The sequence below is a fragment of the Streptomyces sp. NPDC005791 genome, from assembly GCF_042871485.1.
In the GTDB taxonomy this organism is placed as follows: Bacteria; Actinomycetota; Actinomycetes; order Streptomycetales; family Streptomycetaceae; genus Streptomyces.
Window position 1 is genome coordinate 343366 of the sequence record NZ_JBIAIP010000006.1, and the last position, 54808, is coordinate 398173.

The 54808-nt window shown below is 69.1% G+C and carries 52 protein-coding genes and 8 pseudogenes (2 of these 60 running past the window's edge); 32 read left to right on the forward strand and 28 right to left on the reverse strand.

Features of this window, described 5'->3' with window-relative positions:
• The 5 genes and pseudogenes from ACFYSH_RS14925 to ACFYSH_RS14945 all read left to right on the forward strand — a co-directional run.
• Nucleotides 1-1921, forward strand: the 3' end of a protein-coding gene (locus ACFYSH_RS14925; protein WP_388752705.1) for an amino acid adenylation domain-containing protein. 5654 nt of this gene lie to the left of the window's left edge; the window shows 1921 of its 7575 coding nt (coding positions 5655-7575); its start codon lies off the left edge, out of view; it ends in the stop codon at nucleotides 1919-1921.
• Nucleotides 1922-1981: 60 nt separating this feature from the next.
• Nucleotides 1982-2452, forward strand: a complete 471-nt coding sequence (locus tag ACFYSH_RS14930; protein ID WP_359466670.1) for a GNAT family protein — start codon at nucleotides 1982-1984, stop codon at nucleotides 2450-2452.
• A gap of 49 nt (nucleotides 2453-2501) precedes the next feature.
• Nucleotides 2502-3092: pseudogene (locus tag ACFYSH_RS14935) on the forward strand (hypothetical protein).
• Nucleotides 3093-3271: 179 nt separating this feature from the next.
• Nucleotides 3272-4147 (forward strand): MEDS domain-containing protein, encoded by an 876-nt coding sequence (locus ACFYSH_RS14940; protein WP_388752708.1) that lies wholly within the window; start codon nucleotides 3272-3274, stop codon nucleotides 4145-4147.
• Nucleotides 4144-5103, forward strand: coding sequence for an anti-sigma factor RsbA family regulatory protein (locus tag ACFYSH_RS14945; RefSeq protein WP_388752711.1), 960 nt, complete (start codon nucleotides 4144-4146; stop codon nucleotides 5101-5103). Before ACFYSH_RS14940 ends, ACFYSH_RS14945 begins: the two co-directional genes overlap by 4 nt.
• Nucleotides 5104-5147: 44 nt before the next feature.
• Here the strand turns inward: ACFYSH_RS14945 and ACFYSH_RS14950 are convergent, their stop codons facing one another.
• The 5 genes from ACFYSH_RS14950 to ACFYSH_RS14970 all read right to left on the reverse strand — a co-directional run bounded on the left by ACFYSH_RS14950 (nucleotide 5148) and on the right by ACFYSH_RS14970 (nucleotide 8639).
• Complete coding sequence (locus ACFYSH_RS14950; protein ID WP_359466679.1) at nucleotides 5148-5552, reverse strand: response regulator transcription factor; 405 nt, start codon at nucleotides 5550-5552, stop codon at nucleotides 5148-5150.
• The gene (locus ACFYSH_RS14955; RefSeq protein WP_359466681.1) at nucleotides 5549-6655 is read right to left on the reverse strand and encodes a sensor histidine kinase; all 1107 of its coding nucleotides are present in this window, start codon (nucleotides 6653-6655) and stop codon (nucleotides 5549-5551) included. Before ACFYSH_RS14955 ends, ACFYSH_RS14950 begins: the two co-directional genes overlap by 4 nt.
• Nucleotides 6652-7344 carry a response regulator gene (locus ACFYSH_RS14960; protein WP_388752715.1) on the reverse strand — a complete coding sequence of 231 codons (693 nt, stop codon included), beginning with the start codon at nucleotides 7342-7344 and terminating at the stop codon, nucleotides 6652-6654. The genes ACFYSH_RS14955 and ACFYSH_RS14960 overlap by 4 nt, the downstream gene beginning before the upstream one ends.
• Nucleotides 7341-7739, reverse strand: a complete 399-nt coding sequence (locus tag ACFYSH_RS14965) for an STAS domain-containing protein (protein WP_359466687.1) — start codon at nucleotides 7737-7739, stop codon at nucleotides 7341-7343. Before ACFYSH_RS14965 ends, ACFYSH_RS14960 begins: the two co-directional genes overlap by 4 nt.
• A gap of 405 nt (nucleotides 7740-8144) precedes the next feature.
• Nucleotides 8145-8639, reverse strand: coding sequence for a hemerythrin domain-containing protein (locus ACFYSH_RS14970; RefSeq protein WP_359466690.1), 495 nt, complete (start codon nucleotides 8637-8639; stop codon nucleotides 8145-8147).
• A gap of 423 nt (nucleotides 8640-9062) precedes the next feature.
• On the opposite strand from ACFYSH_RS14970, the gene ACFYSH_RS14975 reads away from it, so the two are divergent.
• Complete coding sequence (locus tag ACFYSH_RS14975; RefSeq protein ID WP_359466693.1) at nucleotides 9063-9236, forward strand: hypothetical protein; 174 nt, start codon at nucleotides 9063-9065, stop codon at nucleotides 9234-9236.
• A 252-nt stretch (nucleotides 9237-9488) separates the two neighbouring features.
• On the opposite strand, the gene ACFYSH_RS14980 is transcribed toward ACFYSH_RS14975, so the two are convergent.
• From ACFYSH_RS14980 to ACFYSH_RS15005, 6 genes and pseudogenes are all read right to left on the reverse strand, one after another.
• Complete coding sequence (locus ACFYSH_RS14980) at nucleotides 9489-9986, reverse strand: hypothetical protein (RefSeq protein ID WP_359466696.1); 498 nt, start codon at nucleotides 9984-9986, stop codon at nucleotides 9489-9491.
• Between the two features lies 1 nt (nucleotide 9987).
• A complete protein-coding gene (locus ACFYSH_RS14985; RefSeq protein ID WP_359466698.1) occupies nucleotides 9988-13365 on the reverse strand; it encodes a CHAT domain-containing tetratricopeptide repeat protein in 3378 nt (1125 codons plus the stop codon).
• Nucleotides 13355-14185: a hypothetical protein gene (locus tag ACFYSH_RS14990; protein WP_388752720.1), complete on the reverse strand. Its 831-nt coding sequence runs from the start codon at nucleotides 14183-14185 to the stop codon at nucleotides 13355-13357. The genes ACFYSH_RS14985 and ACFYSH_RS14990 overlap by 11 nt, the downstream gene beginning before the upstream one ends.
• A 746-nt stretch (nucleotides 14186-14931) precedes the next feature.
• Nucleotides 14932-15286 (reverse strand): annotated as a pseudogene (locus ACFYSH_RS14995) (aminoglycoside phosphotransferase family protein); the annotation flags it as partial.
• A gap of 89 nt (nucleotides 15287-15375) precedes the next feature.
• Complete coding sequence (locus ACFYSH_RS15000; RefSeq protein WP_359466705.1) at nucleotides 15376-16050, reverse strand: SUMF1/EgtB/PvdO family nonheme iron enzyme; 675 nt, start codon at nucleotides 16048-16050, stop codon at nucleotides 15376-15378.
• 346 nt (nucleotides 16051-16396) lie between these two features.
• Complete coding sequence (locus ACFYSH_RS15005) at nucleotides 16397-17560, reverse strand: serine hydrolase domain-containing protein (protein ID WP_359466708.1); 1164 nt, start codon at nucleotides 17558-17560, stop codon at nucleotides 16397-16399.
• A 215-nt stretch (nucleotides 17561-17775) separates the two neighbouring features.
• Between ACFYSH_RS15005 and ACFYSH_RS15010 the strand changes: the two genes are divergently transcribed.
• Both ACFYSH_RS15010 and ACFYSH_RS15015 read left to right on the forward strand, forming a co-directional pair.
• The gene (locus tag ACFYSH_RS15010) at nucleotides 17776-18552 is read left to right on the forward strand and encodes a MerR family transcriptional regulator (RefSeq protein WP_359466710.1); all 777 of its coding nucleotides are present in this window, start codon (nucleotides 17776-17778) and stop codon (nucleotides 18550-18552) included.
• A gap of 52 nt (nucleotides 18553-18604) precedes the next feature.
• Nucleotides 18605-18917 (forward strand): annotated as a pseudogene (locus ACFYSH_RS15015) (ISL3 family transposase); the annotation flags it as partial.
• A 221-nt stretch (nucleotides 18918-19138) separates the two neighbouring features.
• On the opposite strand, the gene ACFYSH_RS15020 reads toward ACFYSH_RS15015, so the two are convergent.
• Nucleotides 19139-19756, reverse strand: coding sequence for a TetR/AcrR family transcriptional regulator (locus ACFYSH_RS15020; RefSeq protein WP_359466713.1), 618 nt, complete (start codon nucleotides 19754-19756; stop codon nucleotides 19139-19141).
• Between the two features lie 253 nt (nucleotides 19757-20009).
• Here ACFYSH_RS15020 and ACFYSH_RS15025 point away from each other — a divergent pair, with 253 nt between their 5' ends.
• The 5 genes and pseudogenes from ACFYSH_RS15025 to ACFYSH_RS15045 all read left to right on the forward strand — a co-directional run bounded on the left by ACFYSH_RS15025 (nucleotide 20010) and on the right by ACFYSH_RS15045 (nucleotide 23780).
• Nucleotides 20010-20939 (forward strand): SDR family NAD(P)-dependent oxidoreductase, encoded by a 930-nt coding sequence (locus tag ACFYSH_RS15025; RefSeq protein WP_359466716.1) that lies wholly within the window; start codon nucleotides 20010-20012, stop codon nucleotides 20937-20939.
• Nucleotides 20936-21235, forward strand: a pseudogene (locus tag ACFYSH_RS15030) (nuclear transport factor 2 family protein); the annotation flags it as partial. The gene ACFYSH_RS15025 and the pseudogene ACFYSH_RS15030, both read left to right, overlap by 4 nt.
• Before the next feature lie 89 nt (nucleotides 21236-21324).
• The gene (locus tag ACFYSH_RS15035) at nucleotides 21325-21624 is read left to right on the forward strand and encodes a transposase family protein (RefSeq protein ID WP_359466871.1); all 300 of its coding nucleotides are present in this window, start codon (nucleotides 21325-21327) and stop codon (nucleotides 21622-21624) included.
• Between the two features lie 258 nt (nucleotides 21625-21882).
• Nucleotides 21883-22791, forward strand: coding sequence for a zinc-binding dehydrogenase (locus tag ACFYSH_RS15040; RefSeq protein ID WP_388752726.1), 909 nt, complete (start codon nucleotides 21883-21885; stop codon nucleotides 22789-22791).
• A gap of 71 nt (nucleotides 22792-22862) precedes the next feature.
• On the forward strand, nucleotides 22863-23780 hold the full coding sequence (locus ACFYSH_RS15045) for a cupin domain-containing protein (RefSeq protein WP_388752729.1): 918 nt from the start codon (nucleotides 22863-22865) through the stop codon (nucleotides 23778-23780).
• A gap of 48 nt (nucleotides 23781-23828) precedes the next feature.
• Here the strand turns inward: ACFYSH_RS15045 and ACFYSH_RS15050 are convergent.
• Nucleotides 23829-23966, reverse strand: a pseudogene (locus ACFYSH_RS15050) (IS630 family transposase); the annotation flags it as partial.
• A gap of 343 nt (nucleotides 23967-24309) precedes the next feature.
• Here ACFYSH_RS15050 and ACFYSH_RS15055 point away from each other — a divergent pair.
• From ACFYSH_RS15055 to ACFYSH_RS15065, 3 genes are all read left to right on the forward strand, one after another.
• Nucleotides 24310-25158 (forward strand): MBL fold metallo-hydrolase, encoded by an 849-nt coding sequence (locus ACFYSH_RS15055; RefSeq protein ID WP_359466720.1) that lies wholly within the window; start codon nucleotides 24310-24312, stop codon nucleotides 25156-25158.
• A 272-nt stretch (nucleotides 25159-25430) separates the two neighbouring features.
• Entirely contained in the window at nucleotides 25431-26249 is an 819-nt protein-coding gene (locus tag ACFYSH_RS15060) for an alpha/beta fold hydrolase (protein ID WP_359466723.1), read from the forward strand.
• Nucleotides 26250-26321: 72 nt separating this feature from the next.
• Entirely contained in the window at nucleotides 26322-27173 is an 852-nt protein-coding gene (locus tag ACFYSH_RS15065; protein ID WP_359466726.1) for an alpha/beta hydrolase, read from the forward strand.
• A 506-nt stretch (nucleotides 27174-27679) separates the two neighbouring features.
• On the opposite strand, the gene ACFYSH_RS15070 is transcribed toward ACFYSH_RS15065, so the two are convergent.
• The 3 genes from ACFYSH_RS15070 to ACFYSH_RS15080 form a co-directional block, all read right to left on the reverse strand.
• Entirely contained in the window at nucleotides 27680-28951 is a 1272-nt protein-coding gene (locus tag ACFYSH_RS15070) for an MFS transporter (protein ID WP_388752735.1), read from the reverse strand.
• 120 nt (nucleotides 28952-29071) lie between these two features.
• Nucleotides 29072-29638 carry a helix-turn-helix domain-containing protein gene (locus tag ACFYSH_RS15075; protein WP_359466732.1) on the reverse strand — a complete coding sequence of 189 codons (567 nt, stop codon included), beginning with the start codon at nucleotides 29636-29638 and terminating at the stop codon, nucleotides 29072-29074.
• A 133-nt stretch (nucleotides 29639-29771) separates the two neighbouring features.
• Nucleotides 29772-30773, reverse strand: a complete 1002-nt coding sequence (locus ACFYSH_RS15080; RefSeq protein WP_359466734.1) for an NAD(P)-dependent alcohol dehydrogenase — start codon at nucleotides 30771-30773, stop codon at nucleotides 29772-29774.
• Nucleotides 30774-31810: 1037 nt separating this feature from the next.
• Here ACFYSH_RS15080 and ACFYSH_RS15085 point away from each other — a divergent pair.
• The gene (locus tag ACFYSH_RS15085) at nucleotides 31811-32278 is read left to right on the forward strand and encodes an ATP-binding protein (RefSeq protein ID WP_388752739.1); all 468 of its coding nucleotides are present in this window, start codon (nucleotides 31811-31813) and stop codon (nucleotides 32276-32278) included.
• 27 nt (nucleotides 32279-32305) lie between these two features.
• Here ACFYSH_RS15085 and ACFYSH_RS15090 read toward each other — a convergent pair whose 3' ends face one another.
• On the reverse strand, nucleotides 32306-33202 hold the full coding sequence (locus ACFYSH_RS15090) for a helix-turn-helix domain-containing protein (RefSeq protein ID WP_388752742.1): 897 nt from the start codon (nucleotides 33200-33202) through the stop codon (nucleotides 32306-32308).
• Between the two features lie 3 nt (nucleotides 33203-33205).
• Nucleotides 33206-34126 (reverse strand): NAD(P)H-binding protein, encoded by a 921-nt coding sequence (locus ACFYSH_RS15095; RefSeq protein WP_388752745.1) that lies wholly within the window; start codon nucleotides 34124-34126, stop codon nucleotides 33206-33208.
• Nucleotides 34127-34724: 598 nt separating this feature from the next.
• Here ACFYSH_RS15095 and ACFYSH_RS15100 point away from each other — a divergent pair.
• From ACFYSH_RS15100 to ACFYSH_RS15115, 4 genes are all read left to right on the forward strand, one after another.
• Nucleotides 34725-35453, forward strand: a complete 729-nt coding sequence (locus ACFYSH_RS15100) for a flavin reductase family protein (protein ID WP_388752748.1) — start codon at nucleotides 34725-34727, stop codon at nucleotides 35451-35453.
• Nucleotides 35450-36694: an alpha/beta fold hydrolase gene (locus ACFYSH_RS15105; RefSeq protein ID WP_388752750.1), complete on the forward strand. Its 1245-nt coding sequence runs from the start codon at nucleotides 35450-35452 to the stop codon at nucleotides 36692-36694. Before ACFYSH_RS15100 ends, ACFYSH_RS15105 begins: the two co-directional genes overlap by 4 nt.
• Nucleotides 36695-36792: 98 nt before the next feature.
• Nucleotides 36793-37632, forward strand: coding sequence for an alpha/beta hydrolase (locus tag ACFYSH_RS15110; protein ID WP_388752807.1), 840 nt, complete (start codon nucleotides 36793-36795; stop codon nucleotides 37630-37632).
• 77 nt (nucleotides 37633-37709) lie between these two features.
• Nucleotides 37710-38498, forward strand: a complete 789-nt coding sequence (locus ACFYSH_RS15115; protein ID WP_359466753.1) for an enoyl-CoA hydratase/isomerase family protein — start codon at nucleotides 37710-37712, stop codon at nucleotides 38496-38498.
• A gap of 196 nt (nucleotides 38499-38694) precedes the next feature.
• Here ACFYSH_RS15115 and ACFYSH_RS15120 read toward each other — a convergent pair whose 3' ends face one another.
• Both ACFYSH_RS15120 and ACFYSH_RS15125 read right to left on the reverse strand, forming a co-directional pair.
• On the reverse strand, nucleotides 38695-39279 hold the full coding sequence (locus ACFYSH_RS15120; RefSeq protein ID WP_359466757.1) for a CGNR zinc finger domain-containing protein: 585 nt from the start codon (nucleotides 39277-39279) through the stop codon (nucleotides 38695-38697).
• A 135-nt stretch (nucleotides 39280-39414) separates the two neighbouring features.
• Complete coding sequence (locus ACFYSH_RS15125) at nucleotides 39415-39885, reverse strand: winged helix-turn-helix transcriptional regulator (RefSeq protein ID WP_359466759.1); 471 nt, start codon at nucleotides 39883-39885, stop codon at nucleotides 39415-39417.
• A 133-nt stretch (nucleotides 39886-40018) separates the two neighbouring features.
• Between ACFYSH_RS15125 and ACFYSH_RS15130 the strand changes: the two genes are divergently transcribed.
• Nucleotides 40019-40864, forward strand: a complete 846-nt coding sequence (locus tag ACFYSH_RS15130; protein ID WP_359466762.1) for an alpha/beta hydrolase — start codon at nucleotides 40019-40021, stop codon at nucleotides 40862-40864.
• 83 nt (nucleotides 40865-40947) lie between these two features.
• A complete protein-coding gene (locus tag ACFYSH_RS15135; protein ID WP_359466764.1) occupies nucleotides 40948-41250 on the forward strand; it encodes an antibiotic biosynthesis monooxygenase in 303 nt (100 codons plus the stop codon).
• Between the two features lie 122 nt (nucleotides 41251-41372).
• On the opposite strand, the gene ACFYSH_RS15140 is transcribed toward ACFYSH_RS15135, so the two are convergent.
• The gene (locus tag ACFYSH_RS15140; RefSeq protein ID WP_359466766.1) at nucleotides 41373-41531 is read right to left on the reverse strand and encodes a hypothetical protein; all 159 of its coding nucleotides are present in this window, start codon (nucleotides 41529-41531) and stop codon (nucleotides 41373-41375) included.
• Between the two features lie 595 nt (nucleotides 41532-42126).
• On the opposite strand from ACFYSH_RS15140, the gene ACFYSH_RS15145 reads away from it, so the two are divergent.
• Nucleotides 42127-42774: an HD domain-containing protein gene (locus tag ACFYSH_RS15145; protein ID WP_359466769.1), complete on the forward strand. Its 648-nt coding sequence runs from the start codon at nucleotides 42127-42129 to the stop codon at nucleotides 42772-42774.
• 4 nt (nucleotides 42775-42778) lie between these two features.
• The gene (locus tag ACFYSH_RS15150) at nucleotides 42779-43783 is read left to right on the forward strand and encodes a GlxA family transcriptional regulator (protein WP_359466771.1); all 1005 of its coding nucleotides are present in this window, start codon (nucleotides 42779-42781) and stop codon (nucleotides 43781-43783) included.
• Between the two features lie 124 nt (nucleotides 43784-43907).
• Here ACFYSH_RS15150 and ACFYSH_RS15155 read toward each other — a convergent pair whose 3' ends face one another.
• From ACFYSH_RS15155 to ACFYSH_RS15170, 4 genes are all read right to left on the reverse strand, one after another.
• Complete coding sequence (locus tag ACFYSH_RS15155) at nucleotides 43908-44138, reverse strand: aldehyde dehydrogenase family protein (protein WP_359466874.1); 231 nt, start codon at nucleotides 44136-44138, stop codon at nucleotides 43908-43910.
• A gap of 475 nt (nucleotides 44139-44613) precedes the next feature.
• Nucleotides 44614-45099, reverse strand: coding sequence for a helix-turn-helix domain-containing protein (locus tag ACFYSH_RS15160; protein WP_359466773.1), 486 nt, complete (start codon nucleotides 45097-45099; stop codon nucleotides 44614-44616).
• A gap of 371 nt (nucleotides 45100-45470) precedes the next feature.
• Nucleotides 45471-46442, reverse strand: coding sequence for an alpha/beta hydrolase fold domain-containing protein (locus ACFYSH_RS15165; RefSeq protein ID WP_359466776.1), 972 nt, complete (start codon nucleotides 46440-46442; stop codon nucleotides 45471-45473).
• A gap of 538 nt (nucleotides 46443-46980) precedes the next feature.
• Entirely contained in the window at nucleotides 46981-47604 is a 624-nt protein-coding gene (locus ACFYSH_RS15170; RefSeq protein WP_359466779.1) for a TetR/AcrR family transcriptional regulator, read from the reverse strand.
• Nucleotides 47605-48612: 1008 nt separating this feature from the next.
• On the opposite strand from ACFYSH_RS15170, the gene ACFYSH_RS15175 reads away from it, so the two are divergent.
• Both ACFYSH_RS15175 and ACFYSH_RS15180 read left to right on the forward strand, forming a co-directional pair.
• The gene (locus tag ACFYSH_RS15175) at nucleotides 48613-49074 is read left to right on the forward strand and encodes a MarR family winged helix-turn-helix transcriptional regulator (RefSeq protein ID WP_359466781.1); all 462 of its coding nucleotides are present in this window, start codon (nucleotides 48613-48615) and stop codon (nucleotides 49072-49074) included.
• Between the two features lie 207 nt (nucleotides 49075-49281).
• Nucleotides 49282-49830: a nuclear transport factor 2 family protein gene (locus tag ACFYSH_RS15180; RefSeq protein ID WP_359466784.1), complete on the forward strand. Its 549-nt coding sequence runs from the start codon at nucleotides 49282-49284 to the stop codon at nucleotides 49828-49830.
• A gap of 91 nt (nucleotides 49831-49921) precedes the next feature.
• Here ACFYSH_RS15180 and ACFYSH_RS15185 read toward each other — a convergent pair.
• Nucleotides 49922-50442, reverse strand: a pseudogene (locus ACFYSH_RS15185) (steroid 3-ketoacyl-CoA thiolase); the annotation flags it as partial.
• The gene (locus ACFYSH_RS15190; RefSeq protein WP_359466787.1) at nucleotides 50433-50567 is read right to left on the reverse strand and encodes a hypothetical protein; all 135 of its coding nucleotides are present in this window, start codon (nucleotides 50565-50567) and stop codon (nucleotides 50433-50435) included. The pseudogene ACFYSH_RS15185 and the gene ACFYSH_RS15190, both read right to left, overlap by 10 nt.
• 152 nt (nucleotides 50568-50719) lie before the next feature.
• Between ACFYSH_RS15190 and ACFYSH_RS15195 the strand changes: the two genes are divergently transcribed.
• The 4 genes and pseudogenes from ACFYSH_RS15195 to ACFYSH_RS15210 form a co-directional block, all read left to right on the forward strand.
• Entirely contained in the window at nucleotides 50720-51199 is a 480-nt protein-coding gene (locus tag ACFYSH_RS15195; protein WP_359466877.1) for a helix-turn-helix domain-containing protein, read from the forward strand.
• 124 nt (nucleotides 51200-51323) lie between these two features.
• A pseudogene (locus ACFYSH_RS15200) lies at nucleotides 51324-52307 on the forward strand (IS630 family transposase); the annotation flags it as partial.
• Nucleotides 52308-52367: 60 nt separating this feature from the next.
• The gene (locus ACFYSH_RS15205; RefSeq protein WP_359466789.1) at nucleotides 52368-52643 is read left to right on the forward strand and encodes an ester cyclase; all 276 of its coding nucleotides are present in this window, start codon (nucleotides 52368-52370) and stop codon (nucleotides 52641-52643) included.
• A gap of 40 nt (nucleotides 52644-52683) precedes the next feature.
• Nucleotides 52684-53089, forward strand: a pseudogene (locus tag ACFYSH_RS15210) (transposase); the annotation flags it as partial.
• A 239-nt stretch (nucleotides 53090-53328) separates the two neighbouring features.
• On the opposite strand, the gene ACFYSH_RS15215 reads toward ACFYSH_RS15210, so the two are convergent.
• A complete protein-coding gene (locus ACFYSH_RS15215; RefSeq protein WP_388752759.1) occupies nucleotides 53329-53931 on the reverse strand; it encodes a helix-turn-helix domain-containing protein in 603 nt (200 codons plus the stop codon).
• A 141-nt stretch (nucleotides 53932-54072) separates the two neighbouring features.
• Between ACFYSH_RS15215 and ACFYSH_RS15220 the strand changes: the two genes are divergently transcribed.
• Nucleotides 54073-54808: the 5' portion of an alpha/beta hydrolase gene (locus ACFYSH_RS15220; RefSeq protein ID WP_359466793.1), read on the forward strand. 251 nt of this gene lie beyond the right edge of the window; 736 of the gene's 987 nt are visible here — the first part of the coding sequence; its start codon is at nucleotides 54073-54075; its stop codon lies off the right edge, out of view.

Consider the following 54808-nt stretch of genomic DNA (forward strand, 5'->3'; position numbering starts at 1 on the left):
GGCCGCCCTGACCGCGACCCGCTTCGTGGCCGACCCCTTCGACCGGTCGGGTGGCCGTATGTACCGCACCGGTGACCTGGTGCGCTGGACGGCCGACGGGGAGCTCGTCTACGTCGCCAGGGTCGACGACCAGGTCAAACTCCGCGGCTTCCGCATCGAGTTGGGGGAGATCGAGGCCGCGCTCACCGCCCTGCCCGGCGTCGCCGCGGCCTGCGCCGTCGTCCGGGAGGACCGGCCTGGCGACCGGCGTCTGGTCGCTTACACCGTGCCCGCGGACGGTACGGCGGGCCCCGACGAGGGCGAGGTGCGCGCACACCTCGCCGCAACCCTGCCCGCCCACATGGCCCCCTCCGCCCACGTACGGCTCGACGTCCTTCCCGTCACCCCCAACGGCAAGACCGACCGGCGGGCGCTGCCCGCACCCGAGCAGGCCGTACCGGCCGGCGGCCGGGCCCCGGGCACCGCTCGCGAACGTGTCCTGTGCGAGATATTCGCGCAGACGCTCGGCGTACCCGAGGTCGGCGTCACGGACGACTTCTTCGTTCTCGGCGGTCACTCGCTGCTCGCCGTGACGCTGGCCCAGCGGATCGGGGAACGCTGCGGCCGGCGCCCCTCCCTGCGCGCCCTGTTCGCCGCGCCCACCGTCGAGGGCGTCGCCCGGCTCCTGGACGCCGGGGCGGGGGAGGAGAGCCGAGAGCGCGCCCTCACACCGGACCTCGCCGCCGAGGTCCGCCTCGCGGCCGACATCACGGGCGCGGGCCGGACCGGAGCCGCTCCGGTGCCCGCCCCCGCCCGCAAGACCTCTTGTCCTTCAGCCCGGCCCCTCCTGACCGGCGCCTCCGGCTTCCTCGGCGCCTTCCTCCTGCGCGACCTCATGGAAACCACCGGTGGCCCGGTCGACTGCCTGGTACGGGCCGAGGACGAGCGGCACGGCCGACACCGGCTGCGGGCCAACCTGGAGCGCTACGGCCTGTGGCGTCCCCGGTACGCGGACCTGATCCGCGCTGTCCCCGGGGACCTCGCCGCACCCGGCCTCGGTCTGTCCCCCGGGCACCGGGCCGCCCTGGTGCGCCGTCTCGGCCCCGTCGTCCACAACGGCGCACGCGTCAACTTCGCAGCGGCGTACGGTGATCTGCGCGCCTCCAACGTGACCGGAACCGAGGAGCTGCTGCGCCTGCTCGCCGACTCCGGCTCACCCGGGATGCATTACGTCTCGACCACGAGCGTCTACGCCCCGGTGTCCGGCTCCGGTGCCGCCACCGTCACGGAGTCGTCCCCGACGGGGCCCGCCTCCGATCTCCCCGACGGGTACGCGCAGAGCAAGTGGGTCGCCGAGCAACTCGTCGGTCTGGCCCGCGAACGCGGCCTGCCCGTGACCGTCCACCGGCCCGGCCGCATCAGCGGTGACACCACCACCGGCGCATGCCAGGACCGCGATCTGCTGTGGCAGCTCATCAAGGGGTGCCTTCAGGCGGGCGCGGTGCCGGACCTGGCGCACGGGTCGACCGACTGGGTGCCCGTGGACTACGTCAGCGGCGCGGTGGTGGCGCTCTGTGCCTCCGGCCGGAGCGGTGACGAGACGTACCACCTCACCAACCCGGACGCGCCAGGGCTGGATCGTGTCTTCGAAGTGGCCGCCCGGCTGGGCCACGAGCTGCACACCGTCCCCGCGCCGCACTGGCAGGCCCTCGTCGCGGCGCAGCACGACAACGCGGCGCAACTGTTCCTCGGTGACGGGGGGCAGACCCGGCACGAGGCGACGGACCACCGCGCCTTCGACTCCAGCCGGACGGCCGAGGCCGTGGCGGCCCTGGGAGTACACCTGCCGTCCCTGACCGACGACACCCTCGCCCGCTACCTGGCCTACTTCCAGGAAACGGGCTTCCTGCCCACTCCCCGGGGGGCGCGGGCCACGGTGTAGCGACGGGCGCGGACGTCTGCCGCCCGGGATTGTCAGAGGCGGGTGGCAGACTCCGCTGACATGACTGAACAGGTGCGTCTGCGAGATGTCGTCGAGGCCGATCTGGAGGTGTTCCTCGCCCAGGAACACGACCCGGAGGCCGTACGCCGGTCGAACTTCCCGCCCCGGGAGCGCGGGGCTTTCATGAGGCACTGGACGACGAAGGTCCTGGGCGACCCCACCGTCCTGGTGCAAGCCGTCACTGTGGACGGGGAGTTGGCGGGCAACCTGGTGGCGTGGTGGGACGAGGAAAGGCGCTTCATCGGGTACTGGCTCGGCCGGCAGTACTGGGGCCGGGGCGTCGGCTCGCAGGCGCTGGCGCTCTTCCTCGGCCGGGAGACGACGCGGCCTCTGTACGCCGACCCCTTCGCGGGGAACACCGGCTCGGTGCGGCTGCTGGAGAAGCACGGCTTCCGGCGCACCAGCACGGTCATGTACGGCGAACAGGAGCACATCATGCTCGAACTCCCTTCCGCCGTCGCGCGGCGTTGACCACAGCCGGAAACCCGCGAAGCCGGGCACGGCACGGTGCCCGCCCGACATCCATCCGCCCCAAGCGGGTGCCTGCCGGGCGGGCGTCTCCGACGGGCCTTCCATCCGGTCCGTCGGAGACCGCGCACGTGCCCTGTTCTCCTTCGACCACAGGTGGAGAACCTGGTCTGGGAGATGAACGTGCAGCACCTGCCGTCCATGCGGGGCCTGTCCAAGGTCGACAACGGCGCCACGGCCCCATCGAGGCATCCCTCAGGTCCCTGGACGACCTGGGGCACATCTGGGAGGAGGAGGAGTACGGCGAGCACGGCTTCCTCCAGATCGTCGTCACGGACGGTGAGGAGAACGCCTCGGCCCGTGGCTCGACAGGATCACGGCGAAGATGGGTGCCCTCCCGGCCTCGAACCGGTCCCGGCCGACAAGTACCGGCTGCTGAAGGCCGACAAGGAGGTCATCGTGGTGGAGAGGAACACCGACCGCGCGTACACGGGCGACGCAGCGCGCAGCCTGCTGTTCGGTACGGGCCTCCACGGGACCGTCTCCGTCAAGGCGGGGAACACCCCGGCTGGAGGTGTACGTGCAGAGTCGTCCGGTGGACAGAAAGCGCAAGACGAATACGCGCCTGCTCATCATGCTCTGACACCCAGGCCGCGGCCCCGCCCGTTTACCCGCGGGCCGCTTTCCTGCGGAGCGAGGGCGAGGCCGGCGCCCTGTGGGGCAGCCGGCCGACGGCTCCGGGCGCCCGGCGGCACCGGGCGCAGCGCATCCGTGTGTTTCCATGTTCGGGAAGGCTGCACCGGGCGGGACAGGGGGAGCGACATGACGAGGGCACGAGGAGTGGCGGCGCCCCCTGGGCGGGAGTCGCCGGGGGGCCGCCACTCCAGCGTGGTCTTCTCCGACGACCGCCAGTGGGCCGACCACCTTGCCGCCTTCGTCCGCAGCGGCCTGCAAAAGTGCGAGCAGGTGCGGTATTTCGCGGACACCACCGCCCCCGAGCGTGTGATGCGGGCGCTGACCGACGCGGGCATCGACGCGGCGGGCGCCGTGACCCGCGGCCAGCTGTCCGTGTCGGTCGCCGCGCAGACCTGTCTCGCCTGTTCCGGCTTCGATCCGGACGCGATGATCGGGATGTGGTTCGAGGCGGCGGATGCGGCCTGTGCCGCGGGATACCGAGGGCTGCGGGCGATCGGCGAGATGTCCTGGGGGGCGCGGGACATCGCCGGTGCCGACCGGCTGCTCGAGTACGAACTGCGCGTACACGAGGAGGTCTTCGCGCGCTTGCCGCTGACGGCGTGGTGCTTCTACGACCGCCGCCTGATGACCGACGAGTACGTGGGTCTCCTGGCGAGCGCCCACCTGACGCACCGGGGTGAACCGCACGCAGGACCGGCTCTGCGGGTGACTCCGCTGGCGGACCGGCCGGGCCTGAGGATGTCCGGATCGGCCGGATACGACACACGTGACACGGTCGCTGCCGCGGCTGCCGTCATCTCAGGTGCGTCAGACCGGCAGAGGGAGCTGGACCTCGCTGCCCTGCGTCACATCGACGCGGCTTCACTGGCCGTTCTGGCCGACGCCGCGGCCGGGCAGCCGGGTGGCTCGCCGCTCAAGGTATGGCAGGCACCTTCGCCGCTGCGGCGACTACTGCAACTGTTCCCGGAGCTGAGTTCCGTGGTGGAGGTCGTGGACCGATGACTACGTACGGGCCGACCTCGGCCGACCCCGGCCGGCAGGCCGCCTTCCACCACCCGGCCCTGTTCTACGGTACCGACCACGAGTACCTCGACGGGGTCGGGACCTTCGTCCAGGACGCCTTGGACCACGAGCACTCCGTGCTGGTGGCTGTGCCCGGCCCACGCCTTCCGTTGCTGCAGGAGCTGGTCGACGGCGACCACAAGCGTGTCAGCTGGGTGGACATGCACCAGGCGGGACGCAACCCGGGACGCATCCTGTCGATGCTCCAGGACTTCGCGGAACGTGCGGGGGACACACGTACCCAGGTGTCGATCGTCGGAGAGCCGATCTGGGTCGGACGTACGCCGGCGGAGGCGTGGGAGGCGACCCGCCACGAAGCACTGATCAACCTCGCTTTCACCGGACGTCCGGTCAGTATCCTGTGTCCCTACGACACGGCGTTGCCCGAGTACGTGCTGGCACAGGCCTACCGCACCCACCCGGTCGTCGGTGATCCCGGGGCGTACCGTGAGAGTTCCCGCTACACCGATCCTCACGAGGTCTGCCGCGACTGTGACACCCCGCTCCCGGAGCCGTCGGATGCCGTCGTCGTCCCTTTCGGCGAGCAGGGGCTGGCGTCCGTGCGCGATCAGGCCGACCGATGGGCGGCCGCCGCCGGACTGCCGCCGGTTCGCCGCACGGACTGGCTCCTTGCCATCGGTGAGGCGACCAGCAACTCGGTCCGCCATGGTGGCGGCAGCGGGACCTTGCGCATGTGGCGCGCCGACGGCGAGCTCGTCGCGGAGATCCGGGACCAGGGACTGCTGGCCGATCCCCTCACCGGCCGCCGCCGGCCCGACCCCCGGGCATCGACCGGTGGCCGAGGGGTGTGGATCATGCACCAGGTCTGCGATCTGGTCGAGATCCGGGCCGTGGCACAGGGACTCGTCCTGCGCCTCCACATGGGACTGGAATGAGCCGGCGGAGTCATCCGTCGGTCACCGTCCCTGCCTCGGCTGCTTCAGCGGGTTCCTGTCGCCGCCCTGCGCAACGCCGCCAGGAGTTCCCGGTTGCTCGCGCCCTTGAGTACGTACTCACACACACCGGCGCTCGTCATCTGCTGGACGGAGCCCTTGTCGTCGTACGCGGAGAACGCCACGATGCGGCTCGCCGGTGAACACCGTGCGATGTCCCTGGCGAGCGAGGGCCCGCCGCCGGGGAAGCGGACGTCCAGGATCACGAGGTCCGGTTGATGACGCTCCGCGAGTCGAACCGCCTGCTCGCCGTTGCACGCGGTGCCCAGCACTTCGAGATCGGGCTGTGCCTGAACGACCTCGCTCAGGGTCTCCAGGAGCATCTCGTTGTCGTCGCACAGGATCACACCTAGCCGGGGACCGGGGGAGCCGTCCGGTGTCTCCGCGGTCACGGCGTACCACCCGTAGGCGCCGACGCCGGAAGCGGGAGTGGGTTCGGCACCCAGAATTCGATTGTCGTGCCCGTGCCGGGGCGGCTGTGCATGGACCACCAGCCTCCGGCCGTCTCGGCCCTCTCCCGCATCTCGACGACACCGAAGTGGTCTCGGGCGCCGTCCTCGGAACGAGGTGCGCCGGTCCCGTCGTCCGCGACCAGTGTCACGATGCCCCCGTCGGCGGACGTGACGCGGACGTCGACCCTGGTGGCACGGGCGTGCTTGTTCACGTTCAGCAATGCTTCCTGAATGATACGGAAGATGGTGATGGCCGTCTCCGGCGTGGGCTCGCGGTCCAGCTTGTGTTCGAAGGAGTAGTCCATCCCCCAGGCGGAGCGGACGACGTCGTCCAGGTGGCTCGAGAGCCCTTCGACCAGGCCGTGCCTGTCGATCCCGGGCGGGTGCAGCCGGAAGGTCAGGCTCCGGAGACGGCCGATCGCTTCGCGCACCGCCGCGTCGAGACGCTGCAGTTCCGCGGAGTGCGCCTCCGGCACCCGCTCCGCCAGCAGTTCGAGCCGCATCCCGACAGCGACCATGGCCTGGATGGAGTCGTCGTGGACATCCCACGCGATGCGGCGTCGTTCCGTCTCCTGCGCCTGGACCAGGTGGTCGAACAACCGTCTCCGCTCGCTGAGGGCCTGCTGCGCTGCCCGCCGTTCGGACATGTCGCGGGTGACCTTGCCGAATCCCTGCAACACACCTTCTTCGTCCCACAGGGCGGTGATGACCACGTTCGCCCAGAACCGGGAACCGTCCTGGCGGACGCGCCAGCCCTCGTCCTCCAGTCTGCCTTCGGCCACCGCGGTCTCCAGTTCCCACTGCGGCTTGCCCGCCGACTGGTCCTCGGGCGGGTAGAAGACCGAGAAGTGCTGTCCGAGGATGTCGTCGGCGCGGTACCCCTTGATCCGCTCCGCCCCCGCGTTCCAGCTGATGATGTAACCCTGCGGGTCGAGCATGAAAATGCCGTAGTCCAGCACTCCTTGAACCAGCAGCGTGAAGGCCGTTTCCGACAGCGGAGCCGCCTGCTTCCGCGCCCGCTTGTGCGGACGTTCCAGCGTCACTTGAGGAGCCCTTCACGTCGCGCGATCGTCACGGCTTCCAGCTGGGAACGTGCTCCCAGTTTTTCCAGAATCCGCTGGACGTGGTTGCGCCCCGTGTTGAGGGCTACCCCCAGCTCATCGCTGATCTCCGCAGTGGTGTGCCCTTCCCCCAGCAGGTGGAGAGCCTCCCGCTCCCGCGGAGTCAGATTCGCGCCGAGCCCGGGGGCCCTGCCGGTCAACCGTTCCAGCACGTCGCCCAGCAAATCCTGGCTGAACACCATCTCGCCCGCTGCCACCCTGCGGACGGCGTCCTCCAGTTCGCTCAGCCCCCGGGCCTTGAGGATCAGGCCGGCTCCGCCGGTCTCCGCGACGCGCGCGGCCACCGACCCGCTGCCCTCGCCCGCGAGGATCAGTACGCGCACATCCGGCACGAGCGCCAGCATGTCGGCGATGGCGGTCACCCCGTCGCCGTCCGGCAGACGTCGGTCCATCAGCACGACGTCCGGCTCACATCGCCTCGCGTCGGACAGCGCCGACGCCACCGACGCCGCCCGACCCACGATCTGCAGATCGGGTGAACGCTCCAGGGCGAGGCACATGGCCTCGGCCACCATGTCGTGGTCCTCGACCAACAGAATTCTGACCGGTCGGCTGTGCGGGGGAGATGAAGGCATCGGTGCATCCTTGCAGGTGGCGGACACACGCATCATGCCGGAAGGTCCCGGAGTGGTGACAGCCCGGCCGCCGCGGTCGCGGTGTCGGAGGGAGGTGCGGCTGTTTCCCACGCGCAGCGAGCCGACTCCGTGCTCGTACGCGCGTCGCTCACGGCGAAGAGGTCGTCGGACCCGGTCAGGGAGAGCAGCCGTGCCAACTGTGACCCGACTCCTTCCAGGACAAGATCCACGCCTGCCCGTAGTGCGGATGTCCGTGCCCTGAGCAGAGTGCTCAGGCCGGCGCAGTCGCAGAAGGAGACGCCGGTCAGATCGAGGCAGAGGCTCGTCGGCTGCTCCGTCAGACAAGCCGTGACCGCATCATGGACGAAGGAGGACGTGTCCAGGTCGAGTTCGCCGACCAGGGTCACGCGCGCGAGGCCCGAATGAACCACGGCATGCGACGTGAACGGGTGAAGGGTCAAAGCGTCCGCACCTCTCCGTCTTCACATGCGGCGCGTATCCGCGCAGCGCGGCCCCACGAGCCCTTCCTGCGGGAGGGGAGGGCCCCTGTTGTCAGCTGCCACGGCACTAGCTCATAGTGCGTGGACATCAGTGTCGCTCTAGTGAATCTGCACTAGGCGCTGAAGTCAACACGCACCGACGGAGGCTGGCGGCGGGGGCCGGCACGGGAAGCGTGGACGGGACTCCGCGTCACCTCGGGCCGCATTCCGCCCCTTCAGCCGGGCCGGCATCCCGACGGGTACCGCCTTCTGGTCCATGCTCCGCGGAGGAGCGGGCGTCGGCCGACGACACCCGGCCGGCCTGTCCGGACGGGTGCCGCGCACACGTTGCGAGGTTCAGTGCTCCCGGACCACCGCGCGGACGCTGTCGATGGTCCCGCAGCCGGCCTTCAGGTGCTTCTCCCTGTCCCGGATGAAGACCGCGCCGAGTTCGGCGCGACGCGCGTCCGGCACGCTCTCCCGTGCTCCGTTGAGGATCGTGCGCTCCTCCTCGTCGAGATGGTGGGTGACGGCCGTGACGAGTGCCTCCAGCTTCTCGTCCCACTCGTCGGAGCCGACCTCTTCCACTTCCATCAGGGAGAGGAGAGCCTTGTTGCCCTCGTGGTGCTCCTCTTCTCCGTGCTCGACTTCCTCGTTGTCCACGTTCCGGAACCGCTTGAGCGCGGGGTACACCTCGGCCTCCTCCGCCTCTCCGTGGGCGATCAGGAGCGCGGCGAAGTCACTGAGAGCCGCCCCTCGGTCCTCCTCGACGCTGCGCATCCGCCGCAGCAACTCCTCCATGGTGCGATGGTCCTCGAGAATCACGGCCACCACGTCACGCGCTTCGGACACCACGAGCTCCTCTCCTCGGTCAGTGCACCGCTGGTACCCGCGGAAGGAGAGGGCAAGCGGCCGGGGCCGAGCGCGGCGTAGGGGCCTTGTCGCGCGGACCCTGTGGCCCAGCACCATCATCGAGACCGGCACCGACTCCTACCGCCTCGCCAGCACGAGCCCGAGCCGAAGCCGAGGTCGGCCGACTCTCGCCCAGGCCGTCGGCCCGCCACCTTCCAGGGCCGCGGGCCGGGCCCGTCTGTCAGTCACGGGCGTATGGTCTGGCCTTGCGCGGAGCCTTCCACCGTCGTCACATACGCCCGGGCCACCTCGGAGACAGGCGTGCACAAGTCAAGCGCCGCACCGGCACCGACGTACGCCGGGACGGCCGCGAGCCTCTCGGGCTGGGGGAGCGCGACCGGGGTGATAATGACGCAGCGCGGCATGGCAGCCCCGGCCGCCGGCGGAAACATCCTCGCCCCCTGCGACGGCATCCTCGCTGCGGCCGTGCCCGAACGCGCCCACGCGGTGGCGTTCGACGCGGACACCGGCCGCCCGGACGTCGTCACCGACGCCCCGGCCTGCGGACGCAGCTGCGCTGGAGCGCGCCGAAGCTGATCGAGGCGGCCAACGCGTAAGTGCCGAACGCGTACGTCCACGCCCTGCACATGGTGCCCGCGCCCATGAAAGCCGGCCCCGCCACGGTCGCCGCCGAACCGGAGCCCAGCCGACCGTGCCCGCCGCGCCCTCGAAGCGCACCGCGAGGCCGTGGTGCCGTCCCAGGTCGACCCGGGTATCGCGGAGGCGGTGGAGCGTCTCGTGGGACACGATCACGCCGCGGTCGAACATCGGCTCCTCGACCTCGTGGAATCACGGCTCGCGGTTCATCAGGCTGAGGACGGTGCGGACGAGGGTGGCAAGAGTGCCGTCGCTGAGGGGCTTCTTCTCAAGGCGGAACTCGACGGTGTTGCGGCTGTCGTTGCGCTTGAACCGGAAGGTGACGTGCAGGCGGAGGAAGGCAAGGACGCCGGCAAGGACGGTCAGGTCGGCAACGAGGTCGTCGCCTCCCATCTGGTCGTCCTCCGGCGGGTCGGCGAGGACTTCCTCGACCAGTTTCCGCGCGCCCTCCTCGCGGGCGAGTGCGGCCAGCACGCGGCGCGCGGCGGCCGAGGGATCGTCCGCCCGAAGCGGGGGAGCCCCGGCACCCGCCTGCGCGAACAGTGCCTTCAGGACCTCGTGCGCTTCGAACGCGTTCGTCAGGCCGGTGGGGTAGGTGCGGCCCAGTTCGTGGGCCGCCTCCTCCAGTGCGAGCAGGACGGTCCGGTCCGGCAGGGCGGCCCACCGTTCGGCGTGGATGTCGTCGGCCATGTCAGCTCCAGTCTCCGAGCGGAACGAACGCCGCCCAGTGGTATGGGTGGGACAGGTAGACGTGGTCCGTGTCGGCGAGCATGCGCCGCTGCGCGTCCCACAGCGCGCGCCACAGCGGACGGCCGTCCATCACCCCGCCGATCACCTCGTCGAGCAGAGCGGCGGAGCTCGTGCGGTCAACCTGCCAGATCGGGGCGAGGACCGTGCGGGTGCCGCCGCGCAGCAGGGCGCGGGGGAGGCCGGTGAAATCCTCGCCAGGGTGGTCCGGTTCGTGCCAGCCGACCGAGCAGGCGCGCAGCATCACGCGGGACGGGGTGCGCGAGCCGGTCAGGTCGCGAGCCCGGAGAAAGGTCCGCCGCGCCCGTTGCGAAGAAGGGTCAGCGTGCCGGCTGGGGCGGTCGGTGCCGTCGGAGAGCAGCAGGGCGGAGTTCTCCGGGTCGCTGTGGTCCTGGTACCCATGGCAGGCAATGTAGGCAAGGTCGGCCCGCTCGAGGCCGGCGAGGACCTCGTCCGGGGTGGCTTCCGTCCCGGCGAGGGAGGACAGCCGCCAGCCGGGGCCGGTGCGGAGCGCGTCGGCCTCGAATCCGGTGCCGTTGCCCTGCAGATCCTCCTCCGCCGCCACCCGTACGCACAGCACGGCCCCCGAACCGGCCGGCTTCGCGGCGCGCAGAACGGCCAGGGCGGAGATGCTCGGGGTGTACACGAGGGCCGTCTGCTCGATGCAGTACCGGCCGTCCGGCAGCCGCATCGCGCCGAGAGGCAGTACGGGCAGCGGCCCGTGCGGCGCCACGCACAGCAGCTCGCGCCCCGCCAGCAGCTCGTGGAACGGCAGCAGTTGCTCGGTCAGGCCGTCCAAGGGCAGCGGGGCGGGCCGCCGCGGTTTGATCGGCGGGACAGGGGGGAACGCGGAGCGGTCGCCGTCGACAACGAGGCGGATCTGCTCCGCGGCCGCATGGAGCTCCGCTCGCCCCATCGGGATGCGGTACCACCACAGCGCGTCCTCGCCGGAGGCCAGCACGAAGCAGAAGGTCTCCGATTCGCCGGTGAAGTAGGAGGCCAGCACCATGCCTCCCTCCGGGGCGGCGTCGTCCAGCAGCCGCAATGCCTGCGAGGAGTCCGCAGGTTGGGCAGTGCGCAGCCGCACGTACTCCGGCGCGACCGGCTCCAGCGCCTGATACAGGGGTTCGAGTACCCGCCCGTACTCGCGCCAGATCCAGGCCCTGTCCGGACGCTGCCCGCCCGCCAGCAACCGCTGCGCGGAGAGCAGTTGCTGCTCCTTCTCCCACACCTGTTGCGGTACGCGTACGGGCTCGGCCAGCGGCATCCGGGCCAGGTCCTCGGCTATCCCGCGCGCCTTCGCCTCCTCGTGCAGGTCGAAGGCCAGCAGCCCCGGCGGGCGGTCGTCGGGCAACGGCAGGTCCTCGCGGTATTCGTACAGCAAGGACAGCAGCGCCTCGTACAGGGGGAGTACGAGTCCAGCCGCCTGGTCCGCGTCCTGGAGCACCGGATGCAGCTCCCGCGTGCGCAACCGCAGGGCGCGGTGGTGCCACAGGACTTCGAAGGCCCGTCGGTGCCCGCCTGGTGTCCACAGCAGTAGCCGGGCCAGGCCCAGGGGCAGGTCCGGGTCCGGGAGCCGGCCATAGGCGACGTAGGAGGCGAGGACCTCCTCCAGCAGCCGCGCCGCCTCCAGTGGTCCGCGAACCTCGGCGATCGCCTCGCACACCGGCACCGTCAGGGTCTGCAAGGTGCCTTGCGGCTCCCGCTCCTGCGCGCGGCACAGCCCCTCCGTGAGCCGGGCCGCCAGGTGCCTGCGCTGTTCCGGGGCGCGCTCGACGCGGCACAGCCGTTGCAACGCCAGCAGGCACGTGTCCGGCAGCATCGGCGGACTTGAGGGGAGGAAGCGGAGCATGCGCTCGCGCAGCTTGGCCAGGACGAAGGCGACAGGTTCCTCGGGACCTCCCAGCGGCAGCAGCTGTGAGATCAGCATGCGCTCGCGCAGCCGCTCGGGAAGCTGCTCCGGCTGCCGCGTGTGCTCGGAGTCCCCGGATACGTACAGGGCGTACCGGTAGCATTCCGCCGCGCCCTCGTCATACCCCTCGGACAGCTCCAGATCGCCCATGGTGACGAACAGCTCGCCTGCGCAGGGATAGGTCGAACCCGCCATCTCGAAGATGCCGCGCATCAGCTGCGACTCCAGCGAGAACAGATCGCGGGGCAGGCGCGGATCGGTGCCGGAGAGCAGCAGCCCGGCAAGCATGCAGCGCAAGGGTATTGCGTGCATCTGCCCCGCCCCCTGCTGCTCGGCGCGTTCCAGCTCGTTGCTGAGCAGTTCGAACGCCTCCCACTGGCGGTCGGTCCGCTCCAGACAGGAGACCAGGCCGTACGTCACCGAAGTACGCGGCGCGGCCTGCATCGATACCTCGGGCAGCTTCAGCAGTTCACGGTAGGCGTCGGCCGCCGCTCCCAGCGCACCGACGGCCTCGGCCACGTGGGCCCGATGGCTGAGGAGATCCGACCGCGATGGCATGAACGCACGGTCCGAGTCGTTGTCCGGACGCGCGGCGAACGCCTCCGCCCGCTCCAGCGCGGGCACGGCCTCTCGGTAGCGGTGCAGGGAGATGAGGGTGTCCGCGAGCTGGTAGGCAACCGTCGCCTCTTCCAAGGAGGACACGTCGGGCTCCGGGGCCATGGCCACGAGCGCCTGCTTGAGCACCTCGGCCCGGCGCGGCATGTCGTCCATCGCGAGGTACACCGACGCCAGTTGCAGGTAGGTGTTCACCAGCGAGCCCGCGTCGCCCACCGCGTGCTGCAACGAGAGCGCGCGGGCCGCGTGGTAGAGCGCCCGGTGGTTCCGGCCTTGCTCCAGCAGGTGGCTCGCCCAGTCGGCACGGGCTGTCACCCGGCTCGGACCGTCCTCGGTGAGCAGCCCCAGCGCGGCGATGGCATGGGCGTTGTGGGTCCGGTCGGCACCCCACTCCGCCAGCAGCCGCACCGCGGACCGCACCGGCTTGTCCGGAAACAGCGAGCGGTGGCCCTCCAGCACCCGGTAGGCGCCCAGTACCCCGCCGGCCGCGCAGGCGCGGCGCAGCAGCTGAGGGAATCCCGCGCCGCCGCCGCCGAAGTCCTCCGCCTGCCCGGTGGCGGCCGTTTCGGACGCCAGGGCCTCGCAGCGGTCGGCGAGGAACACCGCCATGTCCGCGAGCGACACGCGGCCCCAGCCACCGACCATCTCGGCATGCTGCCGGAGGTAGTCCACCGTCTCCCCGTGCCGGCCCGGCGGGATCTGCCCGAACAGGTCGAGCACTTCCTCGTACGTGGGGGCGGACAGGCTGCGGAGCGCGATCTGGAGAGGCAATGCCTGCCGGTCCTCATCCTGCATCGTGCTGCCCCCTCCTCCGGTGCCCGTCGAGTCGCGACAGGGCCTCTCGGTACGGTTCCGGGTGTTCGGAGGCGCGGGCGCGCAGCCGCAGCTGCTCCAACGGCTCGCGCGGGCTCTGCTGCCCACGCTCGGCCTCCGTCGTGAGCAGCAGCGCCTCGAAGGACGCCTCCTGCTCGCCCATGCGCCGTTCCAGGAGGGTCGGCCTGTGCAGACGCGCCAGCACCTCCGAGTGCGGTGCGGTCCGTCGCAGGAGCGCCAGCACCTCGTCCCGCTCCTGCGCGGGACCGGCCGCGATGCGGATCCGGGCCATTTGCTCCAGCGTCGTGCCCGCCACCGGCCACCCGTCCTCCTCCAGCAGCGCCGCCGCCCGGTCGAACGGTTCGAGCGCGTCCTGCGCCTCGCCGAGGGAGATCAGCGCCGCGGTGTGCAGCAACAGCCGTTCCGTGCCCAGCGGTTCGTCGCCCAAATGCTCGCGTATCTCCGCATCCACCGCCGTGCGCAGGTCGAGGAAGCGCAGCTCGTCGACGTGTTGCAGGTGCTGGCGACGAACGGCGACCAGGCGGTTGTGGGCTTCCGCGGCACGTGGCGAGTCCTTCGGATAGGGGGAGGTGTGCGGGCCGATGTCCTCGAATCCGCTCACCACGTGTGCCAACAGCCACATCGCCAGGTCGAGCCGCTCCGTCGCCGCGTAGGCCGTGGCCGCGTCCACCCACGCACCGCGTCTTCGGGGGTCCGCGCCGAGCGCCGAAAGCAGTGAGGCGGCCGCCCCGAAGACCTGGCCGGCACGGAGCATCGCGACCCCGAGCAGATGCTCGTACACGGGACCCCGCCTCGACACCTCGAAGAAGGGGCCCAGCGCGCGCAACCGGTCCTGTAACGGCGCTTGCGGCACCGGCAGCCGCTCGACCCACTCCCGCGGAAGCTCCTCAGCGTCGAAAGGAGCTTCCCACCGTAGCGCCGTAGCCGCCTCGCGCACGCCCGCCACCCCCGTCCGGCACACACCGGTCTCCATCCTCCGCTGCTTCACGTGCGGGAGCAAGGACGCCGCCCGCTGGAACGGCTCGTCTCTGCCGCGTCCACCAGGCCGACGACCGTCGGCGCGGGTCGCACGCGTCCGTCTGCGGAAGGTTCACGACGGTAGTGACCGGTGACCGGGCCGGTGCGCGTTCGCGAGAACCAGCCGCCAATCCGGCCAGAAATCTGGGCCGGAAGCGCACGCCGGCCCTCGTCATCACCTTCCGCTCCGACTTGAACACGGTGCTAGGAAAGCAGGCGGGAAACCGGCCCGCAGCCCGACTCAAGCACACGCGGCTCACGCAGGGATCGAGGGCGTACGGCAGTTGGAGGCCCGCATTCCTGGCTGCCCGCGTTGGCGAGCCGGAGCGGCTCGGCGCCCTGTTCACCGGACTCACCGCCCGGCCCCGGGTCGCGGAGACGCTACGTACACCCTGGCGCCTGAACCTGGTTGTCGCGGTCTACGCCGAGAGCGGCGACCCGGCGGAGCTCACGCGGTTCACCTATACGCCGGAACTGGACCACTTCCCGCTGGGCGCGTACTGCCGCGCGCACATCGTTGTGGCACCACATCGTTCCCCCTCCGGGTCGGCGAGGCCCGGGGGCCGCTGGGCGCGGGTGTCGACCGCGACGGCCGCGCTGGTCTCATGCAGACGCCGCAGCAGGCTCCCCATCGACCCGAGGGCAGAACTCGTCACCGCCCAGTCGGGGAGGGGCGGCAGAGCCACGTCGCCAGGGATGAAAGTCAGCTGCTCACGGCCATCCGCGGTGAGACCGACAGGGGCCGGCGCCGCATCGAAGTCGTGCTCCTTCAGCGCAAGGAGACAGGCATGCAATGCGCGCGCGTTGCGCGGTGCCGGTCGCTCCACCAACTCCCCCGGCGGAAGACCGCCCCCGCTTTCATCATCCTGCCGACCAGCGGCTCGTCTTGAGCCACCGTGAGGATCACGCCAACGCCAGGTCGACCCCGCGCGGGCCGGCTGCAAACGACGTGGATCAACGCACGAGGGAACGCGCGACGCGGAATCCCACGTCGTCGACCTGGAAAGTCGGGTGGCTGCGGCGCCGCGCGGAGGCCCGGCAACTCCAGTGCTCATCGAACCAGCCACCGCCTCGGAGCACCCTGTAGGCGCCATAGACCTCGGCGTCGTAGACGTCCCAGCACCAGTCCCAGACGTTGCCGAGCATGTCGTAAAGCCCCCACGAGTTGGGGTGTTTGCCGCACACCTCGTGGATGCGATCGTGTGAGTTTCCGCGGTACCAGCCGATCTCGTCGAGCTCCCCGTAGCGCGGCCCGGTCGTCCCGGCACGGCAGGCGTGCTCCCACTCGGCTTCGGTCGGCAGTCGATACCCGTCGGCGGACGCGTCCCACTCGATGACTTCGGCCTCGGCACGGATGTGGTAGGCGGGCGTGAGGCCGGCGCTCTGGGACAGGGCGTTGCAGAACCGCGTCGCGTCCCACCAGGAGACGCACTCGACGGGCAACTGGCCCCCAAGGGTGGTACTCGGCTGCTGGTCTGTGATCTGTGCGTACAACGCCTGGGTGACCGGGGATACCGCGAGCTGGTAGGGCGCAAGTTCAACCGACCAACTGCGCTGTGTCCGCCGGTCCGACAGCGTCACCTGCCCCGGTGGGATGGTGACCATCTCGTTCCCCATTATCAGGTCCATGATCAGGAGATCCTAACGAGACGTGTCAGTGCGAAACGACAGAGCCACTGTCGGGTCGTCCTTGACTGACGTGAATCTGTAAGTCGTCGTCCTTCACTGAAGCTCCGCCACCTTGATTCTGGCTGGTCAGGGCCTCTGGTGTGATGGCGGGTGAGGCTGCTCGGGTTGGTGGTGGGGCACCGAGGTGCACACGCCGACCATGCCGACCGCGTCCACGTAGGGGAGGCCGGTCAGGTAGGTGACTGCCGCAGAGAGGTCGCCGAGCTTCTCGGCGGGCGACTCGTACTGACGCGGCTGCCCCTCGCTCTCGCCGTAGTGGGCGCTCCATCAGCGGGGCGCGAGGTGCTCAGTCCGTTGGCTGCGTCGGCTCGGCCACCTCGTCATTCGATCTGGCCTGTTCGCCGCCGAACACCTCATCGACGAGCCGCTCCATCGCCGCCAGGAAGGCCCCGGCCAGGGACATCGTGGCATCGTCCACATAGTTGAGCGAGGCGGTGAGGGTCTTGCTGCCGTCGGGTGTGCTGTACATCAGCGCCGCGTGGCCCGCGGCGCCGCCGTTGTGGAAGAGGAGGGTGCCGCCGTTGGGGCCCGAGTCCTGCACACGCAGCCCCAGGCCGAAGCCGCTCTCGGCATGCGGCGTGCGCATCTCGGCCAGCAGCCCGGCCGGCAGGAGCTTGCCGCCCGCCAGCGCGGAGATGAACGTGTGGAGGTCCTGGGTGGTGGAGATCATGTCTCCGCCGGCGGAGATCCAGGAGGGGTTCTGGCGGGTGATGTCGACCGTCTTCTGCCGGCCGGCTTCCTCGTACCGGTAGTAGGCGTGGGCGTGGGGCTCGGGGATCTCCGGCGAGGTGTCCGGAACCACGGTGCCGGACAGGCCGAGCGGCCCCAGAATCCGCTCCTGCGTCTCCTCGGCACACGAGCGGCCGGTGACCTTCTCGACCAGCAGCCTGGCCAGCACGTAGTTGGTGTTGGAGTAGCTCCAGCCCGTCCCCGGCTCGAACCGCGCCGGCATGGACAACGCCAGCCGTACCAGCTCCTCCGGCGGGTAGGTTTTGAACCGGTTGTCCAACCACTCCTGGCCCGAGATGGTGGAGGGGATCCCCGCTACGACCGTCCCGTCCTCGACGAGCTCGCCGGTGAAGTTGAACACCCCGCTGGTGTGCTGCAACAGCATCCGCACCGTTATCCGCGGATCAAGGGCGAACTCGGGCAGGTAGTCGGCCGCCGGGGCGTCCAGTTCGATCTTGCCTTCGGCCACCAGTTGCAGCACCAGGGTCGCGGTGAAGGTCTTGGTGTTGCTGCCGATCCGGACGTACCCGTTGACCGGCGGCTTGGCAGCCTCGCCCAGCTCGGCCACCCCGGCACTGCCGACCCACTCCCCCCACTCATCGTTCACGCGCAGCGACACCCCGGCGATACCGGACTCCACGATCTCCTGGATGGCCTTCCGCAGCTCCGGGCGATCCTGCCCGGCAGCGGAGTTCTCTGTGGTGTGGAGAGACTCGCTCATGGTCGTTCCTTAATTTCGCGACAGTTGGCCTAGTGGCTACCGACCCCTTCGAGGCGGCCTCGCGATGAGCGTGCACCCTGACCCAAGGTCAAGGTCAACCCCGCGACCATGGGCTGATGGATACTGAACATTGCGCGCTATCCTCGCCCCTGTGATCGCCCGCAACCCGTACCCCGAGACCGCGGCCGCCCACGATCTGGAGGTGTGCTGAGCCGATGGCGAACGGGCTCACGATCGGTCAGGCGGCGGCATTCGTCGGCGTCACAATCAAGACGGTGCGGCACTATCACCGGCTCGACCTGGTCGCCGAGCCGGAACGCGACGGTTCCGGCTACCGGCGCTACGGGTCGCCTGACCTGCTTCGGCTGATCCAGGTCAGGACCCTGGCCGGGGCCGGCGTACCACTGGCCGAGATCGGCGACCTGCTCGACGCCGATCCCGAGAGGTTCGCCGCCGCCCTGGACGACGTCCATCGTCGCCTCACAGAAAAGATCGAGGACCTCACCGCACGCCGCGACACGCTGCACCGGCTCAACCACAGCGACCGGGCCCTTCTGCCCGACCGTGCCTGCGCGATCTTGGACCGGCTCACCGATCTCGGCTTCAGTCCCGACTACATGGCCGTTCAACGCGAGGGTCTGGTGCTGGCCCGGGCACTGATTCCGGAGATCTTCGACAGCTTCCTGACCAACCTCGAACACTCGCTCGCCGACCCCGAGTTCATCGAGCTGACCAAGCGCAGCTGGGATGCCAGATCCTGGGATCCCGACGACCCACGGATCGACGAGCTCGCCTCCGCGATGGCCGCCAATCTGCTGACCAACCGTGCGCTGCAGACGATGCCGACCGGGTTTCAGAACCAGTCCGACGCCGCCGCCCGGTACGGACTTGTCAACCACCACCGGGAAGACCAGGGACCCTCCATCGCCCGGTTGAACGCCCTGGTCGAAGCGAACCTGCGCGCGGCCGGCATCCACATCCCGCAGGGCTAATCCCGCATCCCCGAACCTTAGGCGGGCCGCATCGCCCCCGCTACCGGGCCACCCCTACCGCGAGCACCTGCGCACCCGGCGCACGGCAGAGCCGGCAGTAGCCGTCACCCAGCTATTCCGCGAGATCAAAGCCCAGGGCTACCGGCAGCCACAATCTTCTGGTCCGCTACCTCACCCAGGGACGAGCCGGGGGCAACCGGCCGGTTACCACCCCGCGCCGCGCAACCCGGCTCCTGCTCACCCACCCCGAACACCTGCGGCCCATGGACACCGACCTCCTGGTAGCCCTCACCACCGCATGCTCCGAGGCAGCCGAACTCGCCGCACTCGTCGGCGAGTTCGCCCAGCCGCTGACCCCGGTGAAGCACACAGGGCCGTCGCCGGTCGATCAGGGCCGGGCCCGGGTCCGCTCGAAGCGCCATTTGATCACATATGGTCGCGGCACACCGCTCGCGGTCCTGCTGACCGGCGGCGACCGTAACCACGTCACCCAGCTGATCCTCCTGCTGGACGCCATCCCGCCCACCCGCAGCAGCGAGCGCCGTCGGCCAGGGGAGCGGAGGCGGGGCATGATCTTGCGGCCAGGTCAGCGCGGCCCCGCCGGGCGGGCGCCTCGCAGGAACTGCGACACCGCGGTGTTCACGAGGCCTTCGAGCCGTTCCGGCTCGATCATCCCGCTGTTGACCATGGACGTGATCCCCAGGACGGTGGCGTAGATGATGAGTCCGACGTCCTCCGGGTCGCACCCCTCCAACTCGCCGCGCGTCTGGCCCTCTTCGATCAGGTCGCTGATCTGCCCGAACGCGGCTGCGGCGGCTTCGGCGACCGCGGTCGCTCCCGGGCGGTGCTTGCTGGAGTTCATCAGCCCGGTCAGTGCGGCGTTCTCGGTGGCGAACCGCGCGTAGGCCCACGCGAATGCGTGCAGGCGAGCGGGTAGGTCGTCCTCGTCGTCGATCTCGTCCACCGCGGCTCGCAGTGTCGCGCCCAGGCGGACGAAGCCCGACTCGGCGAGGGCGTCCAGCAGCGCGCGGCGGTCCGCGAAGTGCCGGCGGGGCGCCGCGTGGCTCACGCCGATGTCCCGTGCCAGGTCCCGCAGGGAAAGCTGCTCGACCCCGTGCGCCCTCAGGCTGCGCTCCGCCGCGTCGAGGAACTCCGTACGGAGATTCCCGTGGTGGTAGGGCCGCTGCTCGGTGGTGTCAGGCATGGGGTCAGCCTACTCCGCGCAATGTTTGCATTGACTACAATGTTGTCACTGGCTACTCTCGTGACGGCGACAGCTACGTCGGCCCCGACCTGCTGTGGGGCATGCGCGGTGCGCCGACGCTGGTCGGACCGGCCGCGAGGGCACGTGACGGCTCGGCGGCACGACGGCTGTGCGCGGTGTCGGAGGAACTGACCGGCACGCGCTTCCCCCTCGATGCGCCTACGACCCCTACCTCGTGAAAGGACCCACCGCTATGGCCCGTCCACGGAAAGCCCCGCAAAAGGACCCTCAGAAGAACGAGCTCGTCGTCGTCTCCGGCGCCTCGTCGGGCATCGGAGCCGCGACGGCGCAGGCCCTGGCCGCGATGGGCTACCACGTCCTCGCCGGGGTACGCACCGACAGCGAGGCCGACGCCGTCCGGGCCGACGGCATCGAACCGGTGACCCTGGACATCACCGCCCCGGAACACATCCAGGCCCTGGCCCGGCGGATCGCCGACGACCCCGAGCGGAGGGTCCTGCGTGCCCTGGTCAACAACGCGGGGATCGAGATCAACGCCCCCGTCGAGGTGCTGCCTCTTTCCCTGTGGCGCGAGCAGTTCGAGGTGAACCTCTTCGGGCACATCTCCGTCATCCAAGGACTCCTGCCCTTCCTGCGGCGGAGCCAGGGCAGAATCGTCAACATCAGTTCCGTGGGCGGGGTGGCCGCGCTGCCCGTCTTCGGGGCGTACGCGGGAACCAAGTTCGCCCTCGAAGCGGCCAGCGACTCCCTGCGCCGCGAGGTCGCGGCGCACGGCGTGCAGGTGGTCGTCGTCGAGCCCGGCGGCGTCCGGACCGAGATGGCCGCCCGCAGCGGTGACATCTCCCTCGAACTCGCCGCCGGGATGAACGCCGAGCACCAGCTTCTCTACGGCGACCTCATCAACGCGACGGTGTCGTCGAACACAGCCTTCCTGAAGCGCGCCGTACCGGCGGCGAAGGCGGGGGCCAAGATCGCCAGGGTGGCGACCACGCCTCGCCCGCGCGCCCGGTACACGCTCGGCACGGACGCCGCCTTCATCATCCCCCTCGCCCGTTTCCTGCCGGCCCGGCTGATGGACAGAATGCTCGCGATGAGCCACCGGTCCCGAAGCCCGAAACCCCTGCCCAAGCCCGCACCCGAGTCCGCAGGGAGTTCTTCATGACCACACTCGACGACCGCATCGCACTGATCGAGCTGATGGGCCGCTACGCCGCCATCGCCGACCTCAAGGACTTCACCCGCCTCCCCTCCCTCGTCTACACAGACTCGGTGACTCTCGACTTCGGGTCGGTCATCGGCCTGCCGCCCATGACCGTGCCGCTCGACGAGTACGTCCAGGTGCTGGGCCAGGTCTTCGCCCCCTTCTCCGCCACCCACCACACCATCACAGGTCACGTCGTCGAGATCGACGGCGACCGCGCGACCCTCCATGCGCACGTCCGCGCCGAACACCGGGTGCCGCAGGAGCGGGCAGGCGGCGGGCCGCCGCCCGGCCCGGCCGGTCCAACGAGATCACCACCACCCGCCACAACAAGGTCGCCCACCACCTGCGGGAAGCCGGCCTCGGCGCCCTGGCCGAGCTCGGCTTCGTGGGCGTCGACGACACCGCCGAAGCCGACGACGACCCGGTGGTCATCACCGGCCGTAAAGCCGTGCGCAACCACCGCCTCACCGCCGCGGAGAAGGAAGCGAACCGGCTGCTGAACCGCGAACGCGCCGCGATCGAGCACGGCTTCGCCGACCTCAGGAACTGGCGCATCCTGACCAAGCTCCGCACGAACACCCGCCAGGCGACCACCCTGTTCAGAGCCCTGCTCGTCCTGACGAACACCGAACTCCAGAGGTGACCGACGATCTCGCCCCGTCGATCAGCCCGGGCACCCGCGCGAGCATCCCGACGGAACACCACACCAGAACCCCGACCAACACTCTCAGGATGAAAACTCCTCACTGACACAGATCGTCAACTGATTGATTCTCACGGGTCTGGTCGCTGTCCCAGTCCTGCGTAGGGTTCCAAGAAGGCGGCAGTGCGGCATTCGCGCACTCGATTTGTTGCCGCGCCGAGTGTTCAGGCGCATCCGAGAGAAGGAGACACATTCCCTATGCGCGCCCTTGTTGTCGATCACAGTGAGGCCGGACCCATCCGTTTCGCCGATGTCGACGAGCCCGTACCGTCCACCGGTGAAGCGTTGGTGGAGATACGGCACATCGGTCTCAACTTCGGAGAGCTGAATTACGTGCACCAGTGGCCAGCCGGCGCTGTGCACGGTCACGACGCGGCCGGCGTCGTGGTCCGCGCCGCATCCGACGGCTCGGGGCCACCCGAAGGTACGCGCGTCGCGGTGGGAATGGCCCCCCACGCGTGGGGGGAGCGGGTGGCAGTCAGCCCCGCCTCGCTCGGCATCGTCCCCGACGGCGTGGACCTGGCCGACGCCGCCGCGCTGGGGATCGCCGGAGTCACCGCACTCCGGGTGCTGCGCAAGCGTTCCCTGCTGGCGCGCAACGTTCTGGTCACCGGCGCCAGCGGGGGCGTGGGGCACTTCGCCGTCCAGCTGGCGGCGCTGGCGGGCGCCCGGGTGACGGCACTCGTCGGTTCGCCGGACCGGGCCGCCGGACTCCGTGAACTCGGCGCCGACATGGTCCTGACCGACCTGGCCGAGACCGAGGACCGATTCGACCTCGTCCTGGACACGGTCGGCGGGCCGCTGGTGGCCCAGGCGTGGAGGTTCCTCGCCGAGGGCGGCACCATCCACCTGGTCGGTTACTCCTCGGGGCAGGAAACCACCTTCCCGTCAGGGGCCTTGTTCGGCTTCGGTGAACCCCGCAGCATCGCCACCTACGGCGACATGGCACCGACCAGCGGGGAGTTGACGGACCTGCTGGGCCTCATGGCCGCCGGGAGGCTCTCGGCACCGGTCGGACTGCGAGGCGACTGGCAGGACGTGGACGACGCCGTCCAGGCGCTGTTCGCGCGGAAGGTGCACGGAAAGGCCGTCCTTGACGTGGCCTGAAGCTGTTGGCGAGGACACGTACGCCGCCGCCCGCCGGTGAGCGGTTCGCGGCGGTGGACGAGGATGGACTCATGGATGTGCTGGCGGAGGTCTTGCGTGTTTCGGGTGCGCGTGGGGCGCTCGGGGTCATGCTGCAGGCCGGAGGAACCTGGGGTCTGTGGCTGGACTCCTATCCAGGAGCGGCACTGCACGTGGTGTCCCGCGGCACGATGTGGCTCCACGTCACAGGCGAGAAACCTCTTCAGGTGCAGGCCGGAGATGCCGTCCTGGTATCGCCGGGCACCGCACACGGGATAGCCAGCGGCGCCAGCGTGACGATGGGTTCCTGCGACCGTGAGGCGGCGGTCCGGGCTTTTGACGATGGCCGGGCCCTGCGGCTGGGCCCGGCGCCGGTGCAGGCGGAAGTGATCGTCCTGCACTATGAGCAGGATCCGGAGGTGAGCACACCGGTGCTTACCTCCCTCGCTCGGCCAATGCACGTCACAGCGCGCCAGAACGCGCAGTTCGGAAGGACCGTCGAACTTCTCGCTGCGGAACTCGCACAGCCGCAGATCGGCACCACCGCCGCCATCAACAGCATCGTCGACCTTCTGCTCGTCCAGTTCGTACGCGCCTGGCTGGCCCGCCACCCGGAGGAGCGGTCCGGCTCATGGCTGGGAGCGATGCGTGATCCGGTCGTGCGCGACGCCCTGGCACGTGTCCACGCCCAACCGGAACAATCCTGGACCACGGAGTCCCTGGCCGCCGCGACGAGCGTCTCCCGGGCGACGCTGTCCAGGCACTTCCGGTCCGCCCTCGGACAGACGCCGGGCGCGTACGTGACGCAGTGGCGCATCGACCTGGCGTCCGTCCGGCTCCGCGATACCGATGAGCCGGTCGAGTCGATTTCCGGTGCGGTCGGCTACGCCTCTCCGCACGCTTTCAGCCGTGCCTTCAGACGTGCCAGAGGCACGGCCCCGGGGGAGTATCGCTCCCGACTTCGCAAGTGATCACAGGCAACACTTACAGAGGTTGCCCTCGGGATGTCGTGCTGCGGATCAGGCGGGTCGGATGGTCAGGCCGGTCTCGGTGAGACAGCCGTCTATGAGGTGGCTGCGGTACTGGATGTGCCGCAGGCCGCGCCGGACGGTCTGGACGAGGTGTTCTCGGGCGCTGAAAGCGACTTTCGACAGCCATCGAGTCGTACTGGACCGGCTGCCGGACATGGACATGGACCTGGCGGTGCTCGAGGGACTTCTCACTCGGCGTCCGTCGCCCTGGCTCAGCGGACTGACCGAGCTGCCCGTGCTCAGCCGCGCCCTCGGGAACTCCGCGGGGTGGTCCCCCCGCCTCGACCGTCGACTCGGCCGGCCCCTGAGACGGTCCCGCTCGTGCCGGGCACTGCATCCAAGGACGCGTTCGGTAGAAATGTAATAGGCAAAAGAGGTTTACTTATAGCTCACGGGGGCTCGGCGGTCATCCGTCGGTGAGGGCTGCGCGGAGCCCCGACCAGCATCTTGCTGAGACTAGGAGCTACGTATGCCGCAGGGTGAGCTGACCTACGAGGTCTTCGTCGCGCCGGGGATCCCGACGACGGTGACGGATCTGCCCCCCGACCTCGATCGACGCATGTGGTCGCCGATCTCCTCGACGCTGATCTCCGGGGACCGTGACGCCGTCCTCGTCGACCCGCTGATGACAATCAGTCAGGCCGATGGCCTGGTCGAGTGGGTCGCGGCCCGGGGCAAGCGGCTCACCGCCGTCTATGTCACCCACGCCCACGGCGACCACTGGTTTGGTCTCACCCGGGTCCTCAAGGCGTTCCCGGACGCCCACGCGCTGGCGCATCCGCGTGTGGAGGAGCGCATGCGCATGCAGGCGAGTCCGGAATTCGTGAAATCCTTCTGGCACGCGCGGTTCCCCGGTCAGATCCCCACCGACCTGGTTCTGCCCGAGCCCTTCCGGGACGACTTCATCGAACTCGAGGGGCACCGGCTGGAAGTCATCCCCCTAGGGCATACCGACACCGACGACACGACGTGCCTGCACGTACCCTCCCTCGGCCTGGTGGTGGCCGGCGACGCCGTGTACAACAACGTGCACCTCTACCTGGCGGAGTCTCCGGCGGAGGGACGTGAGCAGTGGCTCGACGCGCTCGACGTGATCGACAACCTCGACCCGCGCCTCGTGGTCGCCGGGCACAAGGACTGGCAGGCCCCCGACGCGGCGTCGGCCATCGCCGAGACGCGTGCCTACATCCACGCCTTCGCGCGGCTGGCGGACAAGGCCACCTCCACGCTCGACCTCTACCGGGCCATGCTCGAGATCTACCCGGACCGGATCAACCGCGGAGCCCTGTGGGGCTCGGCCCGCTTCGCTCTCGGGTGACCCACCGCATGAACGGGTGACCCACCGCATGAAGTGCCGTGTAATCACCTGAGCACGCGACCTCGGGTTCCGCATCGGCCACCCGTCCGATGCGGGATCCTCGCGTTCGCGTCGCCCCCGACGTTCCGACGTGTATCAGGGGGCGGCATAGGTAAAAGCCGATCGCCTGTTACCTATGTCGCATCGGACTCCTGTCCACTCGGCTTGACCGCCCCGCTAGAGCTGCCTACTGTCTAGGTAGACAGAACGTTCTCCCTCCTGGAGTTGACATAATGTTCAGCAGTGATCAGGACGCCCCTCCGGTCGTCCTCATTCATGGTCTGTGGGTGACTCCGCGCAGTTGGGAGCACTGGGTCGATCATTACCAAGCCCAGGGCCTTCACGTGTCTGCCCCGGCCTGGCCGGGACTGGACGGAGAGGTCGAGGACCTCAGGGCGGACTCCTCGGGCATGGCCGGCATCGGCCTGCGGCAAGTGGTGGACCGTTACGACGCGTTCGTGCGGGGGATGGCACGGCCCCCCATTCTGATCGGGCACTCGTTTGGCGGGACCATCGTCCAGCTCCTCCTCGACCGCAGCCTCGGGTCCGCCGGTGTTGCCATCGACTCGGCGGCCGTGAAGGGCGTACTGCCCCTGCCCTTGTCCACCCTGCGGTCCACCTGGCCCGTACTCCGAAACCCCGCCAACAAGAAGAAGGCCGTGGGTCTGTCGGCGAAACAGTTCCACTACGCGTTTGCCAACACCCTCAGTGACGAGGAGTCGTTGGCGGCGTACGAGCGGTACCACGTCCCGGGACCGGCTCGCGTCCTGTTCGAGGGTGCGTTCGCCAACTTCAACTCCCAGGCCCCCACCCGCGTCGACTTCCGCAATGACCGGCGCGCACCGCTGCTGTTCATCGCCGGCGGGGCCGACCACATGGTGCCGCCCAAGGTCAACCGGGCCAACGCACGCCTGTACGACCGGTCCTCGGCGATCACCGACTACCAGGAGTTCGCCGGCCGGTCCCATTTCACGATCGGGCAGGAGGGCTGGCGCGAGGTCGCCACAACCGCCCTTACCTGGGCCCTCGACCACGCCACCGTCCTGCGTTAGGCGCCATACGAAGAGCAGTCGGCGCCGCCGGCCGCTCCGCAGCACATCGCGACACAAGAAAGAGCGAAACGCATGAAGCGTCGAACCTTCACCATCTCCGCCGCGGCCACCGTGACGGGACTGGCCGCAGCCACTCTTCTCACCCATTCCGCCCAGGCCACCGACGTGGCCTCCGCGGCCCCGGCGGCCAAGCCCACCGTGGTCCTCGTCCACGGCGCCTGGTCCGACGCCTCCGGCTGGAAAGGCGTGACCAAGCGGCTGCAGGCCGACGGCTACAAGGTGACCGCCCCGGCGGTCCCGCTGCGTGGACTGTCCAGCGACGCGCAGTACCTCGCGGACTACCTGAAGACCATCAGCGGCCCGATCGTGCTCGTGGGTCACTCCTACGGCGGTTCGGTGATCACCCAGGCGGCGACCGGCAACTCGCACGTCTCCGCGCTCGTCTACGCCGCGGCCTTCGCGCCGGACAACGGCGAGAACGCTTCGGCGCTCACCGCCAAGTTCCCAGGCAGCCACATCAGCGACGACCCGAACGCCCAGATTCCGACCGCGCTCAACCCCGCCCCCTTCGACGACAACGGCACGACCAACGTCGACCTCTACATCAAGACGGACAAGTTCCGCGACGTTTTCCTCAGCAACCGTGTCAGCAGCCGGGAGGCGTCCGCGCTCGCCGCGGCCCAGCGCCCGGTCACCCCGCAGGCGCTCGGTGAGCCTTCCGGCACTCCGGCCTGGAAGACCATCCCCTCGTGGTTCCTCGTGGCGAGCGACGACCACCTGATCCCGCCGGCTGCCGAGCGCTTCATGGCGAACCGTGCCCACGCCCACAAGAGCGAGGTCGACGCGCCGCACAACGTCCTGCTGACCAACCCCGGCGCGGTCTCCCACGTCATCGAGCAGGCCGCGCGCACCACCGCGAAGTAACCCGACAGCACCGCCCCGCCCTCCCCTCCGGCCGTGTCTTCCGCGGCCGGAGGGGAGGCGTACGCGGCGCCGCGTGCCGTCTCCGCCCGGCTGGGACAGCCGCGCCTCGAGAAGGGTCCGTGCGATACGACTGTGCAGGCTGAACGTAAGCACCAGCCAACTCCCCGTCGATCCGCGGCGCGAGTGTTCTACGTCCTGACGCGTCGTTCGTGGTTCCACGGGGCCATCGCGCAAGCCTTGCGCATGGGCGGCCACCCCGACCCCGGGTACGGGCGGACATCATGGTGACCCTGCGCGACGGCGCCCATGGTGGCCGGCTACATCGGCAACAGCGTTAGGGCGTGTTTCGAAAGTCCCGCCTGCCTGGCGACGCCTGGCACGCACGCTCGCCGCGTTGTCGGGATCACCCCGATACATCCAGTATCGGGGCGACCCTCCGCCTTGCGATCGCACGCACCAGACGCCGCCAGGCCCGCCCTTCGCGCACAAGTCGCGTGGGCGACCCGTCAGTCGACGGCGGCGACCCGCTTCTCCTCCGGCACGGCCGCCTCCGCGACCCCGACCCCGACCCCGGGCTCCGGCTTCGTGATGCGGCGTGCGGATGCGACCATGAAGACCAGGGCGATCAGGCAGGCGATGCCGCTTGCCACGGTCCCGAGAATCGCCGAGCTGCGTATGCCGGCGGCGTTGACCGCCACACCGCTCAGCAGTGAACCGGCGGCGACGGCCGCCTGCACGACGGAGGTGAAGGTCGCGTTGACGGCCTCGGGGGAGAACTTGTTCTGCCCGAAGGCGTAGAGCCAGTGCTGCTCCGCCACGGGCAGGTTGCCCCAGGAGAGGCCCCACAAAGCGAGTCCGACGCAGACGAGCGCGGTCACGGTGCCGCCCGCGCTGAGCGCCAGGAATCCGGCCACGCTGATGACGAGTGTGGTGGCAACCGTTCCGCGGATGCTGCGTCCGAGCAGCGCGCCGCCGCCAAAGTTGCCCACGATCGTCAGGGCGCCGTAGCCGAGCAGCAGGCCACTGGCCGCGCCCGCACTGAGCAAGGTGACGTCCTGCAGGTACGGCACGATGAAGGTGTAGCCGCTGAACTGGGCGAAGACCGAGAGGAAGACGACCAGGAGGATGATGTTCGCGGGGAGGGACCGCAGCAGCGGTCGGAAGTGCGCCATCGTCACCCGGTCGGCGGCCGGAATTTTCGGAATCACCACGATCTGAACGAGTACGGCGAGTACCGCGACGGCGGCGGCTCCTGCAAACGTCGCCTGCCAGCTGAGGTGGGCGGCGATGAGGCTGCTGCTCGGCACGCTGACCACGGAACCCACAGCGATCGCCCCGAACACGATCGAAGACGCGGTGTGCACGATCCGCGCCGGGACGAGGCGGGCCGCCGCGGAGACCGACGTGGCCCAAACGCCGCCGATGCTGAGGCCCAGGAGCAGCCGGGACAGCAGCATCGTCGTGAAATCGGGCGCCACCGCGGACAGGCCGCACGATATGGCGATCAATGCGGTCAGGCCGATGATGGCGAGCCGCCGGTCCAGGTGGCGCATCAGCACGGTCGCGGCCGGGGCGGCGATCGCGCCGACGACAGCGGGCAGCGTGACGAGCAGTCCGGCGGTGCCTTCGCCGACGCCGAGACCCGAGCTGATCTGGGGGAGCGCGCCGACGGGCACGAACTCTGCGACCACCACCGAGAAGGAGCCGAGGGCGATGGCGATGACGGAGATCAGCGGATGTCTGCTCTTAGAGTGCGCGGGGGAGGGCGGTGACGACATGAGGGTGTGCCTTTCGAACATGAATGAGACTGATCGGTGCGGAACTAACGCATGCGAACGCATGAACGCATGAACTCGCGGGTGCAGGGCGAGCCGGGGTCCGGCCCTGTGCGTTGTCGGTCAGTTGAAGCGGGACAGGAGATCGTCGACGGCCATGTCGAGTTCAGGGGCGGATGCCCCCAGGCGCGCTTGGACGCGAATGCCGAGCCAGCCGTTGTGAACGGCCCGGGCCGAGCGGTTGAGCCGTGCCGTCCCCACTGTCATCCAGCGATCCTCCTGCTGGAGGAGTGCGGCGATCTCGGCCGTCGAGCGGGTGAAGTACGCCGCGACGGCCGAGCGCACCCCCGGGTCGTCCGGGCGTTCCGTGGCCGCGTTCACCGCGAAACAGCCTTGCGGGCAGCCGGAGACGGTGACGCGTGACCGGAGGAGAGCGCGCATGCCGGCGAGGCCTGCGGGCGCCTCGGCGACCGCTGCCGCGTGCGACTGCTCCGCGCGGTCGATGTACGTGGCCAGCGCCCGCAGGTAGAGGTCGTGCTTACTGCCGAACGTGTCGTACAGGCTGCGCTTGCCGATTCCCATCGAAGCCATCAGGGTGTCCGTCGACGTACGTTCGTATCCCTGCTGCCAGAATTCGATCATCGCCTTCTGGAGCGCGATGGCCGGTTCGAAAGCCTTTGCTCTTGCCATCCGAAGACCTCCCGATGTGACAGTAGGTTTTGAGACTGATCGGTGCAATATCTGGTCGGGAGAGGCCCAGCACAGGGTTCCGGTCGACAGGCTCAGCCATTCGGTGCGGATCGCCGGGGACCGTCGTGGTCCGTCAGATGTCGATGACCACCTTGCCCATGTGTGCGCCCGACGTGAAGTAGCGCAGAGCTTCGCTCAGCTCGTCCAGCGGGAACCTGCGATCGATCACAGGCCGCAGTCCCGAGGTCTCGATCGCGCGGACCAGGTCACGCTGCTGCTGGTGATTGCCGACGAGGACGCCGTTCAGCCTGATCTGCTTCATGTTGATGAAGCCGGTCGGCATTTCACCGGCGAGCCCGGTCAGCACCCCGATCACAGAGATGCGGCCGCCGATCCGGACCGCACGGATGGACTGGGGCAGGGTCGACGGACCGCCGACGTCGATGACGAGGTCCGCGCCGTGGCCTGTCAGTTCGTGGATGCGGTCGCCCCACTCGGGCACGGACCGGTAGTTCACCACGTGGTCGGCCCCGAGTTCCCGCACCCGCTCCAACTTCTCGTCGGAGGAGGACGTGACGATCGTGGTGGCGCCGATGACTCGGGCCAACTGGAGGGCGTAGAGCGAGACTCCGCCGGTGCCCTGGAGGACCACCGTGTCGCCCGGCTTGATGCCGCCCTCTCCCGTCAGGGCGGACCACGCAGTGAGTCCGGCGACGGTCAAAGTGGCGGCCTCGGCGTGGGTGTATCCCCGGGGCGCCCGCTCGAACTGTGCGGCGGGTGCGACGATGTTCTCACGCGCGTAGCCGGAAAGGCCGATGCCGGGAGTGGTGCCGAAATGGTCGAGTACGGGCCGTCCCGCCTGCCAGCCCGGGAAGAAGCGGGCGAAGACCGCATCGCCGACGGAGAGTTCCGTCACGCCTTCGCCGACCTCTTCAACGACGCCGGCCCCGTCCGCGAGGGGCACATGGCCGCTCGCCGTGTCTGTGCTGCCCATGACGATGTTGTCGTGGTAGTTCAGGGCGCTCGCGTGGATCCGTACCCGCACTTCGCCAGTCCCCGGCCGGCCCGGATCGGGAAGTTCGGAAACCTGCAGGACGTTCTCCTGGCCCGACTGGCGAATAACTACGGCCTTCATGCTGTTCAACTCTCGCTCGACGACGCGGGACGGGGTCGAGATCCGACGCCCGTGGCGGCCCGTGACCGGACCCCGGAAAATAGATTACAGGCGAAATCTATTTTTCGCGCGTCCCGGGCGTCGCGAGACCGCTTCGTCGCGTCGCGCCGAGGGTGCAGGCGTGCCCGCCATCACCCGGGCCGTGGCCGCAGGCGCTCACGGAAGACACGCCCGTCATGGTGTGATTGTCGAACCACCCGACTGTCTGTCGTGGTGCCTCGCCCGGCGATGCCGCCGACGGTGGGAAAGGGGGCTCGACTCGGCGGCGGCAAGCGGTTCTGCTGGTCGACCGGATCGGCCAGGGGGTCTGCGCCCCGGGATTTCGCGGCTTCACCCATCGTTCCTGGTGCCACGGTGCCATCGCGCACACGTTGCGTACGGGTGGCCACCCCGCCCCGGATTCCGCGGCGGACGTACTGTTGGCCCTGCGCGACGGCGCCATGGTGGTCGGCTACCTCGGTAGCGGTCGGCAACGGCGAGACGGCGGCCGCATCCTTCGGTCAGGTCGCCCGCAAGCTGACGCCGCATAGCGGTCGTTTCAGCAGGAGTCTCGGAGGTGGCGGAAGTAGATGCGACCGCAGCCCGGCCGGGCAGGCTGATTGCCCGAAACCAGCTCTTCGAACCCGTCCTGGAGTGCCGTCTCTCCAGGCGCTGCGTTGACACTCGTTGACGGTTTGAAATTCAAACTGACACGTGTTTGACTGCATGTGGGACCGGAGGCGCAGCCGTCGTTCGCGGGTAGCGAGGCGGTGTTCTCCGGAGCAGAGCCATCGGTCCCGGCCGGGACTCCCCCGAGCCGGCCGGGACCGATGCCCGCGGGGTTCCCTCTTGAGCGGTGTTCATCGGCTCGGGTTCACACATGCCCTTCCCGCGCTGAGACCTCGTCGTCCAAGGTCTGTCGTTCGGGGCAGGTCGCAGGGCATCGGCGGTGCGTGCCAGGCCCCGCGTCTGCGGCGTGATCCGAACGCCAGACCCTCATCCCGAGGACATGGGACGACATGAGCACCAGCCGGCTGCTTCATCCGCTTCCTGCCGCGACGGCCTCGTGCTCAGCCGTCCGTGCGAGGACGGCCAAATCCTCCGCCGTGCAGGAGTTCCGAGCCTTCGTCCGGCGGAAGGCGCACGGTTGGGGCAAGGGGGAGCGGGCGGCCGAAGCCCTCGCCTTGATCGTCACGGAACTGGTCACCAACGTCTGTCAGCACAGTGGCAGCCCCGAGGTGACGGTCCACCTGTTCGCGTACAAGCGGACGGTCGGCGTGCGGGTCTCCGACAACGGCCGCTGGAGGGACCCGGCCGGCGAGCACCCCGGATCCGCGGACGAGGACCTGCACGGTCGGGGTCTACGGCTCGTCGCGGCGTACGCCGAGGCCGTCAGTATCCGGCGGAGCAGCGTGGGCACGAGTGTGACCGCCACCGTCGCGGCCGAGATGCGCTCCTTGGTGCGCGTCCCCGACGAAGCTCTGTGACATCTGGTCAGACGGCATCGGCACCATCTACGGGCCCGGGGTGTGACGGGAGTCCGAGGTCACCCCCGTGTGCCCGTCCGTCTCGGTCGTCCGGGCGAGGAGCAGGCGCAGCGCTCGCTTCGACGCATCGCCGGCCGGGGTGAGGACCAGTACGCTCTGATCGGGGTCGTCGGCGACGACCAGCGTCTCGGGGACCAGCTCGACGTGCCCGACGATCGAGTGCTGGACGGTCACGACCCGCTCCGCCCGTCCTCGCGCCGGCTGCTGCGCCCAGTACACGCGGAAGTCGACGCTCTTGACCGCCAGTTCGCCGACCAGAGCTGTCACGTCGGGATCCTCGGGCTCGGCGGCCGCCTGCCGCCACAGATGTGTCACGCACAGACGCGCGGCCACCCGCCAGTCGGCGTAGAGCGAGCGCCACGTGTCATCGAGGAAGGTGAGCCGTGCGAGATTGCGCGCGGCCGGAGCCATGTGGGCGAAGTCGCCGAGCAGCACCGCGGCCGGACGGTTCCATTCGAGTACCGCCATGCCTTTGCCTATGACGAGGGCGGGAACGCCCGTCAACGCGGCCAGCACGTGGGCCGGAACCGGTGACACGGCCGTACCCTTCGCTCCGTTGCGGGCGGCGGGGCGGCCCGGCCGCTCATCGGCACCGGCGACGCGGCGTAGCTGCCGGGTCTCGTCCTCGGTGAGACGCAGCGCTTTCGCGAGAAAGCCGACCACCGCGGACGAGACCCGGGTGACGTGTCCCTGTTCCATGCGGGTGTAGTAGCCGAGGCTGATGCCGGCCGCCACGGCCACCTCCTGCCGCCGCAAGCCCCGGACCCGTCGACGGCCGGAGCCGGAGGACATGCCGATGTCCTCCGGCCGCAGCTCGGACCTTCGGGAGTTGAGGAAATGCCCGAGGTCCGACGGGGGGTGCATGTGTCAGTCGCCCTTGGGGGCGGGGACGAAGTGCGAGCCGCTCCGCGCGAACGCCTCCTTGTGCTCACTGACGAACTCCTCGACTGACAGCGGGGAGCGGTTGCCGACGACCTCGATCAGGTTGTTGGTGCCCCGGAAGATACCGTTCTGGTAGTCGACGGCGACGCTGCTCAGGTGCTGGACGGTATGAGCGGTCTTCCCCAGGTCGGTCAGGCCCCGCGCGAACTCCTCGACGCCGATGGGCTCATAGGTGACCTGAATGCCGAGCGCCCGCGACATCGCTTCGGCGATGCCGTAGTGGTCCATCTCCTTCGGGCCGTGCAGCGTGTAGGTCTGCCGGTCGTGTGGCTCCGGGTTCTCCAGGACGGCGGCGATGACGTGGGCCTGGTCGATCCCCGCGACGGGAGCGTGACGACCGTCGCCGAGCGGAAGGCGGAGCACGCCCTCGTCGCCCTGGCGGCCCCACCACCAGCTGATCCACTCGGCGAAGAAGGTCGGCCGCAGGTGGGCGGTCAGCAGGGGAGTGCGGTCGAGCAGGCGTTCACTCAGCCAGTGCTGGCGAGCGGCGTCGCTGATCGCTTCCCGACGGGCGGAGATCTGCGACATGTTGACAACCGAGCCCACCCCGGCCTCGGTTGCCGCTTGGGCGAAGATGACCGTGGCGTCCAGCAGTCCGGGGAGGATCGGGTAGCAGAAGTACGCTCCGCCGACCCCCCGCATGGCCGCGCTCACGTCATGGAAGTTGAGTAGGTCGCCCACGACGATCTCGGCGCCGGCGCCGGCGAGCGTGCGTGAGCGGTCGTCCTCCCGGTGCACGAGGGCACGCACCCGGTGTCCGCGCTCCAGCAGCAGATGCACGGTCTCCGACCCCGTGGTGCCGGTCGCGCCGGTGATCAGGAAAAGGCGGTCGTCCTTCTTCGCCATGTTGTGGTCCCTTCTTGGCGTGCGACTGTCGCATCGAGCCGCAGGCATGGATCGGAAACGACGGCAGCCAGCGAGGTTCGTCCGGTCCGTCGCCGGCCCCGTGGAGCGGAGAAGGCGGACGTGCGGGCAGGTGCGGTGGACGGGGGCGGCATCGCCGCTCACGGCCGGTGCGCGAGGCCGGGGGCCTGGCCCGCGAGCAGGTGAGCCGGGCCTTCGAGCCCCTGGCTCTGGCTTGCCGTAGTCAGTAACTTACACAGAAGATCTGACTATGCAAAATAAAAGCCAGAGGGGTCGCGGCAAGTGGGCGGATGCCGGCCGCGACGCGGGGTGGGCGGCGCGCCACCAGGTCCAGCGCCCCGGCGGCCGGAGGGTCACCAGGTTTGTTTGCGCGGCGCTCCGGACCTTGCGTGAAATAGTCAAAACTCTTAGAGTTATTTCAAGTCTCCGAGTGGCGAAGCATTGCTCTGTCAGCACTTCCTCACGGCGGCGCCGCCCGGACGATCGGCGCGACCGCGGGCCAGTGCGGTTATGGCGTGCACCCGGGGGACCTCGCGTCCCAGTCGGGGCCGCGCGGGGAATCAGCGTGAAAGGTGCACAGATGTTTGTCGATGCCGCAGACCTGGACGCCAAGTCGGCCTACAAACTCCTCATCGGCGGGATCATTCCGCGCGCGATCGCATGGGTGAGTACGGAATCCGTAGACGGAGTCGGGAACCTCGCGCCAGTGTCCTTCTTCACGGCCGTCGGCCGGAAGCCACCCATGCTCTCCATCTCCCTGCAACCCCGCTCGGACGGAGTCACGCTCAAGGACACGTTCATCAACATCCGCGACACGGGGGAGTTCGTGGTCAACACGCCCACGCTCCCGCTCGCCGACCAGTTGCACCGGTCCGCCTTCGAGTTCGACAGCGACGTCGACGAGTTCACGGCGCTGGGGCTGGAGACCGAGGCTTCGCAGGTGGTTCGACCACGTCGCGTGAAGGACACGCCCGTCGCCTTCGAATGCAAGGTGAACCGCGTCATTCCCGTCGAGGGGAGCCTCGACCACGTCGTCTGGGGCGAGGTCGTGCGCTTCTACGTCCGCGACGACCTCTATCTGGAGCGCGGGTGCATCGACACGGGCGCCATCCCGGCGGTGGGACGGCTGGCGGCGGAATACACCCTGGTGAACACCATCTTCACTACGCCTCTCGACGACAACACGGTTGACCTGCACGCCGGTCGGCGCATGCACCGGCTGGACGACCACTCCGCCGACTGGTCTCCCATCGACACCGACGCATGGTCGCCGTCCGGTTCCACCATGAGCGAAGGACCCAAGGCATGACCAGCGCAGAGAACGTCACCAGGACGGAGCGGGTCGCGGACAGCGACACTCGGTTCCGCAGGCGGGGCACGGGAGACAGGGCCCTGGTGTTCGTCCACGGTTTCCTGGACGACCAGTACGTATGGGACTCGGTGATCGACGGCATCACCACCCAGGGCTTCGAGCAGGTGCAGCTCGATCTGGCGGGCAGCGGCGATCGTACGGAGGCCGAAGGACCGTTCAACCTGGAGCGGTTCGCGCACGATGTCGGTGCCGTCATGGTAGCGCTGGACAAGCCGTTCGTCCTCGTCGCGCAGAGCATGGGAACACTGGTCGCCGAACTGGTCGCCGTGGCCTCGGGACCTCGTGCCCTCGGGCTGGTCCTGCTCTCCCCGGTGCCGCTGGCCGGGGTCGGCCTGCCGCCCGAGGCGGCCGGGCAGTTCCGTGCGCTGGGAGGCGACGCGCAGGGCCAGCGTGCCGTGCGCCGACAACTGTCCGTCGAGCTGCCGGACGCCGAGCTCGACCGACTGGTGGTGGTCGGCACGCGCGTCTCCGCTTCGGTCGTCGCCGACATGGTCGACTGCTGGAACAACGGGCATCCGCTGGGACAGGCACCGAGCGGTTACCGGGGGCCGGTTCTCGTCGGCCGCGGTGCCGCCGACGGGTTCGTCACCGACGAGATGGCGGGCACCCGGGTAGTGCCCCGGTTCGCGTCGGCGGAGTCCTTCGACGTGGCGGACGCCGGACACTGGGCCCATGTGGAGGCTCCCACTGCGGTCGCGGAACGGATCGACGCGTTCCTCGCCGGCCTTCCCGCAGCCGCGGGCAACGCGACGCGGGGCGCGGGCGGAGGGTGGCGGAGCGCCTTCGCCAGCAAGACCGCCGCCGACTTCGCGGCCGCGTTCGCCGAGGACATCGTTCTGGAGGCGAGCGTGCTGGCCAAGCCCCTCATAGGCCGTGACCAGGTCAAGGCCACGATGGGCACGGCGAGCCGCATCTACGACTCCCTGCGCTTCTTCCGGGAGGCGACCGCCGGCCCGCGGACCTACCTGGAGTGGGAGGCCACCGCTTTCGGCGGCGCGGAGATATCCGGGGTCACCGTTCTCACCAAGGACGACGAAGGCCGCATCGCCCATGTGGCCATCCACCACCGCCCCCTCGGCGAGGCACTGAGGTTCTCCACCGAGATGCGCGTCCGCCTCGCCGGAACCATTGACCCGAGCCACTTCTACGACCTCGGCCGACCGAGTCGCGGGGAATGAGGGCAAGCACATGGCCACCCGCGAAGACGTGGAGTTCGAGACCGAGGCAGGGGTGGCCCTGCGCGGTTGGTTCTATCACCCGGAGGGCGAGGGCCCGCATCCGCGGTTGGTTCTATCACCCGGAGGGCGAGGGCCCGCATCCGACGATCACGATGGCGCACGGGTTCGCGGGGGTCAAAGAGCAACAGCTGGCACAGTTCGCCGAGGTGTTCGCGGCGGCCGGCTTCGCCGTTCTCGTCCATGACCACCGCAACTTCGGCGCCAGCGACGGCACTCCGCGCAACGACATCGATCCCTGGCAGCAGATCAAGGACTGGCGACGGGCCATCTCCTACCTCGAGAGCCGCCCAGAAGTCGATGCCGCGCGCATCGGCCTGTGGGGCACGAGCTACTCAGGCGGACATGCCCTGGTGCTGGGCGCCACCGACCGGCGCCTGCGCTGTGTGGTGGCGCAGGTCCCAACCATCAGCGGCTATGAGCAGGGACTGCGCCGGGTGGCCCCGGACGCGGTGGCCGCACTGCACGAGGTCTTCGCCGAGGACGAGCGAGGCCAGTTTCGTGGGGAGGCGCCGCGCACCCAGGCGGTGGTCAGCTCGGATCCCGGCGTTCCGGCCTCCTACCGGGCCCCCGACGCTGTCGACTTCTACCTCGACACGGCCCCCGAGGGCTGGGAGAACAAGATCACCATCCGTTCCAACCAGGCCGCACGCATGTACGAGCCCGGGGCATGGATCTCCCGGATCTCGCCCACCCCGCTGCTGCTGATCGTCGCGAAGAAAGACCCGGTCACCATCACGGATCTGATGCTCGCCGGTTATGAGCGGGCTCTTGAACCCAAGCGGCTCGAGCTCCTGGAGGGCGGGCACTTCGCGGCGTACCTCTCCGAGTTCCCGACGTCGAGTGCCGCCGCCCGCGACTGGTTCGCACTCCACCTCTGACCGGCGCCAGTCGCTCTGCCCACCTTCTTCGCGCGCCCGGCCACATGGGCCGGGCCCCTCTTCCGTAGGGACCTGACATGCCCCACCTCACATACTCGGTCAATGACCGCCTGGCAACCCTGGTTCTGCGGAACCCTCCGCAGAACCGTCTGGACCGCGGTCTCCTCGAGGAACTGGTCCAGGCACTGGACGCCATCTCCGCCGGCGAGGCCCGGGCCGTCCTGCTCCGGGCAGAGGGGCCGGACTTCAGCTTCGGCGGTGACATCACGGACTGGCCCGACATGGACAACCGCGAACTGCGCGCCCTGTTCGAGAGCTACATGAACATCTTCAACCAGTTCGAACGGCTGCCCATGCCGGTCGTGGCGGCCGTCCAGGGCCTGTGCTTCGGCGGCGGGTTCGAACTGGCCCTGCGGGCAGACGTCATCTTCGCCGGGGAGGACGCACTGTTCGGCCACCCTGAGCAGACACTCGGCCTGGTCACGCTGCTGGGTGGCATCTACCGCGTGGCCGAGCGCGCGGGGCAGGCCCGCGCCAGCGAGTGGGCCCTGACCTCGGAGCGGATCTCGGCCAAGGAGATGGCGGAGGCGGGCGTGGTGAACCGTGTCCTGCCGAACGCCGTCCTGAACGAGGAGGCGAAAGCCTTCGCGCGCACCCTCACCAGCGGCCCGACCCGCGCCTACGCCGCACACAAGGCGCTGCTCCGCGCCTGGCGGGTGGGAGGGATCGCCGCGGCCGACGAGGCGATGTTCGACATCGCCCTGCCGCTGTTCGAAACCGAGGACGGCAAGGCGGGCCTGACTTCGGCCGTCAATGCCCTGAAGGCGGGACGGCCCCGTCCCGTACTGGACTTTCAGGGCCGTTGACTGCGGACTTCCCGCTGGTGCGATGACGGCTCACAGTGTCGTCGCACGACAGCCCGGCAACCACTGCGGGCGCGCGGCCTCGGGCTGGGGAGACCACCCGGCCCGGCCCCGTGCTGTCAGCGATACGGCGCGGCCCGGTCGTCGGACCAAGGACCGGGCCGGTGTCGCGGTGCCGCTGACGTCTCGACGGCACGGCTCAGTGCGACGTGCTCCTCTGGCGGGCGCGGAACGCCCGGAGGTTGGCAGGGTGGCCACACCGGCGGACGTCGTGCCAGATACCACTGTTGTTCCGTGACCGGTCGAAGAACGTCACCCGGCACCGGTCATTGCGACAGATCTTCAACCGGCGCCACTGGTCGACCTGCTGGGCGCGGGACATCTCGATGAGGACCAGCGAGGCGATCGCCTTCCAGCCACTGCCGGCGGGTTCCGTCCGGACGGTGCCGTCGGCGTCGAGCCGGACGGTCGCATCGAAAGCGGACTCCAGGAAGCGGTCCGGGGCAGTGGGGGTGGTTTCCGCGAGCCAGTCGCGCAGCCCGTCCCGCAAGGCGCGCAGGCTTGCCACGTCGCTGTCGTCGAGTTCGACCGGTGGTCTGTGCTGCCCCGGGTCCCGTCCCCCCTGCCAGACCTCGTTCAGCCAGGCTTGGGCGTCTCGCCGGTCCAGCAGGAGATCGGTCTCCCGGGGCTTGCCCGCGGACAAGGTGTTGAGGAGGTCTTGGACGAAGGCCAGCCCACTGGGGGCGGCTTCGATGTCGTACCGGTCGGTGGCGGGCCATGACATGAGGAATGCACTCCGAACGCAGCCGAACACCTGAAGGGAGGAAAGAGATATTTCCCTTACGCATATTACCGGCCCTCGCGACGCGGCGTGATGCCGAGCAGACCGCTTCACCGCCGGCGGCTGGCCGCGCCCTGGTCAGGCGCGGGCGAGATCCGACTGGTGCACGTCCCGGTCCGCGGTGATGACGGAGTCGGAGTCCAGTGCTTCGCCGCACGCCGCGCAGTGCATTTCGGGACGCAGTACGGCCCCGCATCCGTGGCGGAAGGTGACGATGTTCTCGGGATCCGTCCGGGCGTGCTTGTCGCCCCAGTCCCTGATGGCGTGCAGGATCGTGAAGAGCTGCTCTCCGGCTTCGGAGAGCCGGTACTCGTAACGGGCGGGAGCCGTCTCGTACTGCTCCTTGGTGATGACCCCTGCCGCCTCCAGCGACTTGAGCCGACTGGCGAGGATGTTCCGCGCGGCACCCGTGTTGAAGACGATCTCGTCGAAGCGGCGTGCGCCGAAGGTGATCTCGCGCAGCGCGAGCATGGCCCACTTCTCGCCGAGGATCTGCATCGCGGCGTCGATGGAACATACGCGGGGGTCTGGCGTCCTTACTCGTCTCACGTGGGCACGATAGCGGCGGCTCTAGTGGGTTGTCAAACACTACTCAACAGCTCATCGGTTTGACGGAGGGTGCGAATGGCGTTTAACTGAAGTGGATAGTGAAATGCAATCCACCCAGTGAAGGCAGAGTCTCATGAGCTACATCTCGGATGCCGCGAAGACCCTCCATGTGGAGGGAGGCCTAGCCCGCTACGCGTACCGGGACTTCGGGCGCGAAGGGGTTACGCCGCCCCTCGTTCTGCTGCAGCGCTTCCGGGGCACCCTCGACCACTGGGACCCGGCGTTCCTCGAGGTCCTGGCCAAGGACCGGCGTGTCATAGTCTTCGACAGCGCCGGCATCGGCGAGAGCACCGGTGAGGTGCCGACGACCATGGAGGGCATGGCGGAGGCGGCGTTCGACTTCCTGTCCGCTCTCCGGCTCGACGAGGTCGACCTGCTCGGCTGGTCGGTCGGTGGCTTCGTGGCTCAACTCGTGACGCTGGACCACCCTGAGCTGATCCGCAAGCTGATCGTGGCCGGCAGCGGTCCGGGCGGCGTACCCGGCACTCCGGACCTGGAGGCCCAGGTCGTGGAACACATGACCGCGCAGGTCCCCTCGGAGGAGGCCTACCTGTACCTCTTCTTCGGGATGACCGAGGAAGGGGTGCGACTCGGAAAGGAGTCGCTCGCCCGTCTGGAGACCCGCTTGCGGCAGTCCGGCGCGGACGTCCCGGCCGAGGCGTGGAGCAGGCAGCTCCAGGCCATCCAGCGCTGGGCCGGCGGTACGGGCGCGGCGTGGCCCCGGCTCGAGGAGCTGAAGCTGCCGGTGCTGGTCGCCAATGGATCCCACGACGTCATGGTCGACTCCGGTAACTCCTTCGCCATGGCGCAGAAGCTGCCGAACGCGCGGACGGTCTTCTACAGCGGCGCCGGCCACGCCTTCCTTTTCCAGTTCCCGCAGGAGTTTGGCGGCGTGGTGCTGGACTTCCTGGGCCGTTGAGCCGAAGCGCCACCGCCCCGTGGACCGCCGTGTGACGCGCGACGCGCACGGCGTCCCTGCCCATCCCTTGAACGGAGACTGAAATGCCCGCCTACGGATTCTTCGTGGAGTTCGAAGCCAAGCCCGGCAAGGAGGAGGAGGTCGCCCGATTCCTGGTCGACGCCAAGGAGTTGGTCGACGCGGAGCCGGGAACCCTGGCCTGGTTCTCGTTCCGGCTCGGCCCCACCTCCTTCCGGATCTTCGATGCCTTCGAGACCGAGGATGACCGCGAGGCGCACCTGCAGGGCAAGGTGCGAGAGCAGATCGAAGCCTGGGGCGAGGAGCTCTTCAGTGTGCCGCCCACCATCACTCCGGTAAACGTGCTCGCGGCCAAGCTGCCCGCCTGAACCGAGCCCGCCGTACGTACGTGAAAGTCCCGGAGACGATGACCGACCATCGCCTCCGGGACTTTTGCGTACGACGGGCCGGGGTTCCAGGCGGGCCGGGTGCTCGCCGCCCAGGGGCGCCGTCAGCGTCCGCGCAGTGCCTCGACGGCCTGTGCGGTCGTCCAGGTGGCGCTCGCCAGGAAGCGGCAGTTTTTGAGGGCGGAGAGATATCCGTCGCCCTCCGGCAGCCGGGGTCCGGCCGTGGCGTCCTGGACGACGACCACCTCGAAGCCCTGCTCCACTGGTTAGCTTGCGCAAGTGCCCCTCGACGCAGAGGTTGGCCGCCATGCCGGCCAGGACGGCCTGGGTGACACATCGCTCGCGCAGTCGCAGGACGAGATCGTTCGACTCCGGCCCCACGATCTTGTGCGGCGAGGTGACGACCGTTGAGCCGTCGAGGCTGTGTTCCTGGTACGCCGGCAGGAAGTCGGCGCCGGATCCGGCGCATCCGTCGAGCACGAGCGGTCCTCGGCACCTGGACATGCCCACGAGGTGCATGTACCGCTCCAGCGGACCGCTGGAGAACCTCGGCGGCGAAGACGGTCTTGCTGCCCTCCGCCGTGAAAATGGGTCGACCCCGCGTTGAGGAGGCTCGCACGGACAAGAGGATTCGCAGGTCGGGGCACGGTCGCGGCCTACCCGCTCACGCGGTGGCGGCCCCGTGCCCCGAGCCGGGGCGGGAACGTGGCCGGGTCGGAGTGGGCACGCTCGCGACCTGTGTCCCTATCTGTGGGATACCTGGCTGCAATGACATGGCGCCGTCGGCGTGCCCGCGCGAGGCTTGATACGGCCGGGCAACACCGGCGCACCCACTTCCAGCACCGAAGGCTGCATGAGATGACAGACAATTCCGCGGTCGCGGCAGACATCAGGGTTCCCGGCACGAAGATCGCCCGCGAGGCGACGGAACTCATCCGCGACACCACGAGCGAGCTGATCTACCACCACTCGCGCCGGGTCTACTTCTTCGGATCCCTGCAGGGCCGCAACCGCGACCTGGGTTTCGATCCGGAACTCCTCTACGTGGGGGCCATGTTCCACGACCTCGGCCTCAACGAGAGCTTCCGCGACAGCGACCGCCGTTTCGAAGTGGACAGTGCCGATGAGGCCCGGCGCTTCCTGCGGTCCCACGACGTGCCGGAGGACGGCATCCGCCGGGTTTGGACCGCGATCGCGCTGCACACGACGCCCGGCATCCCGGAGTTCCTGGAGCCGGAGGTTGCGCTGGTCACCGCCGGGGTGGAGTACGACGTACTGGGCATCGGATACGAGGACGTCTCCGAGGCGGACCGGGCCGAGGTCATCGCCCTGCACCCCCGGCCCGACTTCAAGCGGCGGATCCTCGACGCGTTCACCGACGGCATCCGCCGCAAGCCCGACACTACGTTCGGCAACGTGAAGGCCGATGTGCTGGAGCACTTCGTCCCGGGCTTCGAACGGGGCGACTTCGTCCGTACGATCCTCGACTCGCCGTGGGGGGAGTAGCCCCGTGGTGTCGCGGGGCGCCCAAGTGGTCGCCGTCGTCGCTTTCGACGGCGTACAACTGCTCGATGTCACGGGCCCCGTCGAGGTCTTCACCACCGCCAACCACTACGGCGCCCACTACGACGTACGGGTTGTCTCGCTCAGCGGCGTCGGCGTGCGGACGTCGTCGGGTCTCGTCATCGGTGTCGACGGCACACCGTCCTCTCTGCCGTCTGGGATCGGCACACTCCTGGTGCCCGGTCGGCGGGACTGGCGGTCCGCCGTCGCGGACACGGACTTGGTGGGAGCGGTGGGGCAGCTCGCCACGCGGGCGGAGCGCGTGTCGTCCGTGTGCGCCGGCGCGTTCGTGCTGGCCGAGGCCGGCATCCTCGACGGACGGCGAGCCGCGACCCATTGGGAGATGGCGCCGCACCTGGCGGCCGCCTATCCGCGTGTCCGCGTCGAAGGCGACCCGGTCTTCATCCAGGACGGTCACGTCATCACGTCGGCAGGCGTCACTGCGGGCATCGACCTGGCGCTTCACCTGGTCGAGGAGGACTGGGGTGCGGAGGTGGCGCGGAGCGTGGCCAGGCAGTTGGTCGTGTTCATGGCCAGGCCCGGAGGGCAGGCCCAGTTCAGCGTTCGACTGACGGCGCGGGAGCCACACCATCCGTCAATACGGCGCGTGATGGACCATGTCGCCGCCGAACCGGCCGGGAATCACACACTGGACTCGCTGGCCGAGGTGGGGGACGTGAGCCGGCGGCACCTGGCGCGCCTCTTCCGCCGTGAGATCGGCGTGAGCCCCGGCCAGTACGTCGAATCGATCAGGATCGAGGCCGCGCGGGCGTTGCTGGAAAGCGGCACGGACACGGTCGAGGAAGTGGCGCAGCGCGCAGGCTTCGGTTCCTCGGAGTCGCTGCGCCGGGTGTTCCAGCAGACGATGGGCGTCTCCCCGACCGTTTACCGGGCGCGATTCCGGACCACCACGGCAGACCACCGGGCCGGGCCGGAACAAACCTTCGCATGACCGCCATGCACAGGCCTCGTCACCCGTGTTCGGGAGTGGGTGTCGAGGCCTGTCACAAACGGTGCGCGTGAAAGCGGCGTGAGCCTACTGGAGGGTGAGAGTCGCACGCCGCCACGCACCCGTCTCAGAGGTAGGCGGAGTGGAGCTGCTGGTAGTGGGCGAGTCCTTCCGGTCCCAGCTCGCGTCCCATGCCGCTGTTCTTGACCCCGCCGTACGGGGCGCTGAAATCGGGCAGGTAGTGGTTGATGCCGACAGGGCCCGTCTGCACCTGCTTCGCCACGTGCAGCGCCCGCTCGGGATCGCTGGTCCACACGGTGCCCCCGAGGCCGTACTCGGAGTCGCTGGCGATCCTGATCGCCTCGTCCTTGGGTTGGTGGAGGTGCCGTTGCTGAGCATGTCGGTCCTGGAGATAGCGACGGTCTGCTCGTGGAGCGCCTCGGAGACGTCGTCGATCAGCCGTCGCACCATGCGCCGCATCTTGGCCGGATCATCCAGGGCGTGCGCCGAAAAAGCGTCGTCCGCTCGCAGAGCAGGCGGGACTTGCGAAAACACGCCCTGGACGGGCCTGCGACGGCAGGCTTCGTCCGGTCCCGGTGCCTGGGGTGGAACCGGGTGAGCGGACCGGGTGTCCGGTTGGACGCACGGGCGGCCTCGGCTGCGAAATCTTGGCCGAGGCCGGCGGGCGGGCGACCCCGCGGCCTGGGTCTCGGGCGACTCCGGGCTTCGGCTCGTGGTGTGCCCCGGCCGCGGGAACGGTGGGTCGTGATCGGGGAGGCGGCCAACGGTCACCGCGCTCGCGCCCGGCCGTAGCTGGGCGGAGTGCGAAGCTTTTAGTTACGCGTGGCCCGCACGGTGATCCGGTGCGGCTCCACGTCGTGTCCCGCGGAGCAGCGCAACCTCGCGGCCACCGGCTCGCCGCAGTCCGTGTGATGCAGCGCCAGCGGCGGGCCGTCGGGCCGGGGCAGATGGCGGTCGCCCCACTGCATCAGGGCGAGCAGGGCCGGCTGGAGGTCGAGACCGGCCTCTGTAAGGACGTACTCGTTCCTGGTGCGCCGACCCGGTTCCTTGTAGGGGCGGCGCTTGAGCAGGCCGGCTGTCACCAGTTCGCGCAGGCGGGTGGCCGCGACGGCCTCGGTGATGCCGACGCGACGTACGAAGTCGTCGAAGCGCGTAGTTCCGTAGTGGGCTTCGCGCATGAGCAGCATGGCGGACCGGGTACCGACGATCTTCATCGTTCCGTCGATCGAGCAGTCGCTCGCGGTCCACTCGGTGCGGTCGGCCAGGCGGCCCGCCAGCGTCATGTGTGGTGTCCTCATCTGCCCACCTTCCTCTGGCTGTGATTTTACATAGTTAGAGGGTGACATGTCGTGCTGGCTATGGGTGACCATAGCTAGCACGTGCCGCTCTGTGAGGCGCCCTCGGCGGCGCCCTGGGTGGCACCCTCACCTCCCGCAGGCACTCGGCGACCGGCACAGGCCGACGACCGGCCGCTGGCGCTCTGAAGGACGACCGGCCGCAGATATACCGGAGCGGGTGGCCGGGTCACGTCGCGGACCCGGCCACCCGCTCGGCGCGCTGTCAACCTCGGGCAGTGGTGGTTGCATGCACCGCTGGCGGGGGACAGTGCCGTGTCAATTCGCCGCGGCCCTGTGCCTCACCTCGTCAAGGACGGGGAGCGGGGCCCGGCTCAGAGACCCAGGTTGCGGCGCACCCAGCTCGTGCGGGCCTCGCGGGACGCGGTCCCGATCACGGTGTCGGCGGCGACGAGCTCGTAGAGGTGGAAGCCACCGGCCCACACGTGGAGGTCGGCCGAACCGCCGGCCGCCCAGATCGCCGAGGCGTAGGCGACGCTCTCGTCACGGAAGACCTCGGCGCTGCCGACCTCGATGTAGGTGGGGGGCAGGTGGGAGAGGTCGGTGGCCCGGCTCGGGGACTCGTAGACGGAGACGTCGTCGGTCCCGCGACGGTCACCGAGGACGGCGTTCCAGCCGGTGAAGTTGCTGGTGCGGTCCCAGACGCCGATGCCGTCGATCTGGTGGCTGGAGACGGTCGTGTTGCGGTCGTCCAGCATCGGGTACATGAGCACCTGCCCGGCCAGAGCGGGACCGTTGTTGTCACGGGCCTTGAGCGTGACGGCGGCGGCCAGGCCGCCACCCGCGCTGCCACCGACCGCGATCAGCTTGGCCGGGTCGAAGCCGAGCTCCTCGGCGTGCTCCGCGGTCCACTTCAGGGCGGCGTAGGCATCCTCGACCTGGGCGGGAGCCGGGTGCTCGGGTGCTAGGCGGTATTCGACGGTGACGACGACGGCGTCCAACTGCTCGACGTAGTCGACGATGGGAGCCACGCCGACGAAGCGGTCACCGAAGATCAGGCCACCGACGTGGGTGAAGAAGAAGCCCGGGCCTGCGGTGGTGTGGTCAGTCCGGCGGAACACCGACACCAGGAGGTCCGGAGCGCCCTGGGGGCCGGGGATGGTGCGCTCGAAGTGCTCGATGGGACGGTCCTTGACCAGCTCCTCGACGCCGGGGGTGAAGCCGCCGGAACGCAGGGCCGGGATGTCCTCCGGGTGCAGGGACGAGTTGAAGGACTGCAGGACGACGTCGAGGACGGGCTTGAGCTCCGTGTCGAACGGCGGGGCGGGGTAGTTCGAGTTAGTCATGACGACCTCGGTGATGAGGGCCACCTACTACTGGGCGGCCTGCCGCACTGCGAAGTTGCAGGATGATGAGATCGACCCTAAGCGCTGACTGACCGGCAGTCAATCGACACGCTGTGACCCCCGTCTCACGTGGGTGCCGCGATAGCCCTCGCATCGGACGCCGCCGCACCGTACTCGGGCACGTTCCAGCGGGGACTGTGGATGGGGCGGTGGATTCGGCGGGTGCCACCCGTCTCCGGGGCGGGAGCTGCCCGTCTCGCGGGTGGGGCGTGGCCTCGACGGCGGTGGTGTGACGGGCGACGCCGGGGATGCAGCGGGACGCGGTCGCCGGCCGCGCCCGCGCAGCCATGAAGAGGCCGCCTCGGGCCGACCGTCCCCGGTTCATCTCGCCGCCGCGTCCGGTTGGCTGTCGCCGACAGCGTGCCAAACCGTTCGGCCCGCTGCCGGCGGATGTCCATCAGTCCCGCAACGCCCCGCCCGTGCACGTAGAACGCGCTAAAACGCCTTGATCATGGCGTTCTGATCCGTGTGACCCCCTTCAGGCTGCCGGTGGCTCCTGGAGCCCGAAGACGGCGCGCGTCATCTCGCCCGCCGCTGTGATCACCTCGTCGTGCGAGATGGGTACAAATCCGGTGATCGCGTCCGTCACGGCTCCGCAGAAACCGTGGAAGAGGGCTCTGGACATCATCTCCGGCCGCCCGCACGCGATCTCACCCGCCTTCACTCCTTCCCGCGCGGCGGCCGCGATCATGCCGATCAACCGCTCGTTGGTGGCCGCGTGGACCGCCTGGGCGCCGGCTCCGTCGTACAGGACCCGATGGAGATCGGCGTGGTCGAGGGCGAACCGGCAGAGCGATTCGAGGACGTCCACGAGGCGGGAGTCGAGAGGGACGTCCGTCTTGCTGAGGATCTCCTGGCCGACACCGGCGAAGTCGTCCATGTGCCGCTCCCACAGGGCCGCGGCGGCCTCGTCCTTGGTCTTGAAGTACAGGTAGAACGTGCCCTTCGAGACCTCGGCAAGAGAGGTGATCTCCTCGATCTTCGAGTCGGCGATCCCCTTGCGGGCGAAGACCTCCGCGGCGGCGTCGAGAATGTCCTTGCGCCGCTCCTCCGGCGGTTTGGCGACCCGTTTCCTCTTGGTGGTGGATGTTTCCGTTCCCATCGGCGCTCCTTCGATCGTCGCGCCAAGTCCGCACGACCCATGAATGACTCGGAGTCAATGGTATGTCGCGACCCGACCGAGAAGCACGCGCGGCCACCGGGTCCGTCCCTGGCGCGGACTCTCGCACCCCGGGGAGGGGTGGACCTGGTGCGGTCGGGTGTCAGACGGCCTTGAACTGGCCGCCGTCGATGATGTAGTCGGCGCCCAAGATGCTGCCCGCCGAGCAGGACGCGAGGAAACGACGAGCGAGGCGATCTCCGCCGGCTCGACGAACCGTTCAGTCGTGAGGTCGAGGGTCGCTGGCGCCGGACGCCGCGAGGACTACGAGCAGACTCCCCTCGCCATGGCCGGCCTGGTCTCCGACCGTGCGGCCGGACGCACGACCCGTCGTTTCACGAGCACCGCACTCGTGCGTTCGCGCCACGGCCTGCCGACGGCGCGAAACCTGGTCAGCGCGATCAGGACCCCGGCCGGACAGCGGCCGGGCGGTTGCAGGAGCGCACGAGTTCGGCGACGGGGCTGAACATCACGGAGGTGATCCTGTTGGGGCATCCCGCCTACCGGCATGCCCGAGTCGGCGCGGGACATCGCCCCGCTGCCTTCAGCAGGCCCGGCAGTGCACCGATCGTGCGGCGGCTCGAGGCGCTGATGCACGAGTATCGACCGGACGTGATCGTGACCTATCCGCCCAACGGCTTCTCTTACGACCTCGCCGTCCCCGTGGCCGCCGCCTGCGCAGGTCACGAGGACCGTCCGGAACCCCCGCGGCGGTCTACCGGGCGAGTGCCCCGCCTGTCTGACTCGCTTCGTCGTCCGGGTGCGCGCGCACAAACATCGCTTTCCGTAGTCGGCTCTCCGCTGTGGTCGTGGCCCTACCCGAAGCGATAGAGCCACAGACATCTCCTCTATCGTTTGGGGCCGCTCGCCCGACAAGCACCTGTTTGCAATTGGGGGCGTACGCCCCTAATCTGAGACGTGTCAGGAAGGCAAGGCAGGGGATGTGATGCGGTGAGCGAGTTGACCTGGAACGTCATACGTGATTGCAATGTCACGGCGGTCAGGAAGGCGTCGCGCAGACTGACTCAGCTCTACGACGAGGCACTCAGGTCGGTGGGTCTGCGCTCCACGCAGTACAACATCCTTGCCGAGCTGACGGAGAACGCCGGAAATCCGCCAACCATGCGCCAGTTCGCCGACGCGCTGATCATGGACCGCTCGGCCCTCGGCCACGCGTTGCGACCGCTTATCAGGGATGGTCTGCTCGCGCTGGAGGAGAGTCCGACGGACCGCCGCAGCCGGCTGATCACCGTGACACCCAAAGGGTGGGACGTGTTCAGGCGGGCTCGACTGAGCTGGCGGGAAGTACAGGATCAGGTCGCCGCCGTTCTGGGGGAGAAGCAGGCGGAAAGTCTGCGTACGGCTCTGCTCGCAGTGGCGGGCAATGACCGACTGATGTCGAAGTCCGACTGAGCGGCGCGGCGTTCGCGCCGCGCCAGGTGCAGGCACACCGACGTGCGGGGTTGCCTCGGTGTGCTCTGCCCAAGTATTGACCTGCAAATAGGGGCGTACGCCCCTACTAGGCGTCAGGGGCCTGTGATCGCATGGGCCTCACTGGCTCACGCCGCGTCGGACGCCAAGCGAAACCGCACCTACGGTGCATGAGTAAGGGAGATCAGCATGTCCAAGTTCCCCTCCGTCCCACGTAACGGCAGCGTCGATGCGAATGACTGGACGAGCGCTGTCGACTTCGTCAACCGTGTCAACTGGCTGTTCGAAACCTACGATCTGGAGGGAATGATCTCCTCGTTCCTTCCCGACGCGCGTGTCTATCACTTTCACGGGAACCTGAACGGCGAGGGAGACATCCGCCGTTTCCTGACGGACGACTACCCGTACCTCATCCCCGGCGTGAGCCGAAACGCGACGAACCACGTGGTGGACCGCGACGCGGACGGCGTGGCTGTGCGGTATCAGAACGTCCTCGTTCGTCACGCCTGGCCGCAGCAGGCGGTAGGGCTCCAGGCCGGACAGGTCCTGGAGAGCGACGACCTGCCGGCGATCTGGTTGTACTCGCCCATGCTCGATCGCCTGCGGCTCACCGATGACGGGTGGAAGATCGCTGAACGCCACATTGGCGGCAGCATGATGAACAAGCGGCTGTCCCTTCCCGACACCTCACGCGCCTCGGTGGAGGAATTTTTGCCCGGCCCCGGCCTCCCGCTGTAGAGCTATGCACCGGTACCGCCGCGGTCCGTTGAGGGCCGTGGCGGGGCTCGGCGGGCCAAGGCCGGGTTCGGCCGCCGGACGGGTGCGTCCGTCAGATGCACTCCAGGATCATCGCGTTGGCGAGCCCGCCCGCCTCGCACATGGTCTGCAGCCCGTAGCGCGCGCCGCGGGCCCGCAAGGCGTGGACGAGCGTCGTGGTCAGGCGGGTCCCGCTGGCTCCCAGTGGGTGCCCCCGGAGTGATTGCTCCGCCGTGAACGTTCACGTGCGCGAGGTCGGCGCCCGTCTCCTGCTGCCAGGCGAGAACGCCACTGGAGAACGCCTTGTTGCTCTCGAACAGGTCTATGTCGTCGACCGTCAGCGATGCCTTGCGCCGTACCTTCTCGGCGGGGACGACACCGGTAAGCATCAGCAGTGGGTCGGAGCCAGTCACGGCGACGCTGTGCAGCCACGCCAAAGCCGCAGGCCGAGCCGCTCGGCGGTCTCACTCGACGTGATCAGCACGCGGAAGCGCCGTCGTTGACGGGGCTGGCGTTGTTCGCGGTGACGTTCCAGTCGAGGTACGAAAAGCGTTCGCCGAAGCCCGGCTCATAGTACGCCGGCTTCAGCCCGGCCGCTCGACGAGAGTGCGCAGCGTATGGGTGATGAGTTGCAGCGGGTGGACGTGGGCGAGGGCGCCGGTCGGCCTGCCCTTGCCGATGGGAATGCGTACGGCTTCGACGATCACTGCGTCACGCATGGTGTACCTCTCGCGTCAGAGGGGCCACTGCGCGGGACGCGAGCCGGTCCTGCGCAGTGGGTTCACGACAACGACCCGATGGTTGGTTTTCCGAACCCGCTAAGTGACTTCACGGTAGCTTACGGGGTTTGACAAACCAACCCACCCCTACACTGGATGCCATGAAGGACGCCCGCCCCTGCTCGATCGCCGACACGCTCGCTCTCGTCGGTGAGAAGTACTCCCTGCTCGTACTACGCGAGGTGTCGTTGGGCGCCACACGCTTCGATCAGTTGGCGCGCAACACCGGCGCCCCGCGCGACGTACTGACAGCGCGGCTGAGACGGCTTGTCGACGCCGGGATCTTGGAGAAGGTCGCCTACAGCGAGCGGCCGCCTCGCTTCGAGTATCGGCCGACCCGGATGGGCCGGGAGCTGGAGCCCGTGCTGCACACCCTGATGGCCTGGGGCGACCGGCATCTCAACGCGGGCGCCCGGCCGATGGTTCTGGAGCATGCCCGTGGCCATGAGCTGGTGCCGCGCGTCATCTGCGCGGACTGCGGAGTGGAGGTCCACCACGACGACTTGACGGCCCATCCGCAGACTCCGGGCTGGACGGTGACGGGACCTGCGGTGGCGAGCGCGGAATGCTAGGGCGTGTTTCGAAAGTCCCGCCCGCCTGCCTGGCGGCGTCTGGCACGCACGCTCGCCGCGTTGTCGGGATCGCCCCGATACATCCACTATCGGGGCGACCCTCCGCCTTGCGATCGCACGCACCAGACGCCGCCAGGCCCTGGCACGCGCCGAAGACACGTCGAACAAGCGGGTCGCCAGCCGGCTGGGGACGTCGGTGTCCACGGTGGCCCGATGGCGACGCCGGTTCGTTGAACTGCGGCTGGAAGGCCTGGCCGACGAACTGCGGCCTGGCCGGCCACCGTCGATCCTCCTCGACCGGGTCGAGGAGGTCGTCGCCGCCAGGCTGGAGTCGTCGCCGCGTGATGCCACACACTGGTCGCGGGCGTCGATGGCCGAGCGGACCGGCCTGTCGAAGTCGACGATCGGACGGATCTGGCGGCAGTTCGACCTGAAGCCGCATGTCCAGGACACGTTCAAGCTGTCCACGGATCCGCAGTTCGTGGAGAAGGTCGTCGATGTCGTCGGCCTTTACCACCACCCGCCGGAGAAGGCGGTGGTGCTGTGTGTGGACGAGAAATCCCAGGTCCAGGCTCTGGACCGCACGCAGCCGGTCCTGCCGATGATGCCCGGCATGCCGGAGAGGCGCACCCATGGCTACCAACGGCACGGCGTGACCAGCCTGTTTGCCGCGTTCGACATCGAAGACGGAAGCGTCATCAGCTCCCTTCATCGCCGTCATCGGGCCGTGGAGTTCAAGAAATTCCTGGTCAAGATAGACAAGGCGGTGCCGTCTGACCTCGACGTCCACCTGATCTGTGACAACTACGCCACTCACAAGACACCAGCGATCAAAGCCTGGCTCGGACGGCACCCCCGATTCCACGTCCACTTCACACCGACTGGTTCCAGCTGGATCAACCAGGTCGAGCGGTGGTTCGGGCACCTCACCGACAAGCTCATCCGCCGCGGGACCCACCGATCGGTCCAAGCCCTTGAGGCCGACATCCGCACCTGGATCCAGACCTGGAACGAGGACCCCAAACCGTTCACATGGACCAAGAGCGCCGACGAAATCCTCAACTCGTTAGCGAAATATATTGCCAGGATTTCAGGCGCAGGACACTAGGCGATCACGTTTCCGTCCATCCCGCGGGTGAGCCGGCGGGCGACGGGGTCGTCGCAGTCCATGCGTACCGCGTTCGAGGGCTGCGCATGCGAGCGTCGCGCCCTCATCAGCCAGGGTGATTATGTTGGTGCGCGTACCTGTATGTCGGGGCGTTTCACCGCACCATTCGAGGCATCCTCGCTCGGCGCGATCGCACCGAATGGGCAGCTTATGTGTCTCGAACTGATCAACCACTTCCGCTACCACGAGAACGGCCGGCTGGCCGAGAAGTGGGTCCAGTACGACAACGTCGGCCTTCTCCGTCAGCTCGGCGTCGACCTCACCGAGGGGTACTGAAGCTTTCTGCACCGCGTCGAGCGTGGACGCGGCTGAGTAACGGTTCCTGGAGTTCCAGGAGGCGTGGGGGAGGGAGTATCCGGCGTTCGTCGAGCTGTGGTCGGACACCTGGGCCGAGTTCGTGCCCTTCCTCCCTTCGGCGTCGAGATCCGCAGGGTCATCTGCTCGAAGAACGCCATCGAGTCCGTGAACGCCTGGATACGCAAGGCTGTCCGCGCCCGCCGGGCACTTCTCGAACGAGTCCGCCGCGTTCAAGTGCGTCTACATGGCGCTGTTGTCGCGGGACCCGGCCGGCAAGGGCCGCAAGGATTGGACCATGCGATGGAAGGTCCCGCTTGAATGCCTTCCAGATCGAGTTCGATGGCCGGCTCACCCCGTACGGAAACCGACACCGCAACAAGCAAGATCCACCGTTGATTTGGCTCTGTTCCCGTATTCGGTATTGACATTCTGTTGTCACGTCAGAGGGATGCGGTGGTGGAGGAGGTCGAATTCTGCTCGGCCGTACATCTGGCGCATGAGCTCTTTACTTGGAGCGTCCTCGCGTCGCACACCGAGCCCTTCAGTTGGCGGAATTCGCCAACTGAAGCGCTCAGTGTGCGACGCCGCCACGAAGGGCAGTCCAGGCCGCTTCGCGATGCTGAGCGGCACCGAGCCCGGATCGGGTCACGAGGGCTGCGGGCTATCAGGCCTCGGGGTCGGAGGTTGGCGGGGTCCGGGGCCGCAGTCGTTCGCCCTGCGGCCCGAACAAGATCAGATACTCGACCGGCCCGCCGGGGCCAGCGTTCGCCACCCCGTGTGGGATGCGGGTATCGAACTCGGCGACCTCCCCGGCGGCCAGGAAGAGATCCTGGTTGCCGAGCGCGAGCCACAGTCGCCCGTACAGAACGCACATCCACTCGTAGCCCTCGTGGGAGACCTGCCGGGGCCGCGCGGGCACACCCTCGACGGCGGGCAGCACATGCTTGTGGGCGTGCAGGCCGCCGACGTACCGGGTGAGCGGCAGTACCGCTTTGTCGTCCCCGAAGCTGTGCGGCGCCCTGCTGCGAGGCTCGACCGCAGGGGTATGACCGGCCAGCTCGTCCATGGGGACGCCGTACTCCTTCGCCAGCTGCAGCACGACCTCCAAGGTGGGCTTGCGCCGGCCGGTCTCGATCCGCGACAGCGTGCTCGGCGAGATGCCGGTCGCACGGCTGATGCCGGCGAGCGTGGCGCCGTGCTGCTCGCGTGCGGCTCGCAGCCTGGGTCCCATGGCTGCCAGCGTGCCGTCCAGGTCGTCGCCTGCCACCTTTCCGCTCCTTTCGGCCGCACCACTCAACCTCCCTGTCCTGCGATCTTGCCAGATTGGCAATGCTGATGGCGGCGGGAGGCCGCCGCGCCGCATGATCGACGGGTAACCGCGTCCGTCCGTTGAACCGAGGAGAAGCCCATGCAGCCCGAGCCGACCGCCGAGCTCCGCCACCGCACCATCGAGACCCCGGCCGGCCGCCTGCATCTGGTCGAGCAGGGCGCCGGCCCGCTGGTCCTGCTTGTGCACGGCTTTCCCGAGTCCTGGTATTCCTGGCGCCGCCAGCTCCCGGTCCTCGCCGCCGCCGGCTACCGGGCGGTGGCCATCGACGTGCGCGGCTACGGCCGCTCCTCCAAGCCCGCCGCGACCGACGCCTACCGAATGCTCGACCTGGTGGAGGACAACGTCGCCGCGGTGCGCGCCCTCGGCGAGGAGAGCGCGGTGGTCATCGGCCACGACTGGGGATCCAACATCGCCGCCTCCTCCGCCCTGCTCCACCCCGAGGTCTTCCGCGCCGTCGGCCTGCTGAGCGTCCCCTACGCGCCGCCGGGCGGTCCCCGCCCCACCGACATCTTCGGCCAGATCGGCGGCTCTGAGCAGGAGTTCTACGTCTCCTACTTCCAGGAGCCCGGCCGCGCCGAGGCGGAGATCGAGCCCGACGTCAGGGGTTGGCTCGCCGGCTTCTACTCGGCGCTGTCCGCCGACACCATGCCAGCCCAGGGCGAGCCCGACCCGCACTTCGTCGCCCTCGGCGGCCGACTGCGCGACCGCTTTCCCACCGGCCCGCTCCCGGCTTGGCTGAGCGAGGACGACCTAGACGTCTACGCCGCGGAGTTCGAGCGCACCGGCCTGAGCGGCGCGCTCAACCGCTACCGCA

Bases quoted from the DNA above. Each gene is read 5' to 3' on its own strand.
- ACFYSH_RS14930 (WP_359466670.1), top strand. From the start codon at position 1,982: ATGACTGAACAGGTGCGTCTGCGAGATGTCGTCGAGGCCGATCTGGAG.
- ACFYSH_RS14940 (WP_388752708.1), top strand. From the start codon at position 3,272: ATGACGAGGGCACGAGGAGTGGCGGCGCCCCCTGGGCGGGAGTCGCCG.
- ACFYSH_RS14945 (WP_388752711.1), top strand. From the start codon at position 4,144: ATGACTACGTACGGGCCGACCTCGGCCGACCCCGGCCGGCAGGCCGCC.
- ACFYSH_RS14960 (WP_388752715.1), bottom strand. From the start codon at position 7,344: ATGATGCGTGTGTCCGCCACCTGCAAGGATGCACCGATGCCTTCATCT.
- ACFYSH_RS14975 (WP_359466693.1), top strand. From the start codon at position 9,063: ATGGCAGCCCCGGCCGCCGGCGGAAACATCCTCGCCCCCTGCGACGGC.
- ACFYSH_RS14980 (WP_359466696.1), bottom strand. From the start codon at position 9,986: ATGGCCGACGACATCCACGCCGAACGGTGGGCCGCCCTGCCGGACCGG.
- ACFYSH_RS14985 (WP_359466698.1), bottom strand. From the start codon at position 13,365: ATGCAGGATGAGGACCGGCAGGCATTGCCTCTCCAGATCGCGCTCCGC.
- ACFYSH_RS15000 (WP_359466705.1), bottom strand. From the start codon at position 16,050: ATGGACCTGATAATGGGGAACGAGATGGTCACCATCCCACCGGGGCAG.
- ACFYSH_RS15005 (WP_359466708.1), bottom strand. From the start codon at position 17,560: ATGAGCGAGTCTCTCCACACCACAGAGAACTCCGCTGCCGGGCAGGAT.
- ACFYSH_RS15010 (WP_359466710.1), top strand. From the start codon at position 17,776: ATGGCGAACGGGCTCACGATCGGTCAGGCGGCGGCATTCGTCGGCGTC.
- ACFYSH_RS15020 (WP_359466713.1), bottom strand. From the start codon at position 19,756: ATGCCTGACACCACCGAGCAGCGGCCCTACCACCACGGGAATCTCCGT.
- ACFYSH_RS15025 (WP_359466716.1), top strand. From the start codon at position 20,010: ATGGCCCGTCCACGGAAAGCCCCGCAAAAGGACCCTCAGAAGAACGAG.
- ACFYSH_RS15040 (WP_388752726.1), top strand. From the start codon at position 21,883: ATGCGCGCCCTTGTTGTCGATCACAGTGAGGCCGGACCCATCCGTTTC.
- ACFYSH_RS15045 (WP_388752729.1), top strand. From the start codon at position 22,863: ATGGATGTGCTGGCGGAGGTCTTGCGTGTTTCGGGTGCGCGTGGGGCG.
- ACFYSH_RS15055 (WP_359466720.1), top strand. From the start codon at position 24,310: ATGCCGCAGGGTGAGCTGACCTACGAGGTCTTCGTCGCGCCGGGGATC.
- ACFYSH_RS15060 (WP_359466723.1), top strand. From the start codon at position 25,431: ATGTTCAGCAGTGATCAGGACGCCCCTCCGGTCGTCCTCATTCATGGT.
- ACFYSH_RS15065 (WP_359466726.1), top strand. From the start codon at position 26,322: ATGAAGCGTCGAACCTTCACCATCTCCGCCGCGGCCACCGTGACGGGA.
- ACFYSH_RS15070 (WP_388752735.1), bottom strand. From the start codon at position 28,951: ATGTCGTCACCGCCCTCCCCCGCGCACTCTAAGAGCAGACATCCGCTG.
- ACFYSH_RS15075 (WP_359466732.1), bottom strand. From the start codon at position 29,638: ATGGCAAGAGCAAAGGCTTTCGAACCGGCCATCGCGCTCCAGAAGGCG.
- ACFYSH_RS15080 (WP_359466734.1), bottom strand. From the start codon at position 30,773: ATGAAGGCCGTAGTTATTCGCCAGTCGGGCCAGGAGAACGTCCTGCAG.
- ACFYSH_RS15085 (WP_388752739.1), top strand. From the start codon at position 31,811: ATGAGCACCAGCCGGCTGCTTCATCCGCTTCCTGCCGCGACGGCCTCG.
- ACFYSH_RS15090 (WP_388752742.1), bottom strand. From the start codon at position 33,202: ATGCACCCCCCGTCGGACCTCGGGCATTTCCTCAACTCCCGAAGGTCC.
- ACFYSH_RS15095 (WP_388752745.1), bottom strand. From the start codon at position 34,126: ATGGCGAAGAAGGACGACCGCCTTTTCCTGATCACCGGCGCGACCGGC.
- ACFYSH_RS15100 (WP_388752748.1), top strand. From the start codon at position 34,725: ATGTTTGTCGATGCCGCAGACCTGGACGCCAAGTCGGCCTACAAACTC.
- ACFYSH_RS15105 (WP_388752750.1), top strand. From the start codon at position 35,450: ATGACCAGCGCAGAGAACGTCACCAGGACGGAGCGGGTCGCGGACAGC.
- ACFYSH_RS15115 (WP_359466753.1), top strand. From the start codon at position 37,710: ATGCCCCACCTCACATACTCGGTCAATGACCGCCTGGCAACCCTGGTT.
- ACFYSH_RS15120 (WP_359466757.1), bottom strand. From the start codon at position 39,279: ATGTCATGGCCCGCCACCGACCGGTACGACATCGAAGCCGCCCCCAGT.
- ACFYSH_RS15130 (WP_359466762.1), top strand. From the start codon at position 40,019: ATGAGCTACATCTCGGATGCCGCGAAGACCCTCCATGTGGAGGGAGGC.
- ACFYSH_RS15135 (WP_359466764.1), top strand. From the start codon at position 40,948: ATGCCCGCCTACGGATTCTTCGTGGAGTTCGAAGCCAAGCCCGGCAAG.
- ACFYSH_RS15145 (WP_359466769.1), top strand. From the start codon at position 42,127: ATGACAGACAATTCCGCGGTCGCGGCAGACATCAGGGTTCCCGGCACG.
- ACFYSH_RS15160 (WP_359466773.1), bottom strand. From the start codon at position 45,099: ATGAGGACACCACACATGACGCTGGCGGGCCGCCTGGCCGACCGCACC.
- ACFYSH_RS15165 (WP_359466776.1), bottom strand. From the start codon at position 46,442: ATGACTAACTCGAACTACCCCGCCCCGCCGTTCGACACGGAGCTCAAG.
- ACFYSH_RS15170 (WP_359466779.1), bottom strand. From the start codon at position 47,604: ATGGGAACGGAAACATCCACCACCAAGAGGAAACGGGTCGCCAAACCG.
- ACFYSH_RS15180 (WP_359466784.1), top strand. From the start codon at position 49,282: ATGTCCAAGTTCCCCTCCGTCCCACGTAACGGCAGCGTCGATGCGAAT.
- ACFYSH_RS15190 (WP_359466787.1), bottom strand. From the start codon at position 50,567: ATGCGTGACGCAGTGATCGTCGAAGCCGTACGCATTCCCATCGGCAAG.
- ACFYSH_RS15205 (WP_359466789.1), top strand. From the start codon at position 52,368: ATGCGTACCGCGTTCGAGGGCTGCGCATGCGAGCGTCGCGCCCTCATC.